This is a genomic window from Kribbella amoyensis (genome assembly GCF_007828865.1).
GTDB classification, from domain to species: Bacteria; Actinomycetota; Actinomycetes; order Propionibacteriales; family Kribbellaceae; genus Kribbella; species Kribbella amoyensis.
This window is the reverse complement of record NZ_VIVK01000001.1, coordinates 4,073,069-4,130,739: the sequence shown is the minus strand read 5'-3', so window position 1 is coordinate 4,130,739 and position 57,671 is coordinate 4,073,069. Positions and strand designations below refer to the sequence as shown.

At 70.1% G+C, this 57,671-nt stretch carries 45 protein-coding genes (2 of these 45 running past the window's edge); 18 read left to right on the top strand and 27 right to left on the bottom strand.

What is annotated here, in order from left to right; genetic code table 11:
- From rpmA to FB561_RS19520, 6 genes are all read right to left on the bottom strand, one after another.
- Nucleotides 1-232, bottom strand: the 5' portion of a protein-coding gene (gene rpmA, locus FB561_RS19545) for a 50S ribosomal protein L27 (protein ID WP_145808637.1). 29 nt of this gene lie to the left of the window's left edge; 232 of the gene's 261 nt are visible here — the first part of the coding sequence; its start codon is at nucleotides 230-232; its stop codon lies beyond the left edge, outside the window.
- Between the two features lie 11 nt (nucleotides 233-243).
- On the bottom strand, nucleotides 244-561 hold the full coding sequence (gene rplU, locus FB561_RS19540) for a 50S ribosomal protein L21 (protein WP_145813181.1): 318 nt from the start codon (nucleotides 559-561) through the stop codon (nucleotides 244-246).
- Nucleotides 562-704: 143 nt separating this feature from the next.
- Nucleotides 705-4,085, bottom strand: coding sequence for an Rne/Rng family ribonuclease (locus FB561_RS19535; RefSeq protein ID WP_145808635.1), 3,381 nt, complete (start codon nucleotides 4,083-4,085; stop codon nucleotides 705-707).
- Between the two features lie 145 nt (nucleotides 4,086-4,230).
- Entirely contained in the window at nucleotides 4,231-5,061 is an 831-nt protein-coding gene (locus tag FB561_RS19530; protein ID WP_145808633.1) for a TIGR03936 family radical SAM-associated protein, read from the bottom strand.
- Nucleotides 5,062-5,129: 68 nt separating this feature from the next.
- Complete coding sequence (locus FB561_RS19525; RefSeq protein ID WP_145808631.1) at nucleotides 5,130-5,624, bottom strand: anthrone oxygenase family protein; 495 nt, start codon at nucleotides 5,622-5,624, stop codon at nucleotides 5,130-5,132.
- A gap of 65 nt (nucleotides 5,625-5,689) precedes the next feature.
- On the bottom strand, nucleotides 5,690-7,975 hold the full coding sequence (locus tag FB561_RS19520) for a M64 family metallopeptidase (RefSeq protein WP_238334914.1): 2,286 nt from the start codon (nucleotides 7,973-7,975) through the stop codon (nucleotides 5,690-5,692).
- A 211-nt stretch (nucleotides 7,976-8,186) separates the two neighbouring features.
- On the opposite strand from FB561_RS19520, the gene FB561_RS19515 reads away from it, so the two are divergent.
- Entirely contained in the window at nucleotides 8,187-8,990 is an 804-nt protein-coding gene (locus tag FB561_RS19515; RefSeq protein ID WP_145808629.1) for a lysophospholipid acyltransferase family protein, read from the top strand.
- A 39-nt stretch (nucleotides 8,991-9,029) separates the two neighbouring features.
- Nucleotides 9,030-9,908: a prephenate dehydratase gene (locus tag FB561_RS19510; protein WP_145808628.1), complete on the top strand. Its 879-nt coding sequence runs from the start codon at nucleotides 9,030-9,032 to the stop codon at nucleotides 9,906-9,908.
- 104 nt (nucleotides 9,909-10,012) lie between these two features.
- Here FB561_RS19510 and FB561_RS19505 read toward each other — a convergent pair whose 3' ends face one another.
- Nucleotides 10,013-12,505 carry a S8 family peptidase gene (locus FB561_RS19505; RefSeq protein WP_145808627.1) on the bottom strand — a complete coding sequence of 831 codons (2,493 nt, stop codon included), beginning with the start codon at nucleotides 12,503-12,505 and terminating at the stop codon, nucleotides 10,013-10,015.
- 162 nt (nucleotides 12,506-12,667) lie between these two features.
- Between FB561_RS19505 and FB561_RS19500 the strand changes: the two genes are divergently transcribed.
- The 5 genes from FB561_RS19500 (at nucleotide 12,668) to FB561_RS19480 (ending at nucleotide 19,100) form a co-directional block, all read left to right on the top strand.
- Nucleotides 12,668-13,654, top strand: a complete 987-nt coding sequence (locus tag FB561_RS19500; RefSeq protein ID WP_238334913.1) for a GNAT family N-acetyltransferase — start codon at nucleotides 12,668-12,670, stop codon at nucleotides 13,652-13,654.
- A 299-nt stretch (nucleotides 13,655-13,953) separates the two neighbouring features.
- Nucleotides 13,954-16,320: a DUF8189 domain-containing protein gene (locus FB561_RS19495; protein WP_238334912.1), complete on the top strand. Its 2,367-nt coding sequence runs from the start codon at nucleotides 13,954-13,956 to the stop codon at nucleotides 16,318-16,320.
- 56 nt (nucleotides 16,321-16,376) lie between these two features.
- A complete protein-coding gene (locus FB561_RS38270) occupies nucleotides 16,377-16,607 on the top strand; it encodes a hypothetical protein (protein WP_202880673.1) in 231 nt (76 codons plus the stop codon).
- Between the two features lies 1 nt (nucleotide 16,608).
- Nucleotides 16,609-17,934, top strand: a complete 1,326-nt coding sequence (locus FB561_RS19485) for a M28 family metallopeptidase (protein ID WP_145808626.1) — start codon at nucleotides 16,609-16,611, stop codon at nucleotides 17,932-17,934.
- 5 nt (nucleotides 17,935-17,939) lie between these two features.
- On the top strand, nucleotides 17,940-19,100 hold the full coding sequence (locus FB561_RS19480; RefSeq protein WP_170284718.1) for an HAD-IA family hydrolase: 1,161 nt from the start codon (nucleotides 17,940-17,942) through the stop codon (nucleotides 19,098-19,100).
- 12 nt (nucleotides 19,101-19,112) lie between these two features.
- Here the strand turns inward: FB561_RS19480 and FB561_RS19475 are convergent, their stop codons facing one another.
- The 3 genes from FB561_RS19475 to pcaD all read right to left on the bottom strand — a co-directional run bounded on the left by FB561_RS19475 (nucleotide 19,113) and on the right by pcaD (nucleotide 24,187).
- On the bottom strand, nucleotides 19,113-21,044 hold the full coding sequence (locus tag FB561_RS19475; protein WP_145808624.1) for a TIGR03960 family B12-binding radical SAM protein: 1,932 nt from the start codon (nucleotides 21,042-21,044) through the stop codon (nucleotides 19,113-19,115).
- A gap of 109 nt (nucleotides 21,045-21,153) precedes the next feature.
- Complete coding sequence (locus FB561_RS19470) at nucleotides 21,154-23,355, bottom strand: P-loop NTPase fold protein (protein WP_145808623.1); 2,202 nt, start codon at nucleotides 23,353-23,355, stop codon at nucleotides 21,154-21,156.
- Between the two features lie 73 nt (nucleotides 23,356-23,428).
- Complete coding sequence (gene pcaD, locus FB561_RS19465; protein ID WP_145808622.1) at nucleotides 23,429-24,187, bottom strand: 3-oxoadipate enol-lactonase; 759 nt, start codon at nucleotides 24,185-24,187, stop codon at nucleotides 23,429-23,431.
- A gap of 77 nt (nucleotides 24,188-24,264) precedes the next feature.
- Here pcaD and FB561_RS37940 point away from each other — a divergent pair, with 77 nt between their 5' ends.
- Nucleotides 24,265-25,833 (top strand): alpha/beta hydrolase, encoded by a 1,569-nt coding sequence (locus FB561_RS37940; protein WP_170284717.1) that lies wholly within the window; start codon nucleotides 24,265-24,267, stop codon nucleotides 25,831-25,833.
- Nucleotides 25,834-25,881: 48 nt separating this feature from the next.
- On the opposite strand, the gene FB561_RS19450 is transcribed toward FB561_RS37940, so the two are convergent.
- Nucleotides 25,882-26,451: an OsmC family protein gene (locus FB561_RS19450; RefSeq protein WP_145808620.1), complete on the bottom strand. Its 570-nt coding sequence runs from the start codon at nucleotides 26,449-26,451 to the stop codon at nucleotides 25,882-25,884.
- Nucleotides 26,452-26,484: 33 nt separating this feature from the next.
- Nucleotides 26,485-27,678: an NAD(P)/FAD-dependent oxidoreductase gene (locus tag FB561_RS19445; RefSeq protein ID WP_170284716.1), complete on the bottom strand. Its 1,194-nt coding sequence runs from the start codon at nucleotides 27,676-27,678 to the stop codon at nucleotides 26,485-26,487.
- 175 nt (nucleotides 27,679-27,853) lie between these two features.
- Here FB561_RS19445 and FB561_RS19440 point away from each other — a divergent pair, with 175 nt between their 5' ends.
- The 3 genes from FB561_RS19440 (at nucleotide 27,854) to FB561_RS19430 (ending at nucleotide 30,082) form a co-directional block, all read left to right on the top strand.
- A complete protein-coding gene (locus FB561_RS19440) occupies nucleotides 27,854-28,678 on the top strand; it encodes an AzlC family ABC transporter permease (protein ID WP_170284715.1) in 825 nt (274 codons plus the stop codon).
- Entirely contained in the window at nucleotides 28,675-28,995 is a 321-nt protein-coding gene (locus FB561_RS19435; RefSeq protein ID WP_145808617.1) for an AzlD domain-containing protein, read from the top strand. The genes FB561_RS19440 and FB561_RS19435 overlap by 4 nt, the downstream gene beginning before the upstream one ends.
- A 172-nt stretch (nucleotides 28,996-29,167) precedes the next feature.
- The gene (locus FB561_RS19430; RefSeq protein WP_238334911.1) at nucleotides 29,168-30,082 is read left to right on the top strand and encodes an asparaginase; all 915 of its coding nucleotides are present in this window, start codon (nucleotides 29,168-29,170) and stop codon (nucleotides 30,080-30,082) included.
- 149 nt (nucleotides 30,083-30,231) lie between these two features.
- Here the strand turns inward: FB561_RS19430 and rodA are convergent, their stop codons facing one another.
- The 5 genes from rodA to FB561_RS19405 are packed head-to-tail and all read right to left on the bottom strand — an operon-like array spanning nucleotide 30,232 to nucleotide 35,980.
- Nucleotides 30,232-31,413 (bottom strand): rod shape-determining protein RodA, encoded by a 1,182-nt coding sequence (gene rodA / locus FB561_RS19425; RefSeq protein WP_238334910.1) that lies wholly within the window; start codon nucleotides 31,411-31,413, stop codon nucleotides 30,232-30,234.
- Between the two features lie 28 nt (nucleotides 31,414-31,441).
- Nucleotides 31,442-33,493, bottom strand: coding sequence for a penicillin-binding protein 2 (gene mrdA, locus FB561_RS19420; protein WP_145808615.1), 2,052 nt, complete (start codon nucleotides 33,491-33,493; stop codon nucleotides 31,442-31,444).
- Nucleotides 33,490-34,023, bottom strand: coding sequence for a rod shape-determining protein MreD (mreD, locus tag FB561_RS19415; protein WP_145808613.1), 534 nt, complete (start codon nucleotides 34,021-34,023; stop codon nucleotides 33,490-33,492). The genes mrdA and mreD overlap by 4 nt, the downstream gene beginning before the upstream one ends.
- A gap of 1 nt (nucleotide 34,024) precedes the next feature.
- A complete protein-coding gene (mreC, locus tag FB561_RS19410) occupies nucleotides 34,025-34,936 on the bottom strand; it encodes a rod shape-determining protein MreC (protein ID WP_145808611.1) in 912 nt (303 codons plus the stop codon).
- A gap of 18 nt (nucleotides 34,937-34,954) precedes the next feature.
- The gene (locus FB561_RS19405) at nucleotides 34,955-35,980 is read right to left on the bottom strand and encodes a rod shape-determining protein (protein ID WP_145808610.1); all 1,026 of its coding nucleotides are present in this window, start codon (nucleotides 35,978-35,980) and stop codon (nucleotides 34,955-34,957) included.
- Between the two features lie 509 nt (nucleotides 35,981-36,489).
- Here FB561_RS19405 and FB561_RS19400 point away from each other — a divergent pair.
- From FB561_RS19400 to FB561_RS19390, 3 genes are all read left to right on the top strand, one after another.
- Nucleotides 36,490-39,252: an AfsR/SARP family transcriptional regulator gene (locus FB561_RS19400; RefSeq protein ID WP_170284714.1), complete on the top strand. Its 2,763-nt coding sequence runs from the start codon at nucleotides 36,490-36,492 to the stop codon at nucleotides 39,250-39,252.
- Nucleotides 39,253-39,500: 248 nt separating this feature from the next.
- A complete protein-coding gene (locus tag FB561_RS19395) occupies nucleotides 39,501-40,919 on the top strand; it encodes an MBOAT family O-acyltransferase (RefSeq protein WP_145808606.1) in 1,419 nt (472 codons plus the stop codon).
- Between the two features lie 12 nt (nucleotides 40,920-40,931).
- Complete coding sequence (locus tag FB561_RS19390; protein WP_145808605.1) at nucleotides 40,932-42,032, top strand: alginate O-acetyltransferase AlgX-related protein; 1,101 nt, start codon at nucleotides 40,932-40,934, stop codon at nucleotides 42,030-42,032.
- A gap of 41 nt (nucleotides 42,033-42,073) precedes the next feature.
- Here the strand turns inward: FB561_RS19390 and ndk are convergent, their stop codons facing one another.
- Genes ndk through FB561_RS19375 form a run of 3 tightly spaced genes read right to left on the bottom strand, consistent with a single transcriptional unit; the run spans nucleotide 42,074 to nucleotide 44,201 of the window.
- On the bottom strand, nucleotides 42,074-42,484 hold the full coding sequence (gene ndk, locus FB561_RS19385) for a nucleoside-diphosphate kinase (RefSeq protein WP_145808603.1): 411 nt from the start codon (nucleotides 42,482-42,484) through the stop codon (nucleotides 42,074-42,076).
- Between the two features lie 38 nt (nucleotides 42,485-42,522).
- On the bottom strand, nucleotides 42,523-42,858 hold the full coding sequence (locus FB561_RS19380; RefSeq protein WP_145808601.1) for a DUF4233 domain-containing protein: 336 nt from the start codon (nucleotides 42,856-42,858) through the stop codon (nucleotides 42,523-42,525).
- Nucleotides 42,855-44,201 (bottom strand): bifunctional folylpolyglutamate synthase/dihydrofolate synthase, encoded by a 1,347-nt coding sequence (locus tag FB561_RS19375; protein WP_145808599.1) that lies wholly within the window; start codon nucleotides 44,199-44,201, stop codon nucleotides 42,855-42,857. Before FB561_RS19375 ends, FB561_RS19380 begins: the two co-directional genes overlap by 4 nt.
- An 82-nt stretch (nucleotides 44,202-44,283) precedes the next feature.
- Here FB561_RS19375 and valS point away from each other — a divergent pair, with 82 nt between their 5' ends.
- Nucleotides 44,284-46,836 (top strand): valine--tRNA ligase, encoded by a 2,553-nt coding sequence (gene valS / locus FB561_RS19370; RefSeq protein ID WP_145808597.1) that lies wholly within the window; start codon nucleotides 44,284-44,286, stop codon nucleotides 46,834-46,836.
- An 863-nt stretch (nucleotides 46,837-47,699) separates the two neighbouring features.
- Nucleotides 47,700-48,200 carry a hypothetical protein gene (locus FB561_RS19365; RefSeq protein ID WP_145808596.1) on the top strand — a complete coding sequence of 167 codons (501 nt, stop codon included), beginning with the start codon at nucleotides 47,700-47,702 and terminating at the stop codon, nucleotides 48,198-48,200.
- A gap of 58 nt (nucleotides 48,201-48,258) precedes the next feature.
- On the opposite strand, the gene FB561_RS19360 is transcribed toward FB561_RS19365, so the two are convergent.
- Together FB561_RS19360 and FB561_RS19355 are read right to left on the bottom strand one after the other, a co-directional pair.
- Entirely contained in the window at nucleotides 48,259-49,299 is a 1,041-nt protein-coding gene (locus tag FB561_RS19360) for a hypothetical protein (RefSeq protein WP_145808594.1), read from the bottom strand.
- A complete protein-coding gene (locus FB561_RS19355; protein WP_170284713.1) occupies nucleotides 49,296-49,724 on the bottom strand; it encodes a hypothetical protein in 429 nt (142 codons plus the stop codon). Before FB561_RS19355 ends, FB561_RS19360 begins: the two co-directional genes overlap by 4 nt.
- 157 nt (nucleotides 49,725-49,881) lie before the next feature.
- On the opposite strand from FB561_RS19355, the gene FB561_RS19350 reads away from it, so the two are divergent.
- The gene (locus FB561_RS19350; RefSeq protein ID WP_145808590.1) at nucleotides 49,882-51,066 is read left to right on the top strand and encodes a sensor histidine kinase; all 1,185 of its coding nucleotides are present in this window, start codon (nucleotides 49,882-49,884) and stop codon (nucleotides 51,064-51,066) included.
- Complete coding sequence (locus FB561_RS19345; protein ID WP_145808588.1) at nucleotides 51,059-51,721, top strand: response regulator; 663 nt, start codon at nucleotides 51,059-51,061, stop codon at nucleotides 51,719-51,721. Before FB561_RS19350 ends, FB561_RS19345 begins: the two co-directional genes overlap by 8 nt.
- A 191-nt stretch (nucleotides 51,722-51,912) precedes the next feature.
- Here FB561_RS19345 and FB561_RS19340 read toward each other — a convergent pair whose 3' ends face one another.
- From FB561_RS19340 to tig, 5 genes are all read right to left on the bottom strand, one after another.
- A complete protein-coding gene (locus FB561_RS19340; RefSeq protein ID WP_145808586.1) occupies nucleotides 51,913-53,460 on the bottom strand; it encodes an alpha/beta hydrolase in 1,548 nt (515 codons plus the stop codon).
- A 138-nt stretch (nucleotides 53,461-53,598) separates the two neighbouring features.
- Nucleotides 53,599-54,894, bottom strand: coding sequence for an ATP-dependent Clp protease ATP-binding subunit ClpX (gene clpX, locus FB561_RS19335; protein WP_145808584.1), 1,296 nt, complete (start codon nucleotides 54,892-54,894; stop codon nucleotides 53,599-53,601).
- Nucleotides 54,895-55,122: 228 nt separating this feature from the next.
- Nucleotides 55,123-55,734 carry an ATP-dependent Clp protease proteolytic subunit gene (locus FB561_RS19330; protein ID WP_145808582.1) on the bottom strand — a complete coding sequence of 204 codons (612 nt, stop codon included), beginning with the start codon at nucleotides 55,732-55,734 and terminating at the stop codon, nucleotides 55,123-55,125.
- Between the two features lie 30 nt (nucleotides 55,735-55,764).
- On the bottom strand, nucleotides 55,765-56,388 hold the full coding sequence (locus FB561_RS19325) for a ClpP family protease (protein ID WP_145808580.1): 624 nt from the start codon (nucleotides 56,386-56,388) through the stop codon (nucleotides 55,765-55,767).
- A gap of 290 nt (nucleotides 56,389-56,678) precedes the next feature.
- Nucleotides 56,679-57,671, bottom strand: the 3' portion of a protein-coding gene (gene tig, locus FB561_RS19320) for a trigger factor (RefSeq protein WP_145808578.1). Its footprint extends 396 nt past the window's final position; 993 of the gene's 1,389 nt are visible here — the last part of the coding sequence; its start codon lies beyond the right edge, outside the window; it ends in the stop codon at nucleotides 56,679-56,681.

Sequence of the window (57,671 nt, the reverse complement as noted above, 5' to 3'; positions counted from 1 at the left end):
CGACGCGACGACCCCGGCGGGTGCCGAACTCGACCTGGCCCTCGGCCAGCGCGAACAGGGTGTCGTCGCCGCCACGGCCGACCAGGTTGCCCGGGTGGAAGTGGGTGCCACGCTGCCGGACGATGATCTCGCCGGCGTTGACCAGCTGGCCGCCGTACCGCTTGACGCCGAGCCGCTGCGCGTTCGAGTCCCGCCCGTTACGGGTGGACGCCGCGCCCTTCTTGTGTGCCATGACTGATCAGCTCACTTCTTCTTCGCGTCGATCGCGGTGACCTTGACCTGGGTGTAGTGCTGACGGTGCCCCTGGCGCTTGCGGTAACCGGTCTTGTTCTTGTACTTGAGGATGTTGATCTTCGGGCCCTTGGTGCGGCCGAGGACCTCTGCGGACACGGCCACCTTGGCCAGCGCGGCAGCATCGGTCGTCACGGTGTCGCCATCGACGACGAGGACTGCGGGCAGCGAAACCGTGTCGCCGACCTGGTCCGTCAGGCTGTCGATCTCGATGACATCGCCGACGGCGACCTTCTGCTGGGTGCCGCCACTGCGCACGATCGCGTACACCGTGGATCTCACTCTCTGTTTGTTCGGAAGACTTACTCGGGGCCTGCACAGACCTACACTTGGCGGCCCACACAAAGGAGGCACGCGTGACGCGCGCCGAAGCTCAAGTTTACGGGGCGCGTCACAAGCGGGTCAAACCGGGGTCAGTGTGACGTCGACACCAGCTCGGGCGCCGTGGTCCCGGCGTCCGAATCGGTGCTGCTCGCCGCGCTGCCGTCGCTCTCCGCCTTCGCCCGGCCACGGCCGCCACGCCGCCGCCGGGTGCTCTTGGAGGGCGTCCCGTTCTGCTCCGCCTTGCCCTGGTCGCCGTCGGCCGCGGACTGCTCGCCCGTACCCCGGTCCGCCGCGCCCTGGTCCGTAGCGCCCCGCTCACCGCTGCCCTGGTCACCACTGTGGTCAGTGGCGCCCTGGTCAGCGCTGGTCTGGGCGGACGTGCCGTGGTCGGCGTGCGCCGCCTCGGCCGGAGCCTCGGTGGACTCGCCGTCGGCCTGGTGCCCGTTGCCGTTGCCGTTGCCGTTGCCGTTGGAGGCGGCCGCGATCTGGGCCAGCCGCTGGGCGGCGTCACCGTTGCCGTTACCGCCGGTGGCGGCCTCGGTGGACTCGGTGTGGTCCTCGTCGCGGTTCTTGCCGCGGCGGTTGCGGCGCGAGCTCTTCTTGTTCTCGCCGTCGCCGCCACCCTTGGCGCCGTGGTCGTGACCGTTGCGGCCGTCGGCCCGGCGGCGCGACTCCTTCGGCTCGTCGTGCAGGATCAGGCCGCGGCCACCGCAGTGGTCGCAGTTCTCGCTGAACGCCTCGAGCAGCCCGGTACCGATCCGCTTGCGGGTCATCTGGACCAGGCCCAGCGACGTCACCTCGGCCACCTGGTGCTTGGTCCGGTCCCGGCCCAGGCACTCGACCAGCCGGCGCAGCACCAGGTCCCGGTTCGACTCCAGCACCATGTCGATGAAGTCGATCACGATGATGCCGCCGATGTCGCGGAGCCGGAGCTGCCGAACGATCTCCTCGGCCGCCTCCAGGTTGTTCTTGGTGACGGTCTCCTCGAGGTTGCCGCCGGAGCCGGTGAACTTGCCGGTGTTCACGTCGACGACCGTCATCGCCTCGGTCCGGTCGATGATCAGCGAACCACCCGAAGGCAGCCAGACCTTGCGGTCCAGCGCCTTCTTGATCTGCTCGTCGATCCGGAAGTTCGCGAAGACGTCGCTGTCCCCGCTCCACTTCTCCACCCGGTCGGCCAGGTGCGGGGCGACGTCGGAGACGTACGCGCGAACCTGGTCGAACGCGTCGTCGCCGGAGATCACCAGCTTGGTGAAGTCCTCGGTGAACAGGTCGCGCACCACCCGGATCAGCAGATCGGGCTCACCGTGCAGCAGCTGCGGTGCCTGGCCGTTCTTCGACTTCTTGTCGATCTCGGTCCAGTACTTCTGCAGTCGGCTGACGTCGGCGGTCAGCTCCTCCTCCGAGGCGCCCTCGGCCGCGGTGCGCACGATCACGCCCGCCTCGTCCGGGACGATGTCCTTGAGGATGGTCTTGAGCCGGTTCCGCTCGGTGTCGGGCAGCTTGCGGCTGATCCCGCCGTTGCCCCCGCGCGGCACGTACACGACGTACCGGCCGGGCAGGCTGATCTGGTTGGTCAGCCGGGCGCCCTTGTGGCCGATCGGGTCCTTGGTCACCTGGACCAGGACCGCCTGGCCGGATTTCAGCACGGACTCGATCTTGCGCGGCCCGTTGCCGCCGCCGAGCGTGTTCCAGTCCACCTCACCGGCGTACAGCACCGCGTTGCGGCCCTTGCCGATGTCGATGAACGCGGCCTCCATGCTGGGCAGCACGTTCTGCACCCGGCCGAGGTACACGTTCCCGATCAGCGAGCTCTGCTCCGCCTGGGCGACGTAGTGCTCGACCAGCACGTTGTCCTCGGACACCGCGATCTGGGTCAGGTCCTCGCGGGCCCGGATCACCATCGTCCGCTCGACCGACTCGCGCCGGGCCAGGAACTCGGCCTCGGTGACGATCGGCGCGCGGCGGCGACCGGCGGCGCGGCCCTCGCGGCGGCGCTGCTTCTTCGCCTCCAGCCGCGTCGACCCCTCGACCGCGGTGATCTCGTTCGCGGTGTTCTTGCTGCGCGGCTCGCGGACGCGGACGACGGTCTCGTCCGGGTCGTCCGGCGACGAACCGGAGTCCTCGCCCTTGCGGCGGCGACGGCGGCGCCGGCGGCGGGATCCGCTGCCGGACCCCTCGGCGTCGTCGTCGGACTCGGCGCTCGCCTCGTCGGAGTCGTCGTCGGACCCGTCGGACTTGCCGTCCGCCTCGTCGTCGGCGCCGTGCTCGTCGTCGTCGGAGTGCTCGTCGGAGTCCGAGTCGCCGGCCTTGCGGCGGCGACGGCCGCCTCGGCGGCGACGGCGACGGCGGGTGCCCTCACCGTGCTCGTCCGCGTCGGAATCGGTGTCGGACTCGCCCTCGGCGGTGGCCTCCTCGGCCTCCTCCGGCTTGGTCTCCGGCTTGGTGTCCGGCTTGGCCTCCTCGACGACCGGCTCGGCGCGGTCGGCCGGGGCCTCCTCGGCGTCCCGGGTCCGTCGGCTGCGACGGCGGCGCGACGTGGTCGGCTGCTCCTCGGTCCCCGCCTCCGGCGTGACCTCGGCCGTCGCCTCGACCGGGCTGGTCGCGGCGGCCTGCTCGGCGACCTCCTGAGCGGCCTGCGCGGCAACCTGCTCCGGCGCCTGGAACAGCACGGCAGCGGCAGCAGGAGCCCGCCGCCGGGACCGCCGCCCACTCTGCGGCGCAGCCTCAGCCTGCTCGCCGGCGGCAGCCTGGCCGTCGGTGGCGCTCGTGGTGGTCGCCTGCGGCTCCGCAGGCGCGGCGGCAGCCTGGGCGGCGGCCTCCGCGGTGAGTTCGGTCTCTTCCTCGGTGGCCGTGTCGGCCTCGACGGCCGTCGCCGCGGTACCAGCGGTCACGCCGCTACCAGCGGTCGCACTACCGGCGGTGGCCGCGGCGTCGTCGGCAGGGGCGACCGGTCCGTCGGTGAGCGGGGAGTCCGGGGTGGTGAGCCCGGCCGCGGCGGCCTTCTTCGAGGTGCGCTTGCGGGTGGTCTTCTTGGCCGGGGCCGGGGTCTCCACGACCGGGGCGGCGTCCGCGAGCGACTCGCCCGCGGCCGGGTCGGCGGCGGTCACGGTCGCTGCTTCGTCAGCTTCCGGGAGTGGATCCTGGGCGGCGGCGGTCTTGCGGGTGGTGCGCTTGGCCGCGGCCTTCTTGGCGGGGGCCTTGGCCGCCGCCTTCTTCGCCGGGCGCTTGGCAGTCTTCTTCGCCGGGGCCGGTGCCGGGTCGGACGCCTCGGCGTCGGACTGGGTACTCACTGCCTCGGTGGCCACGGTGTCCACAGGGTCCGCGGCATCGGTCGGGGCGCTCGCGGCGGCCTTCTTGGTGACGCGCTTGCGAGTCGTCTTCTTCGCAGCGGCCTTCTTCGCCGGCTGCGGGGCGGTGGCAGCGCCGTCGGCTGCCTCGGTGGTGTCGTTCGGCTCGTTCTCGAGCATGCGGTGCGGGTCTCCTCAGGCCTTCCGGCGCACCCTGGGGACCTCTGTCACAGGTCCGGCGCAGCCAGAAAGCGGTCTCGGTTCGCCACGGCGGGCAACGGTGCCCGCGCGGCGGAAGCCTTCTGGGTCCCGCTCCCCCGCGCTGTCAGGGCGCAGTCGGAGCGGCGGCGTCGCCCTCCGCTGGATGCGTCTGGTGGCCGGCGTCCGCCTGGCCGGCCGCGGTCGCCTGGGTGGCGTCGCGGTCACGAGCGAGCGGATCGTCCACCGTGCCGGAGGCCGCGATGAGCGGGCCCTGGGCGAGCCTGGTCAGAAGAGCCGGGCCCGTCACCGGGAGCGTCGCTACTTCGAGCACGCCGGCGAGAACGTCGTCGGGTCTCACGGCCGGGGTTCCGTGCCGTAACACCACTTGCAGTATCGCACATGCCGCAACCGGCGCCGGTTCACTCCCGACCGCGAGTCGGAGAACGGCACCCCGACAGTCGAACGAGCGAAGGCCCCGTTTGGTCATGCGTTCGACCAGAATTTCCTCCCGGGCCAGGAACGCCTCGACCGCGGTCCCGGCCGCCGCCGGATCCACGCCCGGTAACGCGATCAGCCACTCGCTGACCTCCAGCCGGTCGGCCAGCGACCCCGGTCCCGCGGTGACCACCTCGAGGATGTCCAGCCCCGGCGGCAGCGCCTCGTCCAGGGCGGTCCGGACCTGCTCCGGCTCCCGCTCGTGTGTGAGCGAGATCTCCAGGTACTCCGCCTCCGAGGCGGCCCCGGTCGGCGCGGCCCCGGCGTACGAGATCTTCGGGTGCGGGCTGAAGCCGTGCGAGAAGGCCACCGGCAGCTCCGCCCGGCGGACCGCCCGCTCGAACGCGCGCTGGAAGTCGCGGTGCGAGGTGAAGCGGAGCCGCCCGCGCTTGGCGAAGCGGATCCGCAACTTCTGGACCGCGGGCAGTTGCTGGGACGGCGGAGCTTGTACTGGTGCCACGCCGCCATTCTGGCAGCCGGGCCGCTCCGGCATCACATCCGCGGGGACGGCCCGGCCCCACTCCCCGGTTACGCGGCGGCTTTCCCGGCCAGGAACAGCGCCCAGGCGAGCAGCCCGAAGGCGACCGTGTTCAGGCCGGTCCGGGCCAGGTTGAACCGTCGCCAGCGCGCCTCGTCGAAGGCGGCCCGGGCGGCGGCGACGTCGATCGTGTCCGGGTCGCCGGCCGCCCGCAGCGCGTCGTTGCGCGGGACGTTCGCCGAGATCGTGATGATCACGGTCAGCAGGTACAGCACGAACGCGGCAGCGATCCACGGCAGCGGGTCCTCGCCGAGGTGCAGCAGCCCGGCCACCAGGGTCAGCACCAGCGACCCGAGGAACCCGAGGCCGATGAAGACCGGGTTGAGGATCGCCCGGTCCATCGCCTGGAACGCCCCGACGAAGGTCCGGTCGTCGGTCCGGCCGAGTCCCGGCATGATCGTGTTCGCCCAGATCGCGTACACGCCCGCGACCATGCCGGTGGTGATCGTGGCCGCCAGCAGCGCCGCGATCCGTAGTCCTTCCATCTCCACTCACTTCCCGCCTGAGGGCCACCTTGCCCCGCCGAGCAAAGCTTCCCCTCAGGTCGGGCTCAGAGGGAAGTGCATTGACCGCCGCGGGGACCGGCCACCGTGTTCGGCGCCTGGAGGTCGGTCGGCGGGGCCGCGTTCCCCGAGCACGAGAGCGGGCCGTTGACGGTGTTCCCGGCCAGCACGACCGGCTCGGTCGTCCGCGCACCGACCACGGAAACGGGTCCGCCGACAGTGGTCCCGACCAGTACCGCGGCCTGCGTGGTGCCGTCGAGCGAGACCGGACCGTTGACCTTGCTCCGGAGCAGATGGACCTGGACGGCCCTGGACGCGCTGACCGGGCCCGAGATCGTCGAATCCGTACTCACCAGCGAGGCCCCGGCGGCGACCGTCACCGGCCCGTTCACCGTCGCACCCTGGAGACAGGTCACCCCGGATCCGACGTACAGCGGCCCGCTCCGCGTCCCCGTCACGGTCGTCGTACAGGCCGGTACCGGCCGGAGCAGCGTGGCCGCGAACCGGCCCGCCGACCCGATGTTGCCGGGGGCATCGATCGCGCGGTACTCGACCTGGTGCCGTCCGTACCCCGACGGGACGTCGTCCCACGGCACCACCCGCGGGACGCCGAGCTTGCCGTAGACGAGCTGGTCGATCTCTGTGCCCTCGGCGGTGAACCGGAACGGCGCGTTCGCGTCGGTCGGCCAGCCGAAGTAGTTGTACCAACCGTCCCCGTCGACCCGGAACTCCGGCACGACGTACCCGTCGCTGTCGTCCGTCGCGGTCAGCTTCATCGTGAACGCGTCGTTGTAGATGTACTCGGGCCCGCTCGGCTTCGTCACCGTCAGCAACGGCCGGGACATCGTCGGCGTGACCACGGGCTCGGCACCGTCGACCGTCCAGGTCAGGGTGTCGGCGCCGACCGTCGCGGTCAGGGTGTGCCGGCCGGTCAGCTGGAGCGGGGCGAGGGCGAGATCGCGGTCGTTGCCCGGATTCGGGACCAGGCGCCCGTCGAGCCGCCAGCTCACGGCCGGCTGGACCGTGTCGGACTGGCTCGTCTCGACGTAGACCACCTCGTCGGCGTTCACCGGGTGATCGGTCGCGGTCGACGTGGTGAACGTCGCCGGCTCCTCCGCCGCCGTGGCCGAGCGGCTGGTGTCGACCGTCCACGTCCGGGTCTCGGTCAGCGCGGGCGAGTCGCGGACCGCGGGATCGCGGACGAAATCGGTCGGGTCGACGATCTTCGCGGTCAGCGTGTGCGTCCCCGGGGCCAGGTCGAGCGTGCCGAGGTCGAGGGCGCGGCTGTTGCCCGCCGGGACGACGGCGCCGTCGAGGGTCCAGGTGACGTCGAGCTCGTGGCTGGCCGGGTGCAGGGTCTGCAGCCAGACCACCTGGTCACCGGCCACCGTCCCGGCCGGCGTACTTGCCTGGAACAACGCGGCGCGGGACGAGATCCGCTGCGTCATCCGCTCCCGGGAGACCTGGTCGAAGTAGTACCCGAGCACCTTCATCATCGAGTGCTTGCTCGGCCGCCAGACCCCGGACCCGGCGTACATGCCGGCCTCGTACCGGCCGATCCGGCCGCCGCTCTCGCTCTCCTCACCGAGCCAGCGCCACCACTTGCGCTGCTGGTCGAGCAGCTGCTGCTCGGTCAGCAGGGTGTGGTGGATCGAGCTCGGCTCTCCCCCGGCGTACGGCGCGCCGCGGTCGCCGCGGGCGTAGTAGTCGTACTCGTCCTGGAGGCCGCCGAGCGAGTGACCGAGCTCGTGCGGGGTGATCAGGGCCGACAGCGCGTTGCCGCCGGACGCGGTCGCGTACGAGCCGCCCGCGCCGCCGTACGTGTCGCTGTTGCCGATAGCAAGGATCTGCCGGTTGGCCGAGGTGGTGCCGGGCACCAGGTCGGCGTACTGCGCGGCAGCGGCCGAGCTGACCGTGAGCAGGCGCTGGACGCTGGCCGGGTTGCAGCCGCCCCAGAAACCCATGCTGAGCGGGGTGTCGACCTTCGGCGAGGTCAGGTCCGGGTCGCAGTCGACGCCGCTCTGCGGAGACGGGATCTCGACCGCGTAGACGTTGAGGTAGTTGCGGTACGACTTGAACGGCTCGATGCTCCAGAGGATGTTCAGGTGCTTGTCGACCTGCTCGCGGAACTTCGGCAGTTCGGCGGCGGTGTACCCGTCGCCCATCACCACCAGGTTGAACCGCGACGACGCCGGGCCGGTGACCTGGATCGGCACCACCTTCGCCTCGTCGGCGACCACCGCTGTACTCGCGGCCGGGTCCGCTGCTGCTGGTCCCGCGGCCAGCGGCAGGCCGGCGAGGACCGCGGCCACCACCCCCACGACCGCCGTCAACCGTCCCGCCCTGAAGCTCGTCCGCACAGCCCCGCGCCTCCCCACCGTCCCCGGCGCCCCGTGAGCCCGGACGGGCCCGCCGTGAGAAGCCTACGAACCCGGCGCCGGGATTGTCAGGCGTTCCCGCGCGCCGACTTCGCCACGGTCGGCGCGCGCGGGCGGCGCGGTACGGCATCATGAGGGGTCGGGGGTTCGTGAGGAAAGGACATCGATGACGCAACCGGCGCAGTCGCCGCGGCCCGAGCCGGACCGGAGCCCACCGGTCGACGACGCCGGTGACGGGGACGGCAAGGGCATCTACTGGGTGCTGAAGAACGTGCTGATCGGCCCGCCGGTCAAGCGCCTCTTCCGGCCTGTCGTCGAAGGCGCCGAGCACGTCCCGGTCCAGGGGCCGGCGATCATCGCCAGCAACCACCTGTCGTACGCGGACTGGATCTTCATGCCGCTGGTCCTGCGCCGCCGGGTCACCTTCGTCGCGAAGTCCGACTACTTCACCGGTGCCGGGATCAAGGGCCGGTTCCAGCGCGGCTTCTTCAAGGGCACCGGCCAGGTCCCGATCGACCGGTCCGGCGGGTCGGCGTCCGAGGGCGCGATGCGGGCCGGGATGAAGGTGCTCGAACGCGGTGAGCTGTTCGGCATCTACCCCGAGGGCACCCGCTCCCACGACGGCAAGCTGTACAAGGGCCGTACCGGCGTCGCCCGGCTCGCGCTGGAGGCGAAGGTCCCGGTGATCCCGTGCGGCGTGATCGGCACCGACAAGGTCGCCCCGCCCGGCAAGGTGGTCGCGTCGCTGGCGTCCCCGGTGGTCAAGTTCGGCGAGCCGCTGGACTTCTCCCGGTACGAGGGAATGGAGGGTGACCGGCTGATCCTGCGCGCCGTCACCGACGAGATCATGTACAAGATCATGGAGCTGTCCGGCCAGGAGTACGTCGACCTCTACGCCACCAAGGCCAAGCAACTCGAGGGCCGCGCGGTCACCGGCGCCCCGAAGAAGGTCCGCAAGTCGGACACCTGATCCGTGCTGTGAGACGGGCGGGGCGTAGGCTGGGAGATCGTGGACGGACCGATCGCTTATCAAGGTGAGCCAGGCGCGAATTCGGCGATGGCTTGTACGGAGATGTTCCCCGACCGCGAGCAGTTGCCCTGCACGACGTTCGAGGACGCACTCGAGGCGGTGAGTTCGGGCGCGGCCGGGCTCGCGATGATCCCGGTGGACAACTCCATCGCCGGTCGCGTCGCCGACATCCACCACCTGCTGCCCGAGTCCGGCCTGCACATCATCGGCGAGCACTTCCTCCCGATCCACTTCCAGCTGATGGCGGTTCCGGGTGCGACCCTGGACTCGATCCGCACCGTCCGCTCCCACGTCCACGCCCTCGGCCAGTGCCGCAAGGTCATTCGCGAACACGGCTGGTCCACGGTGGTCGCCGACGACACCGCCGGCGCCGCCCGCGAAGTCGCCGAACTCCAAGACCCGACGGTCGCCGCGTTGTCTCCGCGAGGCGCGGCGCAGCTGTACGGCCTGGACATCCTCGCGTCCGACGTGGAGGACGAGCACCACAACACGACCCGCTTCCTGGTGCTGTCCCGCGAGCCGGAAGTCCCACCGGTGGACGCGGGTCCGGTCATCACCAGCTTCGTGTACCGCGTCCGCAACGTGTCGGCCGCGCTGTACAAGGCGCTGGGCGGTTTCGCGACCAACAACGTCAACATGACGAAGCTGGAGAGCTACCAACTCGGCGGCACCTTCTTCGCCACCCAGTTCTACGCCGACATCGAAGGTCATCCGGAAGACCCGAACGTCGCGCTGGCGCTGGAAGAGCTGGCCTTCTTCTCGGTCGAGGTGAGGCTCCTGGGCGTCTATCCGGCCCACCCCTTCCGAGCCCAGATCGCCGAGCCAGCCGCCAACCGCGCCCTCCGGCCCCACCACTGAGTTCGGTGCATTCGAACAGGAGGTAGTCGCTCAGCCGGCGGCTGTCCGGCGGGCGACGCGGCGCCTTCGGCCGACGAAAGCGGAGCTCAGGTGGCAGCTGCTCATCAACCTTCTTTGTAGTTAAAGGCTTCTTCGGTGGTTCGGCCTGCCGGATAGGTTCTCGGTGGGTTGGTTTGGTCGGCGAAGGCTTGTTGCCAGGGGGTGCGCGGTTCGAGGTACTGGTCGAGCTTGGTGGGGAGTCGGACCGAGACGCCGATAGGCATGGTGTCGCGGGTTGCCAGGCGCCAGCTGGTTTCGACGTCCGGCGGGCCGTTGTACTTGGCAACTACGTGGGCGAGTTGGCGGTCGGACTGCACCTTGCGGTCGAGGCCGTCGAAGAAGCGGCCCGGGCTCGTGTCGACCAGGCCGTAGACGTACGGGCTGCCCGCCAGCGTGCCGTCCTCGCCCACGCGGCCCAGGTAGGAGACCACGAAGGCGGTGAAGTCCTTCGGCGGCACCGGACCGCCGATCCTCCCCAGAGAAAGCTTCTCGATCTTGGGTTGGAGGTTGAACGTCTTGATCGACCCGCCGTCCGCGAGCCTGCGTTCGTAGCCGAAGAACGCGACGAAGCCGCTGGCGTCCTTGCGCGGGACGGACACCTTGACCGGCTCCGTCTTCCTGGCGTCGACGACTACCGACCTGTTCCCCGTGACCACGAACTCCGGCTGCACGAGGCGATAGTGCTGTCCCTCGGCGCCGAACATCGTCGCGTCCAGCAAGTACTTCCCGCGCGGCAGCCTGGTCGTCGGGGTGACGCCACCTTCCGATTCGCCGTCCGTCAGGTTCGTGAACGAGACGAACGTGCGGTTCCGCGCTGCCGGTTCACCGTTCTCGTCCAGGGTTTTCAGCGCGACGTCGTAGCTCTCGACCTCCTTGTCCACGACCAGCGGTACGACGATCTGCTGCTCCCCGGTGGTCGCCGTGATGCGCCCCGAGTACACGCCGTCCGGGCCGGAGTGGGTGGTGTCGGAGACCACCTGGACCGACGCTTCGCCGCCCGCCGGGACGGTCAACCGGTCCGCGCTCAGCTTGAGCGCCGACGCCGGGGCGGCCTTGCCCGCGATCGTCAGCTCGGACTTGAGGTCGAGCGTCACCGAGGCCGTACCGAGGTTGCGGAACACGGCCTCCCGAGTGACCGGCCTGTCATCGGCGTGCGGCCAGATCGCCGTACCGAACGCCAGGCTGACCGTCTTCGCCTGCACGACCTGCTTGATCGCCCGTGCCACGTCGACGCGGCCGGCGCCTTGCTGGTACGCCGTGAGCGCGGGGTTGGCCTGGGCGGCTGACGTCAGCGCGCTCTTCAGTTCGGGCGCCTTCCAACCGGCGTGCTGTTGAGCCAGCAACGCGGCCGCGCCGGCGACATGGGGCGTCGCCATCGAGGTGCCCGACATCCGCGCGTAGTTGTCGCCCACCGGCTCCTGCGGCTGGGACGCGCCCGAGCGCGCCGCGACGATCCCGACGCCGGGCGCGGTGACGTCGGGCTTGATCGCGCCTCCGTGCGCCGGGCCCTGGGAGGAGAAGTCGGCCAGGTTCTCGTCCCGATCGACGGCGCCGACGGTGAGGGCGGCCGACGCCGTCCCCGGCGAACCGATCGTCCCATCGCCGGACTGATTGCCAGCAGCAACGACGAAGAGGACGTCGTTGCCGTAGCGCTCCATCGCGTCCTCGACCGGGTCGGTCCCGTCGGTCGGATCGCCGCCGAGGCTGAGGTTCACCACCTGGGCGCGGTGCTGGACGGCCCATTCGATCCCGGCCAGCACGTTCGACTCGTTGCAGTCGCCGACGTCGTCGCAGACCTTGCCGTCGAGGAGCTTGGCGTCCGGCGCGACCCCGCGGTACCCGTCGGTGCCCTTGCCCGCGATCGTCGAGGCGACGTGCGTACCGTGGCCCGCGACGTCGGTGGCCGGGTCGGTGGTGAAGTTCTGCCGGGCGATCACCTGGCCGGTCAGGTCGGGGTGCTTGTCGTCGATCCCGCTGTCGAGGACGGCGACCTTCACCCCACGACCCGTGTACCCCGCCTGCCACGCGGCCGGTGCGCCGATCTGCGGGACGCTCTTGTCCAATGTCGTGCGCAACTTCCGATCCAGCCAGATCTTGCTGCCGCCGGCGTCGCGCCCGGTCTTCTCACCGAGGAGCTCGGTGAGCACACCCTTGGCCTTCGACTTCGGTACGACCAGCGCGGTCGAAGCACCGAGATCGCGGATCGCCTTCGCGTCTCGGCTCTGCACCGAGGCGCCGGTCACGATCACCGGGATGTCGGCGCGCCGGGAATCGTCGTACCCGTCCCGCAGCAGCATCTCCAGGTCGAACAGCCGCCGGTCGAGCCGGCCGTTGCGGAGTTCGGCGCGGACGTCGGACGGGATCACCGTCCACTCCCCTGCGGTCCGCCGGGCCTCGAACGAGATCTGCTCGCGTCCAGGTCCCGGAAGGATCGAGAGCCGGTCGGAGTCACCGCCTTCCAGGACCACCTGATCCCCGGTGATCAAGGTGATCTGCCGGCTCTCGGGTACAGGCTGGGCGGCCTGGGTGGGTAGCGGCACCGCGAGGAGCGATGCCATCAGCAACAACCCGGCCGCCAGTCGTCTCTTCCGCAGGGGAGACCCCTTCGTTGTCGTCACACTCCCGTACGTGTCCGGCTCCGGCCGTGCATTTCACCCAGCTGGGGCAGCCACGGGGAAACCCGGTGGAAGGGCGAGGATCCAGCCGCATAGGGTCGCGCGGTGGAGATCTTGAGAGTAGACGGCCGGGACAACGCGATCTTCGAGCGGTACTTCCGGTTGCGGGAGGAGGTCCGGCAGGCGGAGCAGGAGTTCCCGGCGGGGTTCAGCCGCGAGGACGCGCAGGTGATGTTCGCCACCGAGCACTCCGACGTCCGGGTCGAGGGTCTCGGGCTGGTCGACGGGGACAGCTGGCTCGGGATGGCGTGGCTCGACTGGTGGCTGGAGGAGAACACGGATGTCCTCGACGTCGAGATCGTCGTCGCTCCCCAGTACCGCCGGCAGGGCGTGGCGTCGAAGCTGCTGGACGTCATCGTCGACAAGGCGCGCGCGGACGGGCGGACGCGACTGTCCACCAACGTGATCGCGGGCGCTGCCGACGGTACGAGCTCCGGTACGGCGTTCGCCGAGGCGCGCGGGTTCGTCCGGACCCACGAGGAGCTGCACCAGGTACTCCGGCTGCCGCTGTCGGACGAGGCGATCGGCAAGCTGGACCGGCCGGTCACGGGGTACGAGCTGGTGCAGTGGCGGGAGCATACGCCCGACGAGTGGCTGGCGGAGTTCGCGGACGCGCACCGGGCGATGAGCAACGACGTACCGCAGGGCGAGCGCGGGCTCGAGGAGATGCGCTGGACGCCCGAGCGGATCCGCGAGGCCGAGGCGCGGCGGATCGCGCAGGGCCGGTTCTGCCACACCACGGTCGCGGTCGACGGGGACGGCAGGCTGGCGGCGTACACGCAGCTGGGTGGTTCGACCGCGAACCGCGAGCGCCTCTACCAGTACGACACCTTCGTCCGCCCGGAGCACCGCGGCCACCGGCTCGGTATGGCCGTCAAGATCCCCAACCTCCGCTCCCTCCAGGCTGACCTCACCGAGCCGGCGATCGTGCACACCTGGAACGCCCCCGAGAACGGCCCGATGATCCGCGTCAACGAACACCTCGGCTTCACCCCCTCCGACCGCCGGGTCGCCCTCCAGCGAACCCTCTGAACCGACACCGCCGCCGCTGGTTCGTGGTTCAAGCAACTCTTCTACCTCGGGCGGGGTGCTCGGTGGTGGTCACTACCGGTACCTGTGGGGTTGTGCACCCCGGGTGACGGGAGCAAGGTGGAAGCGAACAGTGACCAGGGGCAGCCTGTTCGGTGGGGGAAGGTGGTCGGTCCGCCTTCGGCTGAGACGTGGGTCTGGGGGATCTGGGAAAGCGTTCCGGTCCGGAACCGATGACGCGCGCGCTGACGCGGCGGCCGGTTCCGTCCTGCTCTGCGCCCCTCCCGGAGCAAGGGGGAGAAATGCCGAGGAAGGCGAACGGGCGAGCGGACAGGCACCGGCCGGAGGACCGGATGCCGGGGATGCCGGGCGAGGCGATGTCCGGTCCGACGGCGGCGGGCGGAATGCCGGCGGGCCGCGAGTCCGGTGGGATGCCGGCGCGCGGGATGTCGGCGAACGGGAGTCCGGGCAGTCCGGCCGAGACCCGGATGACCGCGGAGTCGACCGGTCCCGCGATGGGAATGACCGGATCGGCGGGCCGGGCCGAGTCCGGGATGCCGGGTGGCGCGGGGATGTCCGGTGGCCCGGGAACCGGCGGTGGAGGATCCGGCGGATCGGGTGGCGGCGGCCGGTCCGGCGACGGCGGTGACGGTGGCGCCGCGGACCAGCCGACGAGGCGCAACTGTGGCGTGATGGACGTCCACCGCCGGCTGCTGTCGACCGAGCCCGGGTACGCCGCGGCACGGTCGGCGCTGGAGAACGCGACCACGCAGTACGTCACCGGTGAGCAGCGGTTCCCCGGGATCGCGCGGATCCCGGTCGTCGTGCACGTCGTCTTCAACACCGCCGCGCAGAACATCTCGCAGGCCCAGATCGACAGCCAGCTCGCCGTCCTGAACCGGGACTTCCGGGCCGCCAACACCGACATCGGCTTCACCCCCGCGCCGTACAGCGGGCTGGTCGCGGACGGACGGATCGAGTTCTTCCTGGCGACCGAGGACCCGAACGGCAACCCGACGAACGGGATCACCCGGACCCAGACCACGAAGACCTCGTTCAGTACCGACGATGCGGTGAAGTCCTCGGCGACCGGCGGCGTGGACCCGTGGCCGACCGACCGGTACCTGAACGTCTGGGTCTGCCAGCTCGGCGGCGGCCTGCTCGGGTACGCGCAGTTCCCCGGCGGCCCGGCGAACACCGACGGCGTGGTGATCCTGCACTCCGGCTTCGGCACGAACGGGACCGCGGCGGCGCCGTTCGACCTCGGCCGGACCACCACCCACGAGGTCGGGCACTACCTGAACCTGTTCCACATCTGGGGCGACGACGGCACCGGCTGCTCCGGCAGCGACGAGGTCGCCGACACCCCGAACCAGGCCGGCCCGAACTTCGGGGTGCCGGCGTTCCCGCACGTGACCTGCAACAACGGGCCGAACGGGGACCTGTTCGTCAACTACATGGACTACACCGACGACCGCGGCATGGTGATGTTCACGACCGACCAGGTGGCCCGGATGGCGGCCTGCCTGGACACCGTGCGGTCGCCACTGATCGCCGGTTCGGCCGGCGCCGGGACGCCCGAACCGGCCGGCCCGGTGGTTGCCTGGGGCGCCGATCGACTGGACACGTTCGTGCTCGGCACGGACCGCGCGATGTACCACAAGTGGTGGGACGGGTCCGCCTGGGGACCGTCCGTCACCGACTACGAATACATGGGAGGTGTCTGCATGAGTGCCCCGGAAGTGGCCGCCTGGGGCGAGGACCGGCTCGACGCCTTCGTGCTCGGGACCGACCGCGCGCTCTATCACAAGTGGTGGGACGGGAACGCCTGGGGACCGTCCGTCACCGGCTACGAGTACATGGGCGGGATCTGCATGAGCCCGCCGCGGGTGGCGACGTGGGGCGAGAACCGGCTCGACGTGTTCGTGCTCGGCACGGACCGCGCGCTCTACCACAAGTGGTGGGACGGGAACGCCTGGGGACCGTCCGTCACCGGCTACGAGTACCTCGGCGGGATCTGCATGAGCCCACCCGAGGTGGTGTCGTGGGGTGAGAGCCGGCTCGACGCCTTCGTGCTCGGGACCGACAACGCCGTCTGGCACAAGTGGTACGACGGATCCGGCTGGTCCGGGTACGAGTCGCTCGGCGGGATCTGCGCGAGCCCGCCGCGGGTGGTCGCGTGGGGCGAGAACCGGCTGGACCTGTTCGTCGTCGGGACGGACTCCGCGCTCTGGCACAAGTGGTGGGACGGCAACGCCTGGTCCGGCTGGGAGTCGCTCGGCGGCATCTGCACGACCACACCGACCGTGGTGTCGTGGGGCGAGAACCGGCTCGACGTGTTCGTGCTCGGCACGGACTCCGCACTCTGGCACCAGGCGTGGGACGGGAACGCCTGGTCCGGCTGGGAGTCGCTCGGCGGCATCTGCGTCGACGAGCCGCGGGTCAGTTCCTGGGACAGCGATCGGCTGGACGTCTTCGTGGTCGGCACCGACTCCGCGCTCTACCACAAGTGGTGGGACGGGAACGCCTGGGGACCGTCGCTCACCGGCTACGAGTACCTCGGCGGCGTGATCAGCGACTTCAAGATCTCGCTGCCGCCGACCGGCCCCGCCGCACCGGCCGAGGAAACGATGCCCGCGGCAACGTCTGGGCAGGTGATGGCGACCTGAACACGGACCCGATCGTCGGGCGGTGGACGCACTCCTTCGAGGAGGACCACGACGGGGTGACCGTCTACCGCCGCGACGACTTCCCCTTCCCGCCGGCCCGCGGCCGGCGGGGAGTGGAGTTCCGCGCGGACGGCACCTTCGTCGAGTGGCTGATCGGCCGCGGCGACGCCCCGGAACCCCACACCGGCGAGTGGGAACCGTCCGGCGTGGTCGCCCGCGGCGTCGGCGGCTCCGCGATGGTGGTCGGCGCCGATCCCGACCGACTCGAACTCGTTTGGCAGGAATAGCATGACCACCTCACCTGTCCGTTATCTCGTCGTCCCGGCTGCCGAGGCCGTGGACGCTCCACAGGCCGCGCGGTTCGGCGATCGGTCCCTGGTCTGGGGCGGCGCCGACGAACGACTCGGCCGCGCTTCCCGGACCGCGCCCGGTCTGCTGCTGGTGACCCAGGTCGGCCGCTCGTTCCAGGACGAGTACCCCGACGTGGTGCCGTTGCTGGACCACGGACGCCAACTGGTGATCTCGTCCGCCGACAGACCGCGTCGGCGGAACAACCACTGCTGGCGCGTCCAGACCCTGCGCCCCGGGATCGCGGTGGACGTACCGACGCTCGCGCCGCGCCGGGTGGATCCCGCGGTCACGGCCCTGGTCGGTGCGCTGTCGCCGACCTCGTACCAGGCCGACCTGACCTGGTTCGCGAGTCTGCCGACCCGGCACTCGCTGAGCCCGGCGTTCGGTCAGGCGGTGGACTTCGCCGCCGCCCGGATGGTGGCCATGGGCTACAGCGTGACCCGGATGCCGATCACGGTGGGCGCGGGCCAGTCGCAGAACCTGATCGGCGACCGGGCCGGTGGTGGTCCGGTCCCGCGCGGGCTGGTCCTGATCACGGCGCACCTGGACTCGATCAACCTGGCCGGCGGACCGAACGGCCCGGCGCCCGGCGCCGATGACAACGGCAGCGGCTCGGCCGGGGTCCTCGAGCTCGGCCGGATCCTCGCGACCCGGCCGTGGCAGCACGACCTCCGCCTGGTCCTCTTCGGTGGTGAGGAGGAGGGGCTGCACGGGAGCAAGCAGTACGTCGCTGCGCTGCCCGCCGCTGAACGGGCCCGCCTCCGCGCGGTACTGAACATGGACATGATCGCCAGCAAGAACACGGCCGGACCGACGGTACTGCTGGAGGGTGCGCAGGTTTCGTCGGCGTTGATGAGCGACCTGGCCGCGGCGGCCGCCACGTACACGTCGCTGAAGGTGGAGACGTCGCTGAACCCGTTCGCCAGCGACCACGTCCCGTTCATCAACGCGGGGTTGCCCGCGCTGCTGACGATCGAGGGCGCCGACAGCGCGAACGGGCACATCCACTCGGCCGACGACAAGCTGACCTTCCTCGACTGGGCCCTCGCCGCCGAGATCCTGCGGATGAACGTCGCCGCGCTCGCCGGTTGGCTCGGCCTGCAGGCGACGGCTCGGACGCGGCCACGGCCGGCCGGGTCGGTGGTGTCGTGGGGTCCCGGACGGGTGGACGTGTTCGCCGCCGGTGCGGACCGCTCGCTGCAGCACAAAGCCTGGGACGGGACCTGGCACGACTTCGAGTCGCTCGGAGGTGCCCTAATCTAGAGCGCGTGGCTCAACTGGGGTGGGACGGCTGCCGGAACGCACGCGACGTCGGCGGGCTGCCGACCAACTCAGGACGGACGACCCGCGCCGGCACCGTGGTCCGGACGGACTCGCTGCACCGGTTGTCCCCAGCCGGCCGCGCCGCGCTGGACGGTATCGCCGCGGGCCTCGTGCTCGACCTGCGGTCCGACTGGGAGATGGAAACCCTCGGCGAACCGCACCCGCTCGACGGCTCGCCCACGTACGTCCGGATCCCGTGGATCGACCCCGAGGCCGAGGCGCTGCGTGATCCCGAGTCCGAGCCGTCGCTGGCGCACATCTACCGCGGCAGCCTCGACCGCAACGGGCGGAAGATCGCCGCGGCGTACCGGGCGATCGCGGCCGTACCGTTGAGCGCTCCCGTGGTCGTGCACTGCCACTCCGGGAAGGACCGCACCGGCTTGCTCGTCGCGGTCCTGCTCGACCTGGTCGGCGTCCCGCGGGACCTGATCGCCGCGGACTACGCGATCAGCGAGGTCCTGCTGGAGATCACGGAACGCCCTGCCGACCTGCGGACTCCGCCCGAGGTCATCCTCGACTCCCTCGATCACCTGGATCGGCGGTACGGCGGCGCCCGGGCCTACCTGGTCCGGATCGGGCTGACCGACACCGAGATCGACCAGCTGAGCGCCCGGTTGGTGGGGAGCACGATCGAAGCGGTGGTGTTCGACTTCGACGGGCTGGTGATGGACACCGAGACGCTCGACTTCCGGCCGGGGATCCGGGCCTGGCTCACCGAGGCCCGCGAGCTCGGGCTGCGGGTGGCGATCGCGAGCAGTTCGGCGCGGTCCTGGGTCGAAGGGCACCTCGTGCGGGTGGGTGCGCTGGACCTCTTCGACGTGGTGGTGACCGGGGACGACGTGGACGGGCACAAGCCGGATCCGGCGGTGTACCTGCTCGCGTTGTCGCGGTTGGGTGTGGCCGGCTCCGCGGCGGTCGCTGTGGAGGACACGGCGCACGGGGTCGCCGCCGCGGCCGCTGCCGGGATGGGGACGATCGGGATCCCCAACCCGTACGTCAGCGCCGACGAGCTGGCCGGTGCCGACGTGGTCCTCGACAGTGCCGAGGCGCTTCCCTTGCGGGAAGCGCTCGACCTGCTGGACCCGGCGGAGGACCTGGCGTCCTGAGCCGGGCTCGGTTCAGACGACGGAGAGCGGAAGCAGCTTCTTGCCGGTCGGGCCGACCTGGATCTCGGTGCCCATCTGCGGGCAGACGCCGCAGTCGAAGCACGGGGTCCAGCGGCAGTCCTCGACCTCGATCGCGCCGTCCTCCTCGAGCGCGTCCTGCCAGTCCTCCCAGAGCCAGTCGCGGTCCAGCCCGGAGTCCAGGTGGTCCCACGGCAGCACCTCGGCGTACTCCCGCTCCCGGGTCGTGTACCAGGCCAGGTCCACGGGCTCGGCGGCGAGCGCCTGCCCGGCCGCGTCGACCCACCGGTCGTACGAGAAGTGCTCGCTCCAGCCGTCGAACCGGCCGCCGTCGCGCCAGACCTGCTCGATGATCCGGCCGACCCGGCGGTCGCCGCGGGACAGCAGGCCCTCGATGATGCCGGGCTTGCCGTCGTGGTACCGGAACCCGATCGCCTTGGCGTAGTTCTTGTCGGACCGGATCGCGGCGGCGAGCTTGCTCAGCCGCGCGTCGGTCTCCTCGGCACCGAGCTGCGAGGCCCACTGGAACGGCGTGTGCGGCTTCGGCACGAACCCGCCGATCGACACGGTGCAGCGGATGTCGCGGCGGCCGGAGACCTCACGGCCGGTCGCGATCACGCGCTTGGCCAGGTCCGCGATCGCGAGCACGTCCTCGTCGGTCTCGGTCGGCAGCCCGCACATGAAGTACAGCTTCACCTGCCGCCAGCCGTGGCTGTACGCCGCGGCGACGGTGCGGATCAGGTCCTCCTCGCTGACCATCTTGTTGATCACCTTGCGCATCCGGTCCGAGCCGCCCTCCGGGGCGAAGGTCAGACCGCTGCGCCGGCCGTTGCGGGAGAACTCGTTGGCCAGCGTGATGTTGAACGCGTCGACCCTTGTCGAGGGCAACGACAGCGACACGTTGCTGCCCTCGTACCGGTCGCCGAGGCCCTTGGCGACGTCGGCGATCTCGCTGTGGTCGGCCGAGCTCAGGCTGAGCAGCCCGACCTCCTCGAACCCGGACTGCTTCAGCCCGTTGTCGACCATGTCGCCGATCGTGGTGATGCTGCGCTCCCGGACCGGCCGGGTGATCATCCCGGCCTGGCAGAACCGGCAGCCGCGGGTACAGCCGCGGAAGATCTCCACCGAGTACCGCTCGTGCACGGTCTCGGCGAGCGGGACCAGCGGCTTCTTCGGGTACGGCCAGGCGTCCAGGTCCATCACGGTGTGCTTGGCGGTCCGCCACGGCACGCCCGGCCGGTTCGGCGCGACCCGCTTGATCCGGCCGTCCTCGAGGTACTCGACGGTGAAGAACTTCGGGATGTAGACGCCACCGGACTTGGCCAGCCGGAGCAGCACCTCGTCCCGGCCACCCGGACGGCCCTCGTCCTTCCACTCCCGGATCACCTCGGAGATCGCCAGCACGATCTCCTCGCCGTCGCCCAGCACGGCCGCGTCGATGAAGTCCGCGATCGGCTCGGGGTTGAAGGCCGCGTGCCCACCGGCGAGCACGATCGGGTCCTCGTCGGTCCGGTCCACGGCGTACAGCGGGATCCCGGCCAGATCGAGCGCGGTCAGCATGTTGGTGTAGCCGAGCTCGGTCGAGAACGACAGCCCGAACACGTCGAACGCCCGGACCGGCCGGTGGCTGTCCAGGGTGAACTGCGGGATGTCGTGCTCCCGCATCACCTTCTCCATGTCCGGCCAGACCGAGTACGTCCGCTCGGCCAGCAGGTGGTCCCGCTCGTTCAGCACTTCGTACAGGATCTGCACACCCTGGTTCGGCAAGCCGACCTCGTACGCGTCGGGGTACATCAGCGCCCACCGGACACTGACCGCGTCCCACTCCTTGCTGACCGAGTTCAGTTCACCACCGACGTACTGGATCGGCTTCTGCACACCCGGCAACAACGGCTCCAGGCGGGGAAACAACGAGTCGACAGTCATCAGACACTTCCAGACGGGGACAGACCGCCTACCAGGTTAGCGCCGGACCGTCCCGATCCCCGCATCGCTCACCTCCGAAGCCGCTCCGGGCCGCCGTTGCACCCAGGGCTCAGGCGAGGACGACGGAGCGTAGCGCGGCGTCCTCCAGCGCAGCCGTCACCCCCGGAGCGTCACCGTGGACCACGGCAACCACCTCCGGATCCGTGCAAAGCACGCGCAGGTCCTCCGGGACGACGTCGCGCTCCGCCTCGCCGCCGATCAGCGCCACCCGCTCGGGGTACCGGGCGAGGTACGCGCCGAGCAGGGGCCAGCGCAGGCAGAGGATCGTCCACAGCGCGGTCTGCTGCTCCCGACCACGGTCGTCGGCGAGGTTGATGCCCTGCAACGTCTCGATGCCGCGGGCGATCCCGTATGCGTTCACCAGGCGCTTCATCAGCCGCGGGTTCGGGTCGCGGCCGAGCAGGGTGCGGAACGGTTCGAGTACGTGCGTGTTCTGCAGCTGCGCCCGCTCGCTGACCATCTCGACGGCCAGTGTCTCCAGCCGCGCCTGGACGTCGGCCGGAGTCGCCCCGGGCCGGGCAGCAACCTCTCGGCGCGCCTCGGTCACTCCACGGCGGCCCAGCTCGCGGGTAGCGGCGGCGCGAGCGGTGTCGAGCTCGTGCTCACCAGGGCCGGCCGTCGACCGCAAGAGGCGACCCCAGAACCCGTCCGCCTGGTCGCCCACCCGCGGCAGACCGGTGGAGATCTGGAACGTCTTCTCCAGGAACAGGAACCCCACCGGCCGCCCCGGCTCGGCCGTGGACCCGGCGAAGTCGCCGTACTCCGTGGCGTAGCTGTCCGCGAGCCAGTCCCGGTCGGCGGCGACCACGTACGTCACTGGCACGTCTCGGAAGAGCGTCTGGATCCCTTCCAGCAGCTCGACCACGTACGGCGCACGGCAGCGGTCCAGGTCGTCGATCATGATCACCACGTCGTGGTGGATCCACGCGGCCAGGTCGCCGAGGTGTTCCTGGACGAGCCGCATCGGATCACTGGTGTTCGCGATGAACCGCCGTGCGCCCCGCGCCGAGGTCGCGAAGACCCAGCGCCCGAAGCCGTGCAGCAGGCCCCAAATCGTGAGGGCAGGCGTGACGATCGCGGCCACGGTGACGATCAGGCCGGTCGCCGCGTTGAGCGAGAACAGCTTCTGCCCGCGGACCCCGCCGAGCCACCCGGTCTGCCAGACCACGACCAGGATGGCCGCGACGAGCAGCAACGCGAGGTACCCGGGCCAGCCGCCCTTGAGCCGCCAGTACCACTCGCGCAACCGGAGCAGGTACGCCCGGCGCCGGTCGAACTGCCGCAGCTCGCGGACGGCGCCGCTGTAGAGCGCGGTCATCAGCCACCACCACGGCGGGTCGATCCGCTGATGCCGCCAGGCGTTGAAGTCGACGACCACGCAGCGCCGCTCCCCCGCAGCCGGATCGTCGCGGCGGAGCTCGGCGCTGAGGAAGTTCAGCAGCGAGGTCTTCCCCGCGCCCCACGGTGCGTGCAGGTGGATCAGGAAGGCGCCGCCGCGTCGCGTCCGCCGATCGGGCGACCCGGATGCCTTCCGGCTCTCCTCTGTGCGGGCGTCCCGGATCCGCCGGGCAAGGACTCGCGCGAATCCCTTCCGGCCGAGCTCGTCGACCACGGCCGGGCTGTCGGTGTGCGTGGGCACAGTCTCGATCGGCCGAGCCGGTTCCTGCTGGACCGATTGGTCGAAGCCGGCGATGTCCTGGGTCTGGTTCTGGATCGGCAGCTCCGTTCGGGCATCGCCGAAGAGGTTGAGCAGCGAGGCCCCCAGCGAGAGCTCTGGCAGCGCGTTTCGGAGTGCGGCCAGGGTGTGGGAGTCGCGGACGAAGATCTGCGCGCGCGATCCCTCCGGAGCGGTACTGCTGAAGCCGGCCGCGATCGCGCGAGCGGAGTCCTCGGGATCGAGCCCGCCGGCCCCGGTACCGAGCAGCGGGAACGCGATCGCCGAGCCGGCTGTGGGGACCAACGCACCGATCTGGCGAGCCGCTTCCTCGATCAGCGCGGGGGTGGAGCGGTCCCAGTCCGGAACGACAGCGGCGACCAGCAGCAACTTCGGTCCGCCCGCGACCAGCCGCACGGTGCCGAGACGCATCGGTTCGGCGGCCAGGTCGATGCCCATCGCCCGCAGCCGGTTGTCGACGTCGATCGCGACCGAACCGTTCGCGCCGGCCGGAACCACCAGGGCCGCGGCCTCCGTCTCGAAGAGGTCACCGAGGACCAGCTCGACGCCGCCGGTTTCCCGTACCTGACCAGCCACGTCGGTCCTCCCTGCGATGGCCACGAAGGCCAGCAGGTTAGCCGACGGGGTGTGTCACCGTGACTACCTTGGGTCAGCTCAGGTGGGTCAGGAGCAGCGGGTTGATCGTCTCCGGATGCGAGTACGTGACCAGGTGGGCGGCGTTCTCGATGATCTCCAGGTGCGCGCCGGCGATCCGGCCAGCGAGCGGGATGACCGTCTCGGGCGGGATCGAGGCGTCCTGCTCGGTGGTGACGAGGAGGACGGGCGCGGTGATCTTCCCCAGGTCCGCGGTGAGGTCGGCCGTGGCCAGGGCCTCGCAGCAGGCGGCGTACCCCTCGGCGGAGGTGCCGAGGAGCTGGTCGCGGATCGCCTCGACCTCGGCCTGGTGGGATTCCGCGTGCTCGGGCAGGAACCAGCGGCCCAGTGTCGCCTCCGCGATCGCCTTCGTCCCCTCGGCGCGGACCTGGGCGGCTCGCTCGGTCCACATCGCCGCGTTCGCCGCCGGGTCAGCCGGTGGGCAGAGCAGGGCGAACCGGTGGAAGCGGTCGGGCGCGTTCTCCGCGAGCCACAGGCCGACCGCGCCACCGAGGGAGATCCCGACGTACGACGCCTGCTGCTCGTCCAGCGTGTCGAGCAGCTCCAGGACGTCGTTGCCGAGGTCGGCGAGCGTGTACGGGCCGTCGGGGGTCTCGGAGTCACCGTGGCCGCGATGGTCGAACGCGACCACCCGGAATCGTTCGGACAGCGCCTCGACCTGCGGTGCCCACATCGCGTGCGTCGTACCGAGGGACGAGCCGAGCAGAACCACGGGTGCGCCCTCGGGACCGGTCATCTCGTGATGCAGTCGCATGGCCCCAGCCTACGAACCCGATCGGTGCCTGTCCCGGACCCGTGTGTCCAGGCGTGCCCGGGTGCGATAGTCGAGCTGTGGTACTCCAGTTCGACGGCGGTCTCGAGTTCGACGCGGATCTGTACGAGGTCCGGCGCGATGGGACCTCTGTGCCGCTGGAGCCGCAGGCGTTCGACGTGCTCGCGTACCTGGTCGCGCACCGTGACCGGGTGGTCGCGAAGGAGGAGCTGATGGACGCCGTCTGGGGCGGCCGGTTCGTCAGCGAGACCGCGGTCAGCACCCGGATCAAGCAGATCCGCCGGGCGATCGGCGACGACGGGCACAGCCAGCGGATCATCCGGACCGTGCACGGGCGGGGCTACCGGTTCGTGGCGGCGCCCGGTGCGCTGGAAAGTTCGCCGGCTCCGTCGTTGCGGTCGCCGATCCGGTACACGGTGAGCGACGGTCTGCACATCGCGTACCAGGTGACCGGTGGCGGTGACCTCGACCTCGTCCTGGTGTCCGGGTTCGTCTCGCACCTGGAGCTCGACTGGGCCGATCCGCGGCACGCGCACTTCCTCGACCGGCTCGGATCGTTCGGGCGGCTGATCCGGTTCGACAAGCGGGGGACCGGGATGTCCGACCGGCCGATCGGGCTGCCCGACCTGGAGACGCGGATGCACGACGTGCTCGCCGTGATGGACGCGGCCGGATCGCGGCAGGCGGTCCTCGTCGGCTACTCCGAGGGTGGGCCGATGTCGATCCTGTTCGCGGCCGCGCATCCCGAACGGGTCAGCGCGCTGGTGCTCTACGGGTGCTACGCGAAACGGACCTGGGCCGAGGACTACCCGTGGGCGCAGACCCCGGAGGAGCGGTCCACGTACACCGACAAGCTGGTGACCGAGTGGGACTGGGAGGCCGACCTGCGGATGCGGTGCCCGTCGGCCGATCCGCCGATGCAGCGCTGGTGGGCGCAACGGATGCGGGCCGCCGCGACACCGACGACGGTGCGCGCGTTGCTCGACATGAACTCGCTGGTCGACGTTCGCGACGCGTTGTCGGCGGTCCGCGTCCCGACGTTGGTGGTGCACCGGGACGGCGACGCGCTGACCCGGACCGAGGAGGCGGCGTACCTGGCCGAGCGGATCCAGGGCGCCGAACTCGTCCTGCTGCCCGGCGACGACCACTTCGTCTCCGGGAACCCCGATCAGATCCTCGACGCGATCGAGCCGTTCCTCGCCGATCTCGCCGGCCGGGGCGATCCCGAGTTGTCGCTCGCCGCCATCGCCGTACCGGCTGGGCCTGGTGCCGCCGGCCTGGCCGACGGGCTCGCGAGTGCGGGCGGGCGGTTGCGGACGGATCCCGGTGGGCGGTCGGTCGTGCTGTTCGACGGTCCGGCCACCGCGGTACGGGCTGGGCTCGCGCAGTTGAGTGGTGCGGTGCGGCTCGGGGTCGCGATCGGGGAGGTGCCGCGGCACGGTGACCAGGTGGCCGAGACCGGGGTCAGACTCGCGTCGGACCTGGCGGACCAGGCGCCGCCGGGAGCGGTGTGGGTTTCGTCCGCCGTGCGGGATCTGCTGGCCGGGTCCGGGGTGGTGCTGGAGGTCGCGCCGGAGTACGGCGGGAACGGGTCGCCGGCGGCTTACCGAGCTGTTGGCGCTTCCTGATGATTGCCTTGGGCAACCGTGGTTGGTGGTTGCCCAAGGCGTCGGGGTTCAGGCGGTGGCGACGTCGACGGTGACCGGGACGCCGTGGGTGATCACGTCGAAGACCGCGGACCGGCGGCGGGACTGCTCGACCAGCGCGGCCAGCTTCTCCGCCTCGGCGTCGCCCTTGACGTGGAACACCACCCGGATCGCCTCGTACCCGTTGCGGACCTCGTCGTCGAGACCGAGGATGCCGAGCAGGTTGATGTCGCCCTCGACCGTCGAGGTGACCTCCTCGAGCTGGATCCCACGGGCGGCAGCGATGTTGGCCAGCCCGCTGGTGAGGCAGGCGGCGAGCGCGATCAGCAGGTGCTCGGCGGGGGTCGGGCCACGGTCCAGCCCGACCAGGACCGGCGGGTGGTCCGCGTCGAAGCTGAAGTCCGCGTCCCGGCTGTGCTCCTGACCGGCGCCGTAGTACCCGTTCACGGTGCCGCGGTTGTTGGTCCCGCTGATCCACCGGTTGCTGGCCCGGAACTGGAACCGGGCGAGTTGCGGCTGCTCCTTGACCGCGTCCAGCGTGGCGAACAGGGTCGCGACGTCGACGCCGTTGTGGCCGCTCGTCATTTCTTCGATCGACATGGCTCTGGTCCTTCCTGGTGGTTCGGTGATGGGTCAGGCCGCGGCGGCGACACCCGGTACCAGCGGGAGCCCGGCGAGGAAGTCGGCCTCCCGTTCCAGGGCCTCGCTCAACCGGATCTGCAGCGCGACGAACTCCTCGACCGGCGGGAACGCGGTCAGCGCCCGGGTCAGGTCGAACACCTCGCGCGCCTGGTCGTCCCGGGTCCGGTGGTACGTCGCCAGCGCGTCGGGTTCGGCGGCCGGGTTCCGCAGTGCGCGGTCCAGGGCGGTCGCGAGCAACTCGGCATCGCGGAACGCGTCGGTGATGCCGTGCCCGGTGATCGGGTCCCGGTGGTACCCGGCGTCGCCGACGAGTGCCCACCCCGGTCCGTACGGCATCCGGAGGTAGTTCGGCATGTTCGCCACACCCCGGATCGGGGCGACGATGCGGCCGGCCCGGACTCGGCGGGCGAGCTCGGGAGCCAGCCGGTCGATCGCCTCCACGAACGCGGCCGTGCGCCGCGACCCCGCCGTACGCAGGTCCGTCGGTGAGGTGCTGGGCGAGCACATCCACACACACGCCTGGCCGTCGTTCGTCGGGAACACGCCCACGAACGCACCGTGCGTCACGTGGAACTCGAACGCGTCCCAGCCGTCCGCCTCCACGTAGGTGTAGAAGACCGTGGACAGCGGGGTGAAGCTCTCCGTCATCGGCGCACCGAAGTACTGCGCCATCCGCGAGCTCCGGCCGTCCGCCCCGATCACGTAGCGAGCGGAGAGCTCCAGCTCATCACCGGATGCGGTGTGAGCGGTGAGGCCGGTTACTCGTCCGTCTGTGGAGCGGGTGAGGCCTGTTGCGGTCACCTGGTTGCGCAGGTCGGCACCTGCTCGGTCCGCTGCGTCGTACAGGAGTTCGTCGAGTACGTAACGGCGGGGCGCGATGAGGATGTCCACGCCGGCTCGTTCCTTGATCCGCCGCGTGATGGACTGACCGGCCGCGTCGAACCTGACCTTCTCGATCGCGGGAGCACCGGCGGCCAGTACCTCGTCCAGCAGTCCCCAGCGATCGAGCTGCACCACGCCGCCGCGGACCAGGCCGTGGGTCGACAGCGTGTCACTGGGCAGTCGCGCCTTGTCGACCACGACCACGTCATGTCCCATCCGCCCGAGCAACATCGCCGTCGCCGCGCCGGCACAGCGCGCACCGACAACGACGACCTCGTGCTCGCTGCGCTTCGTGATGGTCATGGTCCGCTCCTCGTCGTTCGCGGTGGCCGGTGGTGATTCGACCGTCCCGCTGAGGGGCGTTGCGCGCTTGGAGACGACCTGGAGTTCGAATGGAGAACTCGTGGTTGGTTCATCTCCAACTGGTCTCCACACCACCACCAGGCATCTTCGGCTTCCGGGGGCGACTGTTGGCTCCATGAGCACCACGTCGAGCTGCATCGAAACCGCGTCCTCTGCGTCCTCCGCGTCCGCTGCGCCGGCGCGGGCCGAGTCGGCGCGGGCGGGGCAGGCGCAGCCGGTGCGGGTGGAGGCGGGCGCGGGCTTGTCCGCGGCGCCGCGGATGCAGGGGGTACGGGACGCCGCGTCGGTCGCCGTCGGGATCGCCGCGTTCGGCATGACGCTGGGCGTGACGATCTCGGTCCTCGGCTTCGGCGCGTTCCCCGGCCTGCTCGGCGCGGTCGCGGTCTACAGCGGCAGCGCACAGCTCACCGCGGTGACCCTGCTCCACCAAGGCACCGCAGTACTGGCTGTCGTCGCGTCCGCGGCGGTCGTGAACAGCCGCTTCCTCCTGTACAGCGCGGCGATGTCCGGGCGCTTCCATGCACAACCGACCTGGTTCACCTGGCTGGCACCGCACTTCCTGATCGACCAGACCTACCTGCTGGCCGACGCCCGTCCCGGCCTGACCCACCGCGCTTTCCGCCAGTACTGGGGCGCGGTCGGCACTGCGATCCTCGTGACGTGGACCGGCGCGATCACCCTCGGCCTCGCGATCGGACCACTCCTGCCGCCGATGCCGCACCTCCGCCTCACCAGCACGGCCCTCTTCCTCGGCATGCTGATCCCCCGCCTGACCACCCGTCCTGCCGTCACCGCAGCAGCCACCGCCGCCCTGACAGCAGCAGCCGTGGGAACCATCCGCCCCGAACTCGGCATCCTCGCCGGCGCCCTGGCCGGCACAGCGACCGCGAGCCTCACCACCCGCCGTCGCGTCACTCCAGGACGGACGGCGCGGTCATGATCCCCGCTGTGGTCTCGATGGTTCTGCTGGCCGGCGTCTGCTGGGTGTTCCGGATCGCCTTCGTCACGCTGCTGCCGGCCGAGCGACTCCCCCAGACACTGCGGTCGGCGCTGGAACACCTGGCGCCGGCGGTCCTCGCGTCGATGATCGCCGTCGAGATCCTCGGCTTCTTCCGTCACACCAGCAGCGGTGACGCCGTCGAGGTGGCGGCCGCGATCGTCATCATCGCCGCCGTGGCGCGCCTGACCCGCAGCCTCTGGCTGGTCTCCGTCGTCGGCCTGGGCCTCGTCGCCGTCCTCGACCTGATCCTGGCCTGACCCGACCTGACCTGAGCCTGATCTGACCTGGCCGCGACCTGACTCGGCCGCCGGTTGATAGCCTGCGGCGGCTGATCGGCGATCGGAGGGACCGACGGTGACAACAGGTGCGGCAGGTACGCCGGATGTGGCCGGTGGTCCGGGTGTGCCGGGGCTCGCGGGGGTGAGTCCGGTGGCCGACGTGATCCGCGGCGGATTCGTGGAGAGCCGTCACTTCGGCATGGCGGTCGCGCTGGATCCGGACGGACGCGTGGTGTTCGCCACCGGGGACGTCGACGCGGTGATCCTCCCGCGGTCGACAGCCAAGCCCCTGCAGGCGGTCGGCTGCCTGATCGCGGGCGCCGAACTCGACGCCGAGGAAACCGCCATCGCCGCCGGCAGCCACACCGGCGAAGACCGCCACGTCGCGTTGGTCGACCGGATGCTCAAGTCCGCCGGCCTCGACCACGACGCTCTCGGCTGCCCACCCGATCAGCCGGAGGACGAGGAGACCCGCCACCGCTTGATTGCCCAAGGCATCAAACCGGCCCCGATCCGGATGAACTGCTCGGGCAAACACGCCGCCATGCTCAAAGCCACCGCGGACCCAGCCACGTACCTCTCCCCCGAAGCCCCGGTCCAACGCACGATCCGAGCCGAGATCGACCGCCTGACCGGAGCCCCCACCAGCATCGTCACCGTCGACGGCTGCGGCGCACCCCTCTTCGACAGCCCGCTGATCGGCCTGGCCAGAGCCTTCAGCCAGCTGGCCCAAGCCGAACCAGACACGGCGGACCGCCGCGTGGCCGACGCGATGCGCAGGTACCCCGAACTGGTCGGCGGCCACGGCCACGTGAACACCGAAGTCATGCGCAGCCTCCCCGGCGTCATAGCCAAAGGAGGAGCCGAAGGCGTCATCGCGATGGCAACCGAGGATGGGTACGCGGTCGCCGTCAAAGTCATCGACGGCAACCCCCGGGCAACAACCCTGCTCGCCCTGAGCCTGCTGGAGAAATGCGGCCTGGACACAACCCCAGCCACCCACCTGAAAGCCACCCCGATCCTCGGCGGCGGAACCCCAGTAGGCGAGATCAGGCCACTGATCTGAGGTGGTCCTGCTGGTGAGGTGCGTGCACTTGGACAGGAGGTAGAGCCATCCCCGGCCAGTGGTCAGTCGAGGCCGACCACGCGAAACAGCGCAGGACGCCGACTACCTCCTGTCCGGATGCACGCAACCGGCGCCGCCCAGGTGAGTCGTCAGACCTGGTGGGTTCTGAGGTGGATGTTCTGGAGCAGGCCGATGGCGAGGAGGCCGGCGAAGAGGGAGGAGCCGCCGTAGGAGACGAAGGGGAGGGGGAGGCCGGTGACCGGCATGATGCCGAGGGTCATGCCGATGTTCTCGAAGGCCTGGAAGGCGAACCAGCAGACGATGCCGGTGGCGACCAGGCGGTGGAAGGCGTCCCGGGCGTTGACCGCGATCCTCAGGCCGCGCCAGAGTACGAGGGCGAAGAGGACGATGATCGCGCCCGCGCCGATCAGGCCGAGTTCCTCGCCGGCGACGGTGAAGACGAAGTCGGTGTGCTGCTCGGGGACGAAGGCGTTCTGGGTCTGCGAACCGTGGAACAGGCCCTGGCCGAAGACGCCGCCGTTGCCGATCGCGATGCGGGCCTGGTTCACGTTGTAGCCGATGCCCTGCGGATCCTGGGACGGATCGGCGAACGCGGTGAAGCGGGCGATCTGGTAGTCCTTCAGCACGTCGAAGTGGATCGCGGCCGCGGCCACCACCGTGGCGGCCGTGACCAGGCCGAGCATCCACCGCTTCGGCACGCCGGAGACCGCGATGATGCCGAACACGATCGAGCCGAGCACCATCACGGTCCCGAGGTCGGGCTGCAGCATCACCAGAAACACCGGGATCGCCGCGACCGCGATCGCCTGCGCGACGTCGATCGTGCGGGCGTTCTCCCGGTGGTTGGTCTCGCCCTTCTCCGCGATCAGCAGCGCCATCCCGACGATCACCGCGAGCTTGGCGAACTCACTGGGCTGGATCGACATCCACGGCAGGTGGATCCACGACCGCGATCCGTTGACCACGGCACCGACGCCGGGGACGAGGACCAGGATCAGCCCGATCAGCGACAACCCGTACAGCAGCGGGGCGAGGATCCGGACCCGGCGATGGTCGGTGAGCGCGGCGCCGACCGCGAGGACCGAGCCGATCGCGAAGTTGAGGGCGTGCCGGAGCAGGTACGTGTACTGGTTGCCGCCGGTCAGCGAGGTGCGCTGGTACGTGGCGGACCAGATCAGCAGCGCACCGATCGACGACAGCGCGAGCACCCCGACCACGAGGACCCAGTCGGCCTGCCAGAGCGCGGAGCGCCGGTCTACCCTGGGCCGCGTCGGTCGGGACGGGCGGACCGGGGTCAGCAGACTCACCATCTCGCCACCTCCCCCGCTTTCGCCCCGGTCATGAGCCCGGCTTCTTCGCCGGAGGGGCCGGCTTGATGTTGTAGAGGGTCTCGTAGATGTGCCGGACCGCCGTCCCCGAGGCGCCGGAACCCGTACCGGCCTGGGCGATCATCATGACCACCGCGTACCGGTCGGTGTAGGAGGCGAGCCACGACGTGGTCTGCTTGCCGTAGACCTCGGCCGTACCGGTCTTCGCGCGGATCGGCACCTGGTCGAGCGGGAACCCGGTGAACTTCCAGGCCGCCGTCCCGCTTCGGACCGTCTCCCGCAGCGCCTTGTCGATGTAGCGCAGCGTGGACGACGGGACCGGCAGCCGGGACGCGACCTTGGCCGGCACCGGCTTCGCTTTGCCGCCCGGGCCGATCACCTTCTGCGCGACGTGCGGTTCCCAGAGGGTGCCGCCGTTCGACAGGGCGGAGTAGACCGTGGCCAGCTGCAACGGAGTCAGCGTGGTGTCGCCCTGGCCGATGGCGAAGTTCACCGCGTCGCCGGCCCGGTACCGGAAGCCGTCGATGCAGAACTCGCGGGAGAACTGCTTCAGGAACGACGACGTCCCGGCCGGCGGGTTGTCGGCCAGCTTGCAGTAGTAGTCCTTCTGCGCGTCGTAGTACGCCTTCTTCCACTTCCGGTCCGCGATCCGGCCGGACGCCTCGCCGGGCAGGTCGACCCCGGTCGGCTTGCCGAGGCCGAACTTCTTCGCCATCTCGACCAGCGGGTCCACCGCGTTGACGTCGCTGGAGTTCCCGCCTTCCTTGAGCCAGAGGGCGTAGGCGATCCGGTAGAAGAAGGTGTCGCAGGACAGCGCCAGCGCCTGGTCGAACCCGATCATCCCGTACGAGGCGGACTCGTAGTTCTTGAAGCGGCGGTTGCCGACCTCGAAGAACGACGAGCAGTCCAGCCGGGTCTTCGTGCTGTACCCGGCGCCCATCGCGGCCGCGGTCGTGATCGGCTTGAACGTCGAACCGGGCGCCAGCTGACCCTGCAGCGCCCGCGACAGCAGCGGGGTACCCGAACTCGGCGAGTACAGCGCGTCCAGCTCGCGCTGGGAGATCCCGCCCACCCACACGCCCGGGTCGTACGACGGGTAGCTCGCCATCGCCACGACCTGGCCGGTCTTGGTGTCCATCACCACGGCGGCACCGGAGTCGGCGACGTAGTTCCGCCTGGTGATCTTGTCGTACTGCTTGCGCGCGGTCATGATCGCGCCGCGGAGCTCCTTCTCCACCGAGGCCTGGATCCGCGAGTCGATGCTGGTCACCAACGTCGACCCGGGCACGGGCGCGGACTGCTTGACCGTGCCGGTCGTGTACCCGACGGCGTCCACGCTGACCGTCTTGCTGCCCGGCGTGCCGCGGAGCAGTGCGTCGTACGTCCGCTCGACGCCGGCCCGGCCGACCAGGTCGGACCGGTGGACCACCGGGTCCTGCCCGGACGCTTCCATCTTGTCCAGCTCGCCGGTGGTGATCGGTGAGAGGTACCCGAGGAGGTGCGCGGCGTTCACCCCGTACGGCGCCGGGTACGCCCGGAGCGCGGTGGACTCGGCGGCGACGCCAGGGAAGTCCTCGCGGCGCTCCATCACCTCGATCGCGACCTGCTCGCTGACGTCCTTGGCGACCGGGATCGGCTGGTACGGCGAACCGTTCCAGCAGGCGGGTGGTTTGGAGGCGCCGGGCTCACCGCAGAGCATGGTCCGCGCGGTCAGGTCGGCCGGCTTCTGGCCGAGCACCTTCGCGAGCCGGGTGAGCACGCTCTTCTGCTGGTCGGCGGTGAGCTTGGCCAGGACGGACCGGTCCACCGTGATCACCAGGGAGACGCGGTTGCCCACCAACGTCCGGCCGGCGGCGTCCACGATCGTGCCGCGGGGCGCCGGGGTGAGCACCTCGCGGGTGCGGTTGTTGTCGGCGGCGTTCGCGTAGCTGTCGCCGACGATGACCTGCAGGTACCAGAGCCGGCCGAACAGGGTGCAGAACAGCGAGAACACCAGCACCCCGATGACGAACAGCCGCAGCCGCGCCTTCAACGGAGCGAGCTCGAAACTGTCCCAGCTCACGGCAGCACCCGCTGCCGCTCCCGGGCCGGCACCACCCGGCGCATCACCCACATCACCAGCGGGATCACCACGATCGCCCCGACCACGTCGTACCCGGCGGCGAGGCCGAGGCGGACCCCGAACTCGCCCCAGTCGACCGACGGATCGTGCAGCAGCGACCCGGTCGCGGAGTACACCAGCAACGACAGGGCCGTCCCGAGCACGACGGTCAGCGCGACCCCGAGCGGCCCGACCGGTCCGGCCGAGGTCTCCCGCCGGATCAGGCCGGCCACGTATCCCGCGATGGCGAGCGCGAGCGCCCACCGGCCGGCGGTGTGGTCGGCCGGCGGCACCACGTCGAGCATCAGCCCCCCGGCGAAACCGGTGATCGCACCCCACTCTGGACCGCGGGACAGCGCCAGCGCGAGGACCACGATCAGCACCAGGTCGCAGGTGACCCCCGCCACCGCGATCCCCGGCAGGACCGAGGTCTGCAGTGTCACCGCGACCACCAGGAACACCGCGGCCAGGCCGATCCGGAGCGGGATCACGTCAGCCGCCCTTCACCGGCGTCCGCGGCGCCCGGGCCGGCGGACCGGTGACCACACCGACCGTGTCGATCCGGGTGGGGTCGACGAACGGCTTCACCGTGGCGGTGGAACCGAGGGCGCCCTGGTTCGGCGTGACGGAGGTGACGGTGCCGATCGGGACCCCGGGAACGTAGGGCGCGTTGCCCTTCGATCCCCAGGTGACGATCCGGTCGCTCACCTTCGGCCGCGCCTTCAGGTCGACCAGCTTGTAGTCGAGCGTGCCGCCGCTCTCGCCCCGGCCGGAGACGAACCCGAGCGCGAGCGTCGCGTTGAGCCGGCCGCCGACCGTGGAGTTGCGGTCACCGATCAGCAACACCGTCGCGGTGTCCTCGGTGGTCCGCACCACCCGGCCGACCAGCCCGTCGCCGTTGAGTACCGTCATGTCCGGCCGCACCCCGTCCGCCGTTCCGGCATCGATGGTCACTGTGTGGTTGAAGCTCTGGGCACTCCCGATCCCGATCACCCGGGCCGGCGTCACCGTGTACGTGGGAGCCACCTTCAGCAGGCGGTCCAGTTCGGCGGCGCGGTTGCGGGCGTAGTCGCTGGTTCGCAGCTCGTTGGTCAGTTTCTCGTTGTCCGCTTGGAGTTTCTCGTTCTCTGCTTTCAACCTATCCGTTTCGGCGAACCGGTCGCGGAGGTTGTCCACAGGGATCTTCGCCGAGGTCGCGCCCGACTCCAGCGGGCCGAAGACGGCGGCGGCCGCGTGCCGCAACGGGTCCACCGGGGACCCGGCCGAGCGGCGCGCGTCCAGCACGATCAGGGTCAGGCAGGCCAGGATGACGAGCACCAGCACGGTCCGGCGGCGGCGGATCTCCCGCGGCAGCCCGGCCGAGCGGACCAGTCCCCGGGCCGGAGTACCGAGGTCTTTGAGCATGGTCGGTCCCCGTGCGGCTCAGCGCCGGTCGGTGACGAGGATGCGGTTCAGCGTCTCGATGTTGTCGACGCACTTGCCCGCCCCCAGCACGACCGCGTCCAGCGGGTTCTCGGCGACGTGGATCGGGATCCCGGTCTCGTGCCGCAGGCGTTCGTCCATCCCCTTCAGCAGGGCGCCGCCGCCGGTCAGCACGATGCCCCGGTCGACGATGTCGCCGGCCAGCTCGGGCGGGGTCTTGTCGAGGGTCGCCTTGACCGCGTCGACGATCGCGGTGATCGGCTCCTCGATCGCCTGCCGGATGCTGGCCGAGGACACCTTCACGGTGCGCGGCAGACCGGAGATCATGTCCCGGCCGCGGATCTCGGAGTCCGGCCCGTCCGAGGTCGGGAAGGCCGAACCGATGGTCATCTTGATCTGCTCGGAGGTCGCCTCGCCGAGCAGCAGCGAGTACTCCTTCTTGCAGTAGTTCACGACCGCCTTGTCGATCGCGTCGCCGGCCACCCGGATCGACTGGCTGGTGACGATGCCGCCGAACGAGATCACCGCGACCTCGGTGGTACCGCCGCCGATGTCGACGACCATGTTGCCGGTGGCGTCGCGGACCTCGAGGTTGGAGCCGAGCGCGGCGGCCATCGGCTCCTCGATGATGTAGACCTTGCGGGCGCCGGCCATGTACCCGGCGTCGCGGACGGCGCGCTGCTCGACCGCGGTGATCCCGGACGGCACGCAGACCACGATCCGCGGCTTGGCGAAGTACCGCCGCCGGTGCACCCGCTGGATGAAGTACCGCAGCATCTGCTCGGCGGCGTCGAAGTCGGCGATCACGCCGTCCTTGAGCGGCCGGATCGCGGTGATGTTGCCGGGCGTGCGGCCGATCATCTTCTTGGCTTCCTGCCCGAACGCGACCGCCTCGCGCGGCTCGTCGGTCCGGATCGCGACCACGGAAGGCTCGTTGAGCACGACCCCGCGGCCGCGCACGTAGACCAGCGTGTTGGCCGTGCCGAGGTCGACCGCCATGTCGCGGCCGAGCATGCTGTTCGCCATCGCAGGCGCCCTCCCGCTGCTCGGGTCCCGGGGTTCTCAGGCTAAGCGCGGACCCATCGCCACCCGGGGACCGACACGACCCGTCCGCCCACCACGCATCGTATCCGCCGTCTCACTCCGCGCCAGTTCCGGGTGGCCCCCAGGTCCACCCGGAAGGTACCCGCTCGGCACGGCCGCCGTCGAGGGTGGGCCGGACCCGGCTTCCGAACGCTCCCGCCGACGCTCGGGGGCCGGTAGGGCCGGTACGGGTGGTGCCGCCGGGGCCGACCGCCGGCGACACCACCCGCCCCCAGATCTCGCCCCTCCCCTGACGGGCGAGCGCTCCTCCCCCAAAAGGCGCGGCGGGAGACGTCGCCGATGGTCAGGCCCGGGTCCGGCCGGGTCTGGCTCAGGTCCAGTCCCGGGCGGCGGTCCGGCACGACGACGATCCCGCGGCGCCCAGCATGCCGCCCGGCGCATTCATGACGCTTTCGCCGCGCTTTCACGGAGAGTTGGGCCAGAATGACTGGATGGAATTCCGCCTGCTCGGTCCGGTCGAGGTCTTCGACGACTCCGGCCGGCGGATCGAGCTGGCCGCGAACCGGCTCCGGGTCCTGCTCGCCGCGCTGCTGCTGCAGCCCAACCGTGTCGTCGCCGGGCAGCAGTTGATGGACACGCTGTGGGAGGAGGACCTGCCGGCCCGGCCGCGGTCCGCCCTGCAGACGTACGTGTCGCGGCTGCGGACACTGCTCGGCCGCCCGATCATCCAGACCGAGCCGGCCGGCTACGTGATCAACGTGGCGCCGGAGGAGGTCGACCTGGTGCGGTTCCGCGCGTTCGTCGCGAACAGCACGTCGACCACCGACCCGGCCGAGCGCGTCCGGCTCCTCACCGAGGCGCTGGAGCTCTGGGAGGGCGAGCCGCTCGCCGGACTGACCGCGGGCGCGCTCATCCGAGACGCGATCCCTGTCCTCGCCGAGGAGCGGCTGCACGCCACCGAGCTGTTGCTGGCGGCCCGGCTCGAGCGGGGCGACCATGCGGCCGTGACGTCCGAGCTGCGCGGGCTGACCAGGCGGCACCCGCTCCGCGAGTCGCTGTGGGCGCTGTTGATGCAGGCACAGATCCGTGCGGGCCGCCCGGCGGATGCGCTCGCCACGTACAGCGAGGCGTCCAGGCGGTTGGCGGACGAGCTCGGCCTCGATCCAGGCCCAGCCCTGCGGCGGCTCCACCAGACCGTCCTGGCGACGGACGCGCGGGCGGCCGCGGTACGGGCTGCGCGCGAGGTGGTACCGCATCAGCTCCCGACGGTTGGGCGGAGCTTCGTCGGACGGACCGAGGAGCTCACACAGCTCGACAAGGAACTGCTCAGCGCCACCGGCTCCATCGCTGTCATCGCAGGGACCGCAGGAGTCGGCAAGACCGCGTTGGCGGTGCGGTGGGCCGAGCGGGCGAGCGCGGAGTTCCCCGACGGCCAGCTGTACGTGAATTTGCGCGGCTTCGACCCCACGGGCGACGCGGTCAGCCCGGAGGATGCGGTGCGCGGATTCCTGGACGCGCTCCAGACCACGCCTGGCCGGATCCCGTCCGGCGCCGCCGCTCAGGCCGCGCTGTACCGGACCTTGCTGGCGGATCGTCGCCTGCTCATCGTGCTCGACAACGCGCGCAGTGCGGCGCAGATCCGGCCGTTGTTGCCGGGTGGGAACAGCTGCCGTGTGGTGGTTACCAGCAGGAGTTCGCTGCCGGGGCTGCTCGCCAGTGAGGGCGCGCACCTCCTCACGCTCGACCTGATGAGCTGGGACCAGGCCCGCTCACTCCTGGAAGGCGCTGTCGGTGCAGAGCGGATCGCTGCCGAGCCCGCTGCCGCCGAGGAGCTCGTCTCGCTCTCTGCACGTCTCCCCCTCGCCCTGTCGCTCGTTGCCGCTCACGCTGCCGCGCACTCGACGTGGTCCTTGGACGCGGTCGCCACCGACCTCCGGCGTACGCGGCAAGGGCTCGACGCGTTCACGGGTGAGGATCAGGCCACAGATCTGCGTGCCGTCTTCTCCTGGTCGTACCAGCTCGTCACCGCGACCTCCGCCCGGCTCTTCCGGCTGTCCGGCGTCCACCCAGGCCCGCACCTCTCCGTACCGGCCGCGGCCGCCCTCGTCGGTACTACGCCCGACCGCATCCGCCCCGCACTCGCCGAGCTCGAACGCGCGCACCTGATGAGCCGGCTCTCCCCGGACCGGTACTCCGCGCACGATCTCCTCCACATCTACGCCACCGAGCTGGCCCGCGAACACGAGAACGAGCGCGAGGCTCTCTGGCGGCTCCTGGACCACTACCTGCGTACCGCGGACGCCGGTGACCAGTGGTTGCGCCCGCACCGTGACCCCGACGAACTACCCGCGCCGCGCGGTACGCCGTCCGCGGAGAGCTTCAGTGGGTACCAGGAGGCGTTCGAGTGGTTCGAAGCGGAGTACCCGAATCTCGTGGTGCTCGTGGATCACGCGGCGCGCAACGGGTTCGACGGACACGCGACGCACCTGGCCCGGACGATCACCGGCTTCCTGGAACGCCGTGGTCTGTGGAACACCTGGGTCGAGGTGATGGAGACGGCCGTCCAGGCGTGTGTGCGGGCCGAGGACGTCCCCGGTCAGGTGATGGCGCATCGGTACCGCGCGCACGCGCTGGCCCGGCAACTGCGGCTGGACGAGGCCCTGACCGAGGCGGAGACCGCGCTCGACCTCGCTGAGCGGCACGGCAACCAGGTCGCGCAGGCGTGGTGCCGGCGGATGCTCGCGTTCGTGTTGTCGCAGCAGGAGCGGCTGAAGGAGTCGTACGAGCACGACGTGATCGCGTCGGACTTGTTCCAGGCCGCGGGACACCGGACCGGACAGGCGCTCGCGCTGAACTCGCTGGGCAGGTTGCAGGCGTCCACCTTCGGCGACTTCGACCAGGCGATCGCCTACTGCCGGCAGGCGCAGAGGCTGTACCAGGAGGTCGACCACAAGCTCGGTGAGGCGGCGACCTGGGACCACCTCGGCTACGCGTACCGCGGGATGGCGGCGTACACCGAGTCGATCAGCGCGTACCGCCAGGCGCTCGCGCTCTACCGCCAGCTGAACGACCTCTACTACCAGGCACTGATGCTGCAGAACCTCGGCGACCTCCACCACGAACTCGGCAACCAGGAGGCGGCCGGCACGTCCTGGCAGGCGGCCCTGGCCCTGCTGACCGACCTGAACCACCCCGACGCCGAGGCGATCGACCACCGTCTCGCCGGGCTCCGCCTGGAACATCCGACGAACTAGTGCCCCGCGTCGGAAGTTGTGTTAGCGATAGCGGTGTCCGGGTGCGTGCCTCGCGGTGGCGGAGGGGCGGCCTCGATGCTTTTCCATCGTAGCTGTTCCTCCGCTGCCGCGAGGTGCGTGCCCGGGCGCCGGTAGCGCAACACAACTTCCGACGCGGGGCACTAGGTTCTTTCGGCAACCTTTCCCCTCGGGATCGCCTCAAGGCAGATAGACGGTCTTGCCGGCCGCGATCCTGGGAGGAGGTCAGGTTGTCGTTCGCCGCACCGCTGTTCCTGTGGTACTTCCTGCCCGCTGTGCTGCTCGCCACCTGGATCCTGCCGCACGGTGCCCGCAACGGAGTCGTCGCGGTGTCCTCGCTGGCCTTCTACGCGGTCGGAGGCAAGGAGTTCGTGCTGCTGTTGCTCGCGTTGATCGCGGTCAACTACGCGGCCGGGCTCGCCATCGGCGCACTGCCCCGGCGCCACCGAAAGGCCTTGCTTGCGGCAACCATCGTCGTGGACCTGGCCGTGCTCGCGGTCTGGAAGTACGCCGGATTCGCGTCCACCGTTGTGCACTCGATCGCGAGTACGGCCGGCCTCGGTGACACCCGGGTGATCAGCCTGATCCTGCCGATCGGGATCAGCTTCTTCACCTTCCACCACCTCTCGTACGTCGTGGACGTGTACCGCGGGATCCGGGCGCCGATGCGGAACCCGCTCACCTTCGTCACCTACATCGCGATGTTCCCGCAACTGGTGGCCGGGCCGATCGTGCGGTACCACGAGATCGCCGACCAGCTCCGCGACGCCCGGCGGCACCGGCTCGCCGACTTCGCCGACGGCTTCCCGCGGTTCGCCTGGGGGCTGTTCAAGAAGGTCGCGATCGCGGACTCGCTGGCCCCGATCGCCGACGCCGCGTTCGCGGTCCCGGACCCGTCCAGCGCGACCGCGTGGATCGGAGCGCTCGCGTACACGGGCCAGATCTACTTCGACTTCTCCGGCTACTCCGACATGGCGATCGGGCTCGGCACCATGCTCGGTCTGCGGTTGCCGGAGAACTTCGCCCGGCCGTACTCCGCGGTCTCGGTGACCGACTTCTGGCGACGCTGGCACCAGTCGTTGTCCCGCTGGTTCCGCGACTACCTGTACGTCCCGCTCGGCGGCAACCGCGGCGGCACGTACCGGACGTACCGCAACCTCAGCATCGTGTTCCTCACCACGGGGCTCTGGCACGGTGCCGCATGGACGTTCGTGCTGTGGGGCGCGTACCACGGGTTGCTGCTGATCATCGAGCGAGCGACAGGGCTCGGACGATCCACCCGCTGGGCAGGGCCGCGGCGCGCGATCACCTTCCTGCTGGTGGTTTTCGGCTGGGTGCTGTTCCGCGCGGAGTCGTTGCCGGCGGCCGGACGGATGCTGCACGTGATGGTGAATCCCTTGCAGGGCTGGGGAATCTCCCCGGACGTCGCGCTCCTGCTGTCCGGACACCGCACGGCCCTGCTCCTCCTGGTCATCGCCTCCGCCTTCCTGCCGGCTACGTGGGTCACCGGCCGCGTGATCGACGGGCTGCAGGAGTCACCGCTGTGGGCCCGTCGCTCTGTCCGAGCGGCGGCACTCGTGATCGCGCCGTACGCCGCTGTGGTCGCGGTAGCGGGGACGTTCAGTCCGTTCCTGTACTTCCAGTTCTGAGGGGATGTGGTGATGCTGCGCAAGCGAGTGGCCGGTACTGCGATGGCCCTGCTCTTCGTCTTCGGGCCAGCCGTCGGGTACGCGGTCGGCTGGCGTCAGGAGCCCGCCGACAACCGCGCGATGGCACCGACGCCTTCCGCCGCGGCCGGGTTCGCCGCACTCGAAGCCGTCGGCCCGTGGGCGTCCGACCGGCTCGCGGCCCGTTCCAGCGCCGTACGGGCGAAGTCCTGGTTCGACTTCAACGTCCTGCGGCAGGTCCCCCCGTCCGGCAAGGTGATCCGCGGCTCCGACGGGTACCTCTTCCTCGGCGAGGACTTCACCAAGGCGTGCACCCAGACCCCTGGCTTCCGGGAGGGGCTGGACCGGCTCGGAAAGCTCGCGGCGATCATCGAGAAGTCCGGGCGCAAGGCGGTGTTCACCGTCGGCCCGAACAAGTCCTCCGTGGTCACCGACGCGCTGCCGTCCGTCGTACCGAAGGGCGAGTGCGCTTCGGAAGGACTGGAGACGCAGAACCAGATCCTCGACTCGTACCGGCACCCGTCCTGGCTCGGCGTCCGCAAGGACCTGACGGACTCGCAGACGTACTGGAAGACGGACTCGCATTGGTCGAGCGCTGGATCCGCCGTGTTCGCGCGCTCCCTGGCGGCCAAGCTGAACCCGTCGCTCGCCGCGCGCCTGACCATGGAACCCGAGTCCACCACGAAGACCGCCGACCTCAACGTCCTCCTGGGCCTGACCGGGAAGGAGACCCCACCCGGCGTCCAGCTCTCCACCGGAGGAACCGTCACACCGGCACCCGGCTCCGCGGAGTACGACCCTCTCGAAGTGCACTACGGCCAGCAGAAGTGGACGACCTGTCCGGCCACCGGCCTGATCCCCGGCCGCACCGTGATCATCGGCGACTCCTTCGCCTACACGGCCCTCGGCAACCTCCGCCCCCTCTTCGCGGACGGCCACTTCCTCTGGACCGGCCACGTCACCGAGTCAGACCTCATCACCGCGATCAAGGCCGCCGACACGGTGATCATCGAGGTCGTCCAGAGAAGCATCACCCCCAGCCACCCCTTCGCGAACCCCACCTTCCACCAGAAGGTCGCGGCCGCGCTGGGATGACGACGGCTCCGGCACGGATCACGCACCGGAGCCGGGAAGTACTACGGCAGGTCGGGGAACCAGATCTTGATCTCGCGGGAGGCCGATTCCGGGGAGTCGGAGCCGTGGACGAGGTTCTCGCGGTTGGACAGGGAGAGGTCGCCGCGGATGGTGCCCGGGGCGGCCTTGCGGCCGTCGGTGGCGCCGTTGAGGGCGCGGACGACCTCGATCGCCTCGTCGCCTTCGAGGACCAGGGCGACCAGCGGGCCGCTGGTGACGAACTCGCGCAGCGGCGGGTAGAAGTCGCGCTCGACGTGCTCGGCGTAGTGCTGGTCGGCCAGTTCGCCGTCGATCGCGCGGAACTCCAGCGCGACGATGCTCAGCCCTTTCGCCTCGAACCGGCCGAGGATCTCGCCGACCAGGCCACGGCGGACGGTGTCGGGCTTCAGCAGGACGAGGGTGCGCTGCGACATATCTCTACTCTCTCTCGAAGTGCTTCGGGGCGCCGAGCCTAACCGGACTGCGCCTGCTGTGCCGCCTTGGCTTCGTCGATCCGGCGGCCGAGCACGATCGCGGCCACCCAGAATCCCCCGAACGCGAGTCCCAGCACGAACATCACCGGGACCACGAAACCGAGGCCGATCGCCCCTACCTGGACGATCCAGCCGAGCGCGTACCCGACCCGGTTGCGCAGCAGCCCGGCCGCGACGACGGCCAGCACCGCGAGGCCCAGGCACAGCGGCAGCGCCGTACTCGGGTCGACGCCGGCGACGGAGATCATCACGATCGTGGCCAGCGCGAGCACGATCGACTCGAAGCCGAGCACGATCGACGCGAGCGACCTCATCGGTCCTTCCTCACCAGCAGTTTGCGGGCCTCGCCGGCGGTGATCACCGAGCCGGTGACCAGGACGCCGCCGGTTCCGAGGGCGACCGCGTTCTCCTCGGCCAGCCGGATCGCGTCGTCGAGCGCGTCCACCAGGTGCGGCCGGACCAGGACCCGGTCCTCGCCGAACACCTCGATCGCCAGTTCACCGAGCTCCTCGGCCGGCATCGACCGCTCGAACGAGTTCCGGGTGACGACCACGGTCTCCATGATCGGCTCGTACGCCTCGAGCAGGCCGTACACGTCCTTGTCCCGCATGCAGCCGATCACGCCGATCAGCGGCTGGAACTGGAACGCCTCCGACACCGTCGCCGCGGTCGCCTCGGCGCCGTGCGGGTTGTGGGCGGCGTCGACGACGATGGTCGGGCTGTTCCGGACCACCTCCATCCGGCCCGGCGACGTCACGGCCGCGAACCCGGCCTGGACGGTCTCGGTGGTGATCCGGCCCTCGGTCTGCTCGCTCGCGCCCAGCAACGCCTCGACCGCGGCGAGTGCGGTGGCCGCGTTGTGCGCCTGGTACTCCCCGTGCAGGGGCAGGAAGATCTCCTCGTACTCCCCGCCGAGGCCCTTGATCGCGATCACCTGGCCGCCGACGGCCAGGGTCCGGCTGGTGACGCCGAACTCGATCCCCTCCCGGGCGACCTGGGCGCCGACCTCGACCGCGCGCCGGAGCAGGACCTCGAACACCTCCAGGCTCTGCTGCGCCATCACCGCGGTCCCGCCGGGCTTGATGATCCCTGCCTTCTCGCCGGCGATCGTGACCGGGTCGTCGCCGAGGATGTGCGCGTGGTCGACGGCGACCGGGGTGATCACGCTGACCGCGCCGTCGGCGACGTTGGTGGAGTCCCACGTCCCACCGAGTCCGACCTCGAGCACCGCGACGTCGACGGGCGCGTCGGCGAACACCGCGAACGCCATCCCCGTCATCGCCTCGAAGAACGACAGCGGGTGCTCGAACTCGGCGTCGACCACGGCCAGGTAGGGCTCCAGCTCGGCGTACGCCTCGACGAAGCGCTCCTCGCTGATCGGCTCGCCGTCCAGCGTGATCCGCTCCCGGACCGACTCCAGGTGCGGGCTGGTGAACCGGCCGGTCCGCAACCCGGCCTCCTTCAGCAGCGCGTCGACCATCCGGGCGGTGGAGGTCTTGCCGTTCGTCCCGGTCAGGTGGACCACCGGGTACGCCTTCTGCGGGTCGCCCAGCAGTTCGGTCAGTCGCCGGATCCGGTCCAGCGTTGGATCGATCTTGTTCTCGGGCCAGCGGGCCTGGAGCTTCGCCGACACCTCGGCGTAGGAGAGGTCGCTCATCAGGCTGCCAGTCTAGGGTCCGGGCCAGGGGCTGTGGATAACCGGTCGGAAGCACCCCTTGACAACCACTACGATTGACTGCATGACCGATACGTCCCGTGTTCCAGACAAGCCCACACTCGACGGCCTCGAGGAGAAGTGGGCTGCGGTATGGAAGGACCAGGAGACGTACGCGTTCGACCGGACGGCCGAGCGGGCGGACGTCTTCTCCATCGACACCCCGCCGCCGACCGTCTCCGGGTCGCTGCACGTCGGCCACATCTTCAGCTACACGCACACCGACCTGGTCGCGCGGTTCCAGCGGATGCGGGGGAAGAAGGTCTTCTACCCGATCGGCTGGGACGACAACGGCCTGCCCACCGAGCGCCGCGTCCAGAACTACTACGGCGTCAAGTGCGACCCGTCGCTGCCGTACGATCCGGACTTCACCCCGCCGGCGAAGCCCGACCCGAAGAAGCAGGTCCCGATCTCCCGGCAGAACTTCGTCGACCTGTGCGGCGAGCTGACCCACATCGACGAGCAGGCGTTCGAGGCGATGTGGCGCCAGGTCGGCCTGAGCGTCGACTGGTCGTACCTCTACACGACGATCTCGGAGGACAGCCGGCGGACGTCCCAGCGCGCCTTCCTGCGCAACTTCGCCCGTGGCGAGGCGTACCTGTCCGAGGCGCCGACGGTCTGGGACGTCACGTTCCAGACCGCGGTCGCGCAGGCCGAGCAGGAGGCCCGCAAGTACCCCGGCGCCTTCCACCGGATCTCCTTCCACGGCGCCGACGGGCCGATCTACATCGAGACCACCCGGCCGGAGCTGATCCCGGCCTGTGTCGCGCTGATCGCGCACCCCGACGACGAGCGGTACAAGCACTTGTTCGGGACCACGGTCCGGACGCCGCTGTACGGCGTCGAGGTCCCGGTCCTGGCGCACCCGGCCGCCGAGATGGACAAGGGCGCCGGCATCGCGATGTGCTGCACGTTCGGCGACCAGACCGACATCCAGTGGTGGCGTGAGCTGCAGCTGCCGGTCCGGACCGTGATCGGCCGCGACGGCCGGCTGCTGCGCGACACCCCGGCCTGGCTCGAGGGGTCCGAGGCGACCGAGCTGTACGCCGAACTGGCCGGCAAGACCGTGTTCAGCGCGCGCGAGCTGACCGTCCAGAAGCTGCGCGAGAGCGGCGACCTGGACGGCGAGCCGACCAAGACCGAGCGGATGGCGAACTTCTACGAGAACGGCGACAAGCCGCTCGAGATCGTCTCCACCCGGCAGTGGTACATCACCAACGGCGGCCGCGACGCCGCGCTCAAGCAGGAGTTCATCGAGCGCGGCAACGAGCTCGCCTGGGTCCCGGAGCACATGCGGCACCGCTACCTGAACTGGGTCGAGGGGCTGAACGGCGACTGGCTGATCTCCCGCCAGCGCTACTTCGGCGTCCCGTTCCCGGTCTGGTACCCGCTGGACGCCGACGGCGAGCCGGACTACGCCCACCCGCTGATGCCGAGCGAGGCCGAGCTGCCGATCGACCCGACATCGCAGGCGCCGCGCGGGTACGACGAGTCCCAGCGCGGCAAGCCGGGCGGGTTCGAGGCCGACCCGGACGTGATGGACACCTGGGCCACCTCCTCGCTCAGCCCGCACATCGTCTGCGGCTGGGAGCGGGACAACGACCTGTTCGCCCGCACGTTCCCGATGGACCTGAACACCCACGCCCACGAGATCATCCGCACCTGGTTGTTCTCCCGCGTGGTCCGGGCCCACTTCGAGAACGGCACACTGCCGTGGGCCCGGTCGATGATCTCCGGCTTCGTCGTCGACCCGGACCGCAAGAAGATGTCGAAGTCCAAGGGCAACGCGATCGTGCCGTCGGAGATCCTGGAGAAGTTCGGCTCCGACGCGGTCCGCTGGCGCGCCGCGATGGCCCGGCCCGGCCTGGACTCGCCGTTCGACGAGTCGCAGATGAAGGTCGGCCGCCGGCTCGCGATCAAGGTGCTGAACGCGTCCAAGTTCGTGCTCGGCTTCGGCGCCACCACGGTCGACGCGGCCGGCGTGACCGAGCCGGTCGACCTGGCGATGCTGCAGCAGCTGCGCAAGGTCGTCGACGAGGCCACGGCGGCGTTCGAGAAGTACGACTACACCGGTGCGCTGGAGGTGTCGGAGCGGTTCTTCTGGACCTTCTGCGACGACTACGTCGAGCTGGTCAAGGAGCGCGCCTACGGCGGCCACGGCGAAGCGGGCGCGGCCTCGGCGAAGGCGGCGCTGGCGGTTGCCCTGTCGGTCCAGCTGCGGCTGCTCGCGCCGTACCTGCCGTTCGCGACCGAAGAGGTCTGGTCGTGGTGGCAGGAGGGTTCGATCCACCTGGCCGGCTGGCCGGTCGCGGACACCGACCTCGCGGTCGCCGAGCAGGACCCGGCCGTGCTGGCCGCGGTCGCCGAGGTGCTCGCGGGGATCCGCGGTGCCAAGTCGACGGCCCAGGTCTCGATGAAGACCGAGGTCGCCAAGGTCGAGGTCACCGGTCCGCCGGCCCGCCTCGCCCTGGCCGAGCGCGCCGAGGGCGACCTCCGCGCGGCCGGCCGGATCACCGGCGAGATCGTCTGGAGCCCCGACGAGTCGGCGGACAGCGTCACGGTCGTCGCGACCCTCTGACGCCCACCGGCTCCCTGGCGCCCGCTTCCCGCACCCGGGAGGCGGGCGCTACTGCCTTCACCCCAACGACTACGCTGCGGGACCACCCGCCCGATGTGGAACCATCGGCGACACCGGCGACCCGCAGCCAGTCCCAAGGAGCACCCCTGATGACCGACGCGCCCCAGCCACCAGAAACCCCCAACACCCCACCAGGCGCCCCCAAGTCATCCCGCCGCCCCACCAAGAAAACGCCTGCGGACGCTGCGGACACTCCTACCAAGACTGAGGCTGCGGAGAAGCCGGCTGAGGCTGGTGGCACGGCGGAGGATGAGACGGCGGTCATCCCACCGTCCAGCGGTGGCGAGGCGGGTACGTCGGGGCCGGGCGCTGCGAACTCCGGGGACAAGGCGGCCGACGCCTCCGCGCCCGCCGCGGGTACTCCGGGTAGCTCGGCGCCCGCGGATAAGCCTGGCTCTGCAGCGGACTCAGCCGAGGCAGCAGGCACGACTGGGGCCGGCGCCGAGACCGCGAGCGGCAAGGCTGCGGGTTCCTCTGGGCAGACCGCCGGTGCATCCGGAGATGCACCTGGTACTTCTGCGTCCACCGCGGGTGCACCAGGTACGTCAGCGCCTTCCCCCGGTGCCGCCGCGTCGGCCGCTGGTACGGGTGCTGCTGGTGCCTCCGCGGCTTCCGGTGGTAAGGCCGGTGCTGCGGGTGGTTCTAGTGCTGCGGGTGGTTCTGGTGCTGCGGGTGGTTCTAGTGCTGCAGGCGGTTCTGGTGCCGCGGGTGGTACGGCTGGTGGTTCTGGGGCGGGCGCCAAGGGTGGGGGTAAGGGACCTGCGGACGGGGCTGGGAAGAAGCGGCGGTGGCGGAGTCCGCTGGTGACTGTCGGGGCGATTCTTGTTGTTCTGCTGGTGCTGGCCGGGCTCGGGTACTTCGCTGGGCTCGGGCCGATGAGCCGGTTGAACGCTGCTCGCGGGATCACGCCGCCGGCGAAGTTGGGTGGGCTGGACCGGATCACGGATCCACAGGTGCGGGACCAGTTGCAACTGGACCAGACCAAGGAGGCATTGAGCCGGATCAACGACGGCAAGCAGGCGACGGTCGAGGCGTACGGGGATCTCAACGGGCAGCGCATGTACGTCGTGATCGCGTTGCGCGGCAAGGTGGACATCGACAAGACGATCAAGGATTCCGGGGCGTCGCCGGACCAGGTGAAGAAGGTCGGCAAGTCCACCTGTGTCGAGTCGACCGACAAGCTGCCGACCCAGTGCTACCGCGGATCCAACACGCTCACCGTCATCACCCAGGCCGCGAACGACGGCGTCGGCGTCGAGGACGTGGGCCCGGTGACCGACGAGGCCTTCGACGCGATGAAGTAGACGCCGGCACTGATCGAGTTCAGCGCGGCCTGCTCCTCGGCCTCCGTCGGGTAGTTCCCTAACGAAGTTGCGCCTCCGCAGGCTCCCTCGGCGTCACGCCGCGGGGCTGGGCGTGCTGTCGCTGAGATGCCGCGATGATCCTTCGTCGTCGATAGCTCAGCGTGGCCAGCCCCAAGGTGACACCCCAGGGCAACCAACTCAGCGTGGGCATCCACACCGCCCAGTTCTCCATCGTGGCGCTGGGCTCGACGGGGGTGAGACCGAAGGCCATGGCCAGGAGCCCGCGATAGATCGACAGGCCGGCGGCCGAGAGGATCACAGCGATCGTCAGACCGGGTATCACCGCCAGCAGCACAGGGACGCTGCGGCCGGCCAGAAACGGAGTCCATCGGGGGAATCGAGTGCCCCACCGTTGGCCAAGACCGGCGGTGAGCAGCGCACCGAGGATTGCCGCTGCCGCCAAGGCCGCCTCCGTGATTCGGGCGCCCGCTGCGGTGTACGGCTCGATGAACTCATCGGTGACGCCGAAATGCAGACCAGCGGCCCAAGCGAGCTGTCGCCCGGCGTACACCAGAGGAAGCGCCATGGCAGCGATCCAGATCCGTCTCTGCCGGCCGGTCGGTCGCTCTTGTGACTCGAAGACACGCCCCGGCCGCGGTGTCGCTCGGGTCGCGGACGCCCGCCAGAAGAGGAACGCTCCCAGCAGGATCCACACCTGGTGCCACACCGCGGCCGAGAACGGCGCGAGATTGCCGAGGGGCAAGTTGATCAAGGCAACGAGAAGGCGCGCATCCGGGACCGTCAGTACCAGCAGAATGGCGACACCCATGACGAACCGGGACGGCCAGCTGGACCGGGAGGACTGCCGGCCGAGGACAACGGCAACCAGAACCGCAAATGCCAGGCAGGCGATGACAGCGCTCGTCGGTTCTCTGGGTGGGCCGACCAGGAGGGCACCGGACGTCCGCGCCGCAGAGGCGTCCTCGAATGGGTAACCCGGACCTCCCAGGATCCAGACAATTCCCAGCAGAAGATAGGCGGAGCTCCAACCGGTCACCATCCACCACCAGTACTTCGCCCGTGTCTTCGACTCGGTCATCGCGTCCGCGCCTTACGTGACTGCCACAGGAAGATCGCGAAGGCAGGTCCGCCGACGAGCGACCAAGGTCCTGGACCGGCCGGCTGAATCAGCAGGACCGGCTCGGCCAACGCTATGCCCACTGCCTGAAGGCTGAGCACAGTCGCGGCGACCCAGCATGCCGCGCGAAGAGTTCGACGCAGGCGGACATTGCTACGCCAGGTGAGAAGTGCGGCGGCCGCGGCGAACACCAAGGCCACAGCCGCGATGGCGACGCCACCGAGCAGATAGGTGCTCAAGGCCACATCCGAGGCGTCGAGAAAGCCCACTGTGTAGATCGTGAGATGAGTGATTCCGAGGCCGGCGGCCATAGCTGCGGCGAGGTATCCGCTCACCTTCGCAGTGGTCGAGACCGGCCGCTGTTCCGGCGCGTAGGTAGAGGTCATGTGTGCAAGCTCCGATGTCTGGTGGAAGTGCACTCCAGCCTGCTGGCCCGCAGCGAAGGTGACATCCACCGAAAGACAGAGATCTCGGGCGGGAGTGAGCACGAGTTCAGCCTTCGGAGGGAGGCGGGCGACCGCATCGCCTTCTTAGACTCGCGGCATGACGGATCGTCGGCCCGCGCAGGTGGCCATTGCTCTGATCCCGGGTGCCGTAGGGGCGGCAATCGCGTTCTGGACCGATCCGCTCAGCTCACTGGGCGCCGCACTGACCCTCACAGCCGCGCTCGTCGTGGTGATCTGTCGGCCCGGGACGTCCGCCGCCGGGCCGATCGTCGTCGCGGCCGCCGCGGCCTCGATCCTCATCACGAGTCTCTATCCCAAACCTGCCGACTCGTCGGCCGGTGCGGTGGCAGTCGCCGAAGCTGTCGGTTTGCTCGTTCTGATCGCCGCGGCCACCCAGTTGTCAACCGCCTGGCACGCTATCGTCTGCTGTGTCGCGGCGGGCGCGGCCACCTCGGTACTGGTCCTCCGGCTCGCAGAGGTGTCGTCGCTCGAACAAGCTGCCGGGATGTCGCTCTTCGGTGCGGTGCTCGCAGGAGTTGTTGCTGCCACTGGTGCGACTGTCCGGCGCCGCGGTCAGCTGCGGCAGCTGCGTGACCTGGAGCTGCGTCGCGCACGTCGGGAAGAACTCGCCAAAGACCTTCACGACTACCTCGGACACGATCTGACCGCCATTCTCGTGCAGGCGCAGGCGGCGTCGGTGGTCCGTACTCGAGACCGCGAGGACCAGGCAGTCCTGTCGAGCATCGAGGGGGATGCGACGCGTGCGCTGGCGACACTTGATCGGGTGGTGGCGACCTTGTTCGGATCGTCGGAGCCCACTGCCGAAGCAGTCCCGCAGCAGTCGGCGACCCGTCCGGCCCCAGGTCTCGAGGACCTTCCGGCACTGGTGCAGCGATTCAACGACACCGGAACGACGCCCACGGAGTTGGACGACGGAACGGTCTCGTCGAGCTCCCTCGACCCAGAGATCGGTACGACGATCTTCCGGCTGGTCGCCGAGGCTCTGACCAACATCCGCCGACACGCCCCAGCCGCGCCGAACGCCACGGTGGTCCTCCGTAGCGTTGCAGCCGACCAGGGTGGCTCAGCCATCCTTGTAGAGGTCACCAACGAGCACACCGGCACTGTGGACCGACCTGTCGTCCGGTCCGGATCAGGTGTCGGGCTCGCGGGCCTGCGCCAGCGGGTCGAGCTGCTGGGTGGAATCGTAGAGGCTGGCTTCGTGACTCCCAGCAGGTGGCAGGTGCGGGCTCGTTTCCCCGTGGGCGAATGCCATGGCTGACGGCAAGACACGGATCCTCATTGCCGATGACCAGGAGCGTGTCCGGATCGGCTTCCGGCTCATCCTGGACTCACAGCCCGACATGTGTGTGGTGGCGGAGGCCCGTGACGGCGCTGAGGCATTGACCTTGATCCGCTCGCGGCGGCCCGACGTCGTACTGACCGATGTCAGGATGCCGAACATCGACGGCCTGGAGCTGACACGTCAGGTCGCCTCGGCGGGCTTCGAGGTACCGGTGAAGGTCATCGTGATCACGACGTTCGAGGTCGACGAGTATGTTCACACTGCCTTGCACCATGGAGCGAGCGGCTTCTTGCTGAAGCGTTCGGGACCGAACTTGCTGGTCGAGGCCGTGCGCGCAGCCGTCAACGGCGACACCCTGATCAGCCCGCAGGTGACCGTTCGGCTCCTTGAGCAGTTGCGGCACCGACACATCGCCGGTCCGTTGCCGGGCAGCGCGGTCCTGACCGATCGCGAACGCGAGATCGCCGTCCTGGTCGGCCAAGGCCTGAGCAATGCCGACATCGCGACCGAGCTGTTCATCTCGATCGGCACGGTGAAAACCCACGTAGCCAACATCCAACGCAAACTCACGGCCCGCAGCCGCGTCGGCATCGCGGCCTGGGCCTGGCAAACCGGACAGATTCAGCCCTAGTGCCCCGCGTCGGAAGTTGTGTTAGCGATAGCGGTGTCCGGGTGCGTGCCTCGTGGTGGCGGAGGGGCGGCCTCGATGCTTTTCCATCGTGGCTGTTCCTCCGGTGCCGCGAGGTGCGTGCCCGGGCGCCGGTAGCGCAACAGAACTTCCGACGCGGGGCACTAGTTCGCAGCGATGCCGTGCGACCTCTGTCAGCCGAACGGCCGCCGATCCTGGGCGCAGCTAGTACCGTCGACAGGTGCCTTCAGCTCGACCAGGTACCGCGTCAGGACCGAATCCGCGCAGCTGCTCTTACCGATCGTGGTGTGCCCCCAACCGTTCACGGTCAGCAGGCGGCCGTCCCGGTACAGATCGGCGTACGGGCGGGTGTGCTCGTACGGCGTGGCCGGGTCGTACCGGGTCCCGATCACCAGGACCGGCTCGTCGACCTCCAGCTTGGTCCACGGGCCACGGAACGCGTCGGTGTCCCGGATCGGCTGGAACTCGCACATCAGCCCGGTCCAGACCCGCAACCGGCCGAAGTGCGGGGCCGCGCGATCGGCCGCATCGGCGTACGCCTGGTACGCGAGCGGGCGGCCCGTCTGCCGCGCCTCGACGCACGGCTGCAGGCTGCCTCCGACCGAGGCGTACTCCTCCTTCTGGCCGAGCAGCTTCGCGCCCTCCGTCGACGCCTTGAGGGTGCGTTTCGAGGGGGCGGCGAGCTGGGCCATCAGCGCGGCGAGATCGGGCCAGTCGGCCGGCGTGTAGAGCGTGCTGAAGATCGTTGCCACCATCAGCGCATACGTCACTCGCAGCTGGCTGCCGTCCGGCAGCGTCAGGTCGACCGGCTGCGTCTTCAGCCGCTCCAGCAGTCGCTCCGCGACCTGGCCCGGATCACCCAACCCGGCCAATGCACAGCCACTCGGCCCTGCCTTCGCGCACTCGGCCTTGAACTGCGCGAAGACCTCCGCACCGGCCGTCGTCTGCCCGAGCCGCTCACCGACAGGCCGCGAGTCGGCCGCCGATCCGGAGTACGCGTCCGGGCGCCACGTCCCGTCCAGGGCCAGCGCGCGCACGTTGTCAGGGAACAACTTCGCGTACGTCGCACCGAGGAACGTGCCGTACGAGTAGCCCACATAGCTCAGCTTCTCGTCACCGACCGCCTGCCGCAGCAGATCCATGTCCCGGGCAACATTCGCCGTCGAGTAGTGCGCGACCCGGTCCGGCGACGTCGTCGCACAGCCGAGCCCGATCCGCGCGTTCGTCCGCGTGAACTCGCGAACCTCGGCCCGCGTCATCGGGAACGCGGGCAGATCCTTCACCGCAGCGAGCTCCTCGGCCGCCGTCGGGAAACAGGTCACCGGATCGGACTTGCCAACACCCCGCGGGTCGAACCCGACGATGTCGAACCGCGCCCGCACCTCCGGCCGGTACGACGCCGCGTACTGCTGCACGAACGCGACCCCGGACCCACCAGGCCCACCGGGATTCGTGAACAGCGACCCGATCCGCCGCGCCGGATCACTCGCCGGCAACCGGGTCAGCGCGATCGTCGTGGTCGCCCCGCCCGGGCGGTCGTAGTCGGTCGGCACCTCGACCGAAGCGCACTGGAACGCCGCCACCGCGGGCGCGTCACCGCAGCTCCCCCACGCGATCGACGGTACGGCTCGACTGGTCCCCGACGCAGACGCGGACGTGATCGGTACGACTAGGGCGGTCGCGGTCGTGGCGGCGAGGAGTCTTCGGAAGGTCGGGCGCATGGCGTTCGCTCCGGCGGTCGGCGGCAGGATCGCCGTCCACGCTAGGAACCGCGGTACGCCGCCGTCGTCCACCACGAGAAGGAGGCCGGCGGTCCGCCTTGCAGCGGAGCACCGGCCTCCTCGGAAACCTGGGTGGGATCAGGCGGTCTTCTCGCGCCGCTCCCGCTTGCGCTCGATCTGGTCCCGCGGGATCAGCGTGGGGTTGACGTTCTCCAGCACGACCTCGCCGGTGACGACGACCTTGGCGACGTCCTCGCGGCTCGGCACCTCGTACATCACGTTGAGCAGGACTTCCTCCATGATCGCCCGCAGCCCGCGAGCGCCGGTCCCGCGCAGCAGCGCCTGGTCCGCGATCGCCTCGACCGCGTCGTCGCTGAACTCCAGCTCGACGTTGTCGATCTCGAACAGCCGCCGGTACTGCTTGACCAGCGCGTTCTTCGGCTCGGAGAGGATCTTGATCAGCGCTTCCCGGTCCAGCGGGGACACGGTGGTGATCACCGGGAGCCGGCCGATGAACTCGGGGATCAGGCCGAACTTCAGCAGGTCCTCGGGCATGACGTCCGAGTAGCCGCCGATCTCCTTCGGCTTCTCGTCCTCGCGGACGGTGTTGAAGCCGAGCGTCTTCTTGCCGACCCGCTGCTCCACCATGTGGTCGAGGCCGGCGAACGCGCCGCCGACGATGAACAGCACGTTGGTGGTGTCGATCTGGATGAACTCCTGGTGCGGGTGCTTGCGGCCGCCCTGCGGCGGGACCGAAGCGGTGGTGCCCTCGAGGATCTTCAGCAGCGCCTGCTGCACGCCCTCGCCGGACACGTCCCGGGTGATCGACGGGTTCTCGCTCTTGCGGGCGATCTTGTCGACCTCGTCGATGTAGATGATCCCGGTCTCGGCCTTCTTGACGTCGTAGTCGGCCGCCTGGATCAGCTTGAGCAGGATGTTCTCGACGTCCTCGCCGACGTACCCGGCCTCGGTCAGCGCCGTGGCGTCCGCGATCGCGAACGGCACGTTCAGCATCCGGGCCAGGGTCTGGGCGAGGTAGGTCTTGCCGCAGCCCGTGGGGCCGATCAGCAGGATGTTCGACTTGGCGAGCTCGACCGCCTCGTCCTTCGCGTGCCGGCCGGCGCTCGAGGAGCCCTGACCGTCGCGGACGCGCTTGTAGTGGTTGTAGACCGCCACCGCGAGCGCCTTCTTGGCCACGTCCTGTCCGACGACGTAGGCGTTGAGGAAGTCGTAGATCTCGCGGGGCTTCGGGAGCTCCGTGAGGCCGACCTCGGAGCCCTCGTTCAGCTCCTCCTCGATGATCTCGTTACAGAGATCGATGCACTCGTCGCAGATGTAGACGCCGGGACCGGCGATGAGCTTCTTGACCTGCTTCTGGCTCTTACCGCAGAACGAGCATTTGAGCAGGTCGCCGCCGTCACCTATGCGTGCCACCGGGACAGATCCCTTCTCTGAGCAGTCGAACCGGGCCGTACCCCTTCTCCCCCGGTCCCGCTTCGACGGTACCGCGCCGAGGGCCGAAACGCCGCTGTCGTCGCCGCGTTGTGACTACGCCGCTGGCGAACGCCGGGCCCTCTTGACAGCACCGCCGAGGCGGGCCAACTACCGGGAACGAGACGTCCTGCGCCGTGGTCCGCACGGATCCCGGCGCAGGACATGGGGTCAGACGCCCGCCGGAACCGGGGTCTTCAGGGTCTGCAGGACGTCGTCGATCAGGCCGTACTCGATCGCCTGGTCGGCGGTCAGGAACTTGTCCCGCTCGATGTCGCGGGAGATCTCCTCGTGCGGCTTGCCGCTGGCCTCGGCGAGCATCTTCTCCAGCAGCGCGCGCAGGCGGAGGATCTCGTTCGCCTGGATCTCGATGTCGCTGGACTGGCCGTAGGTGCCCTCGGTGGCCGGCTGGTGGATGATGATCCGGCTGTTCGGCAGCGCGAGCCGCTTGCCCGGAGTCCCGGCGGCGAGCAGCACCGCGGCGGCCGAGGCGGCCTGGCCGAGGCAGACCGTCTGCACGTCCGGCTTGATGTAGCGGATCGTGTCGTAGATCGCGGTCAGCGCGGTGAACGAGCCACCCGGCGAGTTGATGTAGATGCTGATGTCGCGGTCGGAGTCCATCGACTGCAGGCACAGCAGCTGCGCCATCACGGCGTTCGCGATCTCGTCCGTGATCGGCGTGCCGAGGAAGATGATCCGGTCCTCGAACAGCTTCGTGTACGGATCGATCCGGCGCATGCCGTACGACGTGCGCTCCTCCCACTGCGGGATGAAGTAGTTCATGGGGTGTCCTTTACGGCTCTGAGTGGGAGATCAGGAGTTCGGGCCGCCGCTGCCGAGCTGCGCGGCAGAAGCGACGACGTGGTCGATGAAGCCGTACTCGCGAGCCTGGTCGGCGGTGAACCACCGATCCCGGTCGGCGTCGTTCTCGACCTGCTCCAGCGGCTGGCTGGTGTGCTCGGCGATCAGCCGGAACAGCTGCGCCTTGATGTGCAGCGACTGCTCGGCCTGGATCTTGATGTCCGACGCCGTACCGCCCATACCGCCGGACGGCTGGTGCATCATGATCCGGGCGTGCGGAAGGGCGAACCGCTTGTCCTTCGCGCCCGCGCAGAGCAGGAACTGGCCCATCGACGCGGCCAGGCCCATACCGACGGTGGCGACGTCGTTGGAGATGTACTGCATGGTGTCGTAGATCGCCATGCCCGCGTCGACCGAACCACCCGGCGAGTTGATGTACAGCCAGATGTCCTTGTTCGGGTCCTCGGCGTTGAGGAGCAGCATCTGCGCGCAGATCGCGTTCGCGTTGTCGTCGCGAACCTCGGACCCCAGGAAGATGATCCGGTTCGTCAGCAGACGCTGGTAGATGTGGTCGTCGAGTCCGCCGGATCCGTTGCCGCCCGCGGCGGTGGGGCTGGCTGCAAGTGTCTCGTTCACGAAGCCGACATTACTGGGCGACGGCGACAGACCTAAGACCGGTCGGCGGGTGTTCGCTCACGGCGCACGCTGTCTGCCCTGAGCGAATCCGCCGCGAGGCCCCCGGCCCGTACTCCGCGCCGCCGAGCGCGGGGAGTTTGTGTCCGGCCACGCTGCGTCGGCGGTGTTTTCCCACCAACGCCCGCTGGACGCGAGTACGCCCCGGACCCTGCGCGGGCTCCGGGGCGTACCTCGGTGGTTCGTCAGGCCTTGGATCAGGCCGTCGGCCAGGCTGTGACCCAGCCTGTGGCTCAGGCCTTGGCCGGCTCTTCCTCGGCCGGGGCCTCGTCGGCGGCGGCGGCCTCCGGGTCGGCGTAGGTGCCGTCCGGCTGCAGGGTCTTCAGCTCGACCGCGTTGCCGGAGGCGTCGGTGACCTTCGCGTTCTCGACCAGGTGCGCGAGCGCCTTGCCGCGGACGACCTCGGACACCAGGCTCGGGACCAGGTTGTTCTCGACCGCGTGCTGGGCGAACTGGTCCGGGCTGACGCCGGAGCGCTGCGCGTGCCGGACGATGTGCTCGGTCAGTTCCTGGTCGTTGACGCTGAGCTCCTGCTCCTCGGCCACCAGGTCGAGCACGAACTGGGCCTTGATCGCGTCCTCGGAGCGCTTCTTCAGGTCCTCGTCGAACTCTTCCTGGGTCTGCTCCTCACCCTCGAGGAACTGCTCCATGGTCATCCCGGAGTACCCGAGCTGCTGCTCCAGGTTCTCCTTGCGGGCGGCCAGCTCGTCGGTCAGCAGGCCCTCGGGGACCGGCACGTCGACCAGGGTGAGGATCTTCTCCAGCACCGCGTCGCGGGCGTCGCCGGCCTGCTCGAGCCGCTTGCCGCGCTCCAGCCGGGTCTGCACGTCGGCGCGCAGCTCGTCGGCGGTGTCGAACTCCGACGCGGTCTGCGCGAACTCGTCGTCGAACTCCGGCAGCTCCTGCTCCTTGACCGCGGTGACGGTGACCTCGACGTCGACGTCCTCACCCTTCAGCGCGCCGCCGACCAGCTGGGTCACGAAGGAGTTCGACTCCCCCGCGGACAGCCCGGTCACGGCCTCGTCCAGGCCGTCGAGCAGCTGGCCGCTGCCGACCTGGTACGACAGGCCGGTGGCCTGCGCCTCCTCGACCTTCTCGCCGTCCTTGCTGGCCGACAGGTCGAGGGTGATGAAGTCGTTGTCGCCGACCGCGCGCTCGACCGGGTTCAGCGAGCCGAACCGCTGCCGCAGCGCCTCGATCTGCTCGGTGATCTCGTCGTCACTGAC

What these genes read in the sequence shown, in the direction of transcription:
- FB561_RS19330 (WP_145808582.1), bottom strand. Translation starts at nt 55,734, where the DNA reads ATGAACTACTTCATCCCGCAGTGGGAGGAGCGCACGTCGTACGGCATG.
- mreC (WP_145808611.1), bottom strand. Translation starts at nt 34,936, where the DNA reads ATGCTCAAAGACCTCGGTACTCCGGCCCGGGGACTGGTCCGCTCGGCC.
- FB561_RS19435 (WP_145808617.1), top strand. Translation starts at nt 28,675, where the DNA reads ATGATCCCCGCTGTGGTCTCGATGGTTCTGCTGGCCGGCGTCTGCTGG.
- FB561_RS19390 (WP_145808605.1), top strand. Translation starts at nt 40,932, where the DNA reads ATGCTGCGCAAGCGAGTGGCCGGTACTGCGATGGCCCTGCTCTTCGTC.
- rodA (WP_238334910.1), bottom strand. Translation starts at nt 31,413, where the DNA reads ATGGTGAGTCTGCTGACCCCGGTCCGCCCGTCCCGACCGACGCGGCCC.
- FB561_RS19485 (WP_145808626.1), top strand. Translation starts at nt 16,609, where the DNA reads ATGACCACCTCACCTGTCCGTTATCTCGTCGTCCCGGCTGCCGAGGCC.
- FB561_RS19495 (WP_238334912.1), top strand. Translation starts at nt 13,954, where the DNA reads ATGCCGAGGAAGGCGAACGGGCGAGCGGACAGGCACCGGCCGGAGGAC.
- FB561_RS19475 (WP_145808624.1), bottom strand. Translation starts at nt 21,044, where the DNA reads ATGACTGTCGACTCGTTGTTTCCCCGCCTGGAGCCGTTGTTGCCGGGT.
- FB561_RS19345 (WP_145808588.1), top strand. Translation starts at nt 51,059, where the DNA reads ATGGCTGACGGCAAGACACGGATCCTCATTGCCGATGACCAGGAGCGT.
- FB561_RS19375 (WP_145808599.1), bottom strand. Translation starts at nt 44,201, where the DNA reads ATGAGCGACCTCTCCTACGCCGAGGTGTCGGCGAAGCTCCAGGCCCGC.
- FB561_RS19405 (WP_145808610.1), bottom strand. Translation starts at nt 35,980, where the DNA reads ATGGCGAACAGCATGCTCGGCCGCGACATGGCGGTCGACCTCGGCACG.
- FB561_RS19505 (WP_145808627.1), bottom strand. Translation starts at nt 12,505, where the DNA reads ATGGCATCGCTCCTCGCGGTGCCGCTACCCACCCAGGCCGCCCAGCCT.
- FB561_RS19525 (WP_145808631.1), bottom strand. Translation starts at nt 5,624, where the DNA reads ATGGAAGGACTACGGATCGCGGCGCTGCTGGCGGCCACGATCACCACC.
- valS (WP_145808597.1), top strand. Translation starts at nt 44,284, where the DNA reads ATGACCGATACGTCCCGTGTTCCAGACAAGCCCACACTCGACGGCCTC.
- FB561_RS19535 (WP_145808635.1), bottom strand. Translation starts at nt 4,085, where the DNA reads ATGCTCGAGAACGAGCCGAACGACACCACCGAGGCAGCCGACGGCGCT.
- FB561_RS19340 (WP_145808586.1), bottom strand. Translation starts at nt 53,460, where the DNA reads ATGCGCCCGACCTTCCGAAGACTCCTCGCCGCCACGACCGCGACCGCC.
- FB561_RS19440 (WP_170284715.1), top strand. Translation starts at nt 27,854, where the DNA reads ATGAGCACCACGTCGAGCTGCATCGAAACCGCGTCCTCTGCGTCCTCC.
- FB561_RS19380 (WP_145808601.1), bottom strand. Translation starts at nt 42,858, where the DNA reads ATGAGGTCGCTCGCGTCGATCGTGCTCGGCTTCGAGTCGATCGTGCTC.
- pcaD (WP_145808622.1), bottom strand. Translation starts at nt 24,187, where the DNA reads ATGCGACTGCATCACGAGATGACCGGTCCCGAGGGCGCACCCGTGGTT.
- FB561_RS19515 (WP_145808629.1), top strand. Translation starts at nt 8,187, where the DNA reads ATGACGCAACCGGCGCAGTCGCCGCGGCCCGAGCCGGACCGGAGCCCA.
- FB561_RS19400 (WP_170284714.1), top strand. Translation starts at nt 36,490, where the DNA reads ATGGAATTCCGCCTGCTCGGTCCGGTCGAGGTCTTCGACGACTCCGGC.
- FB561_RS19355 (WP_170284713.1), bottom strand. Translation starts at nt 49,724, where the DNA reads ATGACCTCTACCTACGCGCCGGAACAGCGGCCGGTCTCGACCACTGCG.
- FB561_RS19360 (WP_145808594.1), bottom strand. Translation starts at nt 49,299, where the DNA reads ATGACCGAGTCGAAGACACGGGCGAAGTACTGGTGGTGGATGGTGACC.
- FB561_RS19350 (WP_145808590.1), top strand. Translation starts at nt 49,882, where the DNA reads ATGACGGATCGTCGGCCCGCGCAGGTGGCCATTGCTCTGATCCCGGGT.
- FB561_RS19445 (WP_170284716.1), bottom strand. Translation starts at nt 27,678, where the DNA reads ATGACCATCACGAAGCGCAGCGAGCACGAGGTCGTCGTTGTCGGTGCG.
- FB561_RS19450 (WP_145808620.1), bottom strand. Translation starts at nt 26,451, where the DNA reads ATGTCGATCGAAGAAATGACGAGCGGCCACAACGGCGTCGACGTCGCG.
- ndk (WP_145808603.1), bottom strand. Translation starts at nt 42,484, where the DNA reads ATGTCGCAGCGCACCCTCGTCCTGCTGAAGCCCGACACCGTCCGCCGT.